The 47,859-nt window shown below is 66.4% G+C and carries 14 protein-coding genes; 3 read left to right on the forward strand and 11 right to left on the reverse strand.

Going from position 1 to position 47,859, the window contains the following annotated elements; translation table 11 throughout:
* Nucleotides 1-42: 42 nt before the first annotated feature.
* Entirely contained in the window at nt 43-1,485 is a 1,443-nt protein-coding gene (locus GEV05_14205) for an amidase (protein ID MPZ44524.1), read from the forward strand.
* 34 nt (nt 1,486-1,519) lie between these two features.
* On the opposite strand, the gene GEV05_14210 is transcribed toward GEV05_14205, so the two are convergent.
* From GEV05_14210 to GEV05_14260, 11 genes are all read right to left on the reverse strand, one after another.
* The gene (locus GEV05_14210; GenBank protein ID MPZ44525.1) at nt 1,520-2,479 is read right to left on the reverse strand and encodes a tripartite tricarboxylate transporter substrate binding protein; all 960 of its coding nucleotides are present in this window, start codon (nt 2,477-2,479) and stop codon (nt 1,520-1,522) included.
* Between the two features lie 166 nt (nt 2,480-2,645).
* Nucleotides 2,646-3,545, reverse strand: a complete 900-nt coding sequence (locus GEV05_14215; GenBank protein ID MPZ44526.1) for a hypothetical protein — start codon at nt 3,543-3,545, stop codon at nt 2,646-2,648.
* The gene (locus tag GEV05_14220) at nt 3,542-4,597 is read right to left on the reverse strand and encodes an MCE family protein (protein MPZ44527.1); all 1,056 of its coding nucleotides are present in this window, start codon (nt 4,595-4,597) and stop codon (nt 3,542-3,544) included. Before GEV05_14220 ends, GEV05_14215 begins: the two co-directional genes overlap by 4 nt.
* 80 nt (nt 4,598-4,677) lie before the next feature.
* Nucleotides 4,678-5,400: an organic solvent ABC transporter ATP-binding protein gene (locus GEV05_14225; GenBank protein ID MPZ44528.1), complete on the reverse strand. Its 723-nt coding sequence runs from the start codon at nt 5,398-5,400 to the stop codon at nt 4,678-4,680.
* A gap of 3 nt (nt 5,401-5,403) precedes the next feature.
* Nucleotides 5,404-6,237, reverse strand: coding sequence for a hypothetical protein (locus GEV05_14230; GenBank protein ID MPZ44529.1), 834 nt, complete (start codon nt 6,235-6,237; stop codon nt 5,404-5,406).
* Entirely contained in the window at nt 6,234-8,651 is a 2,418-nt protein-coding gene (locus GEV05_14235) for a GAF domain-containing protein (protein MPZ44530.1), read from the reverse strand. The genes GEV05_14230 and GEV05_14235 overlap by 4 nt, the downstream gene beginning before the upstream one ends.
* A 165-nt stretch (nt 8,652-8,816) precedes the next feature.
* Nucleotides 8,817-39,167, reverse strand: a complete 30,351-nt coding sequence (locus GEV05_14240; GenBank protein ID MPZ44531.1) for an LEPR-XLL domain-containing protein — start codon at nt 39,165-39,167, stop codon at nt 8,817-8,819.
* Nucleotides 39,168-39,641: 474 nt separating this feature from the next.
* Nucleotides 39,642-41,234: a peptide ABC transporter substrate-binding protein gene (locus GEV05_14245; GenBank protein MPZ44532.1), complete on the reverse strand. Its 1,593-nt coding sequence runs from the start codon at nt 41,232-41,234 to the stop codon at nt 39,642-39,644.
* A gap of 35 nt (nt 41,235-41,269) precedes the next feature.
* A complete protein-coding gene (locus tag GEV05_14250) occupies nt 41,270-42,481 on the reverse strand; it encodes an alpha/beta hydrolase (protein ID MPZ44533.1) in 1,212 nt (403 codons plus the stop codon).
* 26 nt (nt 42,482-42,507) lie between these two features.
* Nucleotides 42,508-43,995, reverse strand: coding sequence for an FAD-dependent oxidoreductase (locus GEV05_14255; GenBank protein ID MPZ44534.1), 1,488 nt, complete (start codon nt 43,993-43,995; stop codon nt 42,508-42,510).
* A gap of 72 nt (nt 43,996-44,067) precedes the next feature.
* Nucleotides 44,068-45,537, reverse strand: a complete 1,470-nt coding sequence (locus GEV05_14260) for an MmgE/PrpD family protein (GenBank protein ID MPZ44535.1) — start codon at nt 45,535-45,537, stop codon at nt 44,068-44,070.
* A 152-nt stretch (nt 45,538-45,689) separates the two neighbouring features.
* Between GEV05_14260 and GEV05_14265 the strand changes: the two genes are divergently transcribed.
* Both GEV05_14265 and GEV05_14270 read left to right on the forward strand, forming a co-directional pair.
* The gene (locus tag GEV05_14265; protein ID MPZ44536.1) at nt 45,690-46,721 is read left to right on the forward strand and encodes a tripartite tricarboxylate transporter substrate binding protein; all 1,032 of its coding nucleotides are present in this window, start codon (nt 45,690-45,692) and stop codon (nt 46,719-46,721) included.
* A gap of 59 nt (nt 46,722-46,780) precedes the next feature.
* The coding region (locus GEV05_14270; GenBank protein MPZ44537.1) for a peptide ABC transporter substrate-binding protein at nt 46,781-47,859 on the forward strand (1,079 nt) is incomplete at its 3' end.

Consider the following 47,859-nt stretch of genomic DNA (forward strand, 5'->3'; position numbering starts at 1 on the left):
GGCCTCGGGACCTGCCGATTGCGAAAGTGCGGAGAAGAACCGATGGCGGAGGAGCTGTTGCTGCTGGGCGCTTGCGAACAAGCGCGCCTCATCGAGAAACGCGCGATCTCGCCGGTCGAGCTGGTGCAGGCTGCGCTTGCGCGAATCGAGCGCTACGACGGGAAGCTGCGCGCCTACATTACGGTATGCACCGAGCAGGCGCTCGCGGACGCACGCGCGGCCGAGGCCGAGATCGCAGCCGGGTGCTATCGCGGCCCCCTGCACGGGCTGCCGTTCGGCGTGAAGGATCAGATCCACGCCGCCGGCGTGCGCACCACGCTCGGCTCGCGCGCGACCGGGTCCGGGCTGGAAGGCGAAGAGGCCTGCTGCATCGCGCGCCTCAAGCAAGCCGGCGCGATTCTGCTCGGCAAGGAAAACCTGCACGAGTTCGGCAAGGGCGGCACGCATGACTTCCCGTTCGGTCAGCCGCGCAATCCCTGGAATCCCGACTACAACCCGGCCGGATCGTCGAGCGGTTCCGGTATCGCGCCCGCCGCCGGCTTCAGCAGCTTCTCGCTCGGCGAAGACACCGGCGGCTCCGTGCGCAGCCCCGCGGCCGCGAATGGAATCGTCGGCCTGCGGCCGACCTTCGGGCGCGTGTCGCGCCATGGCGGCGTCATGTACGGCTGGACGGCTGACACCATCGGCCCGCTCGCGCGCCAGGTCGAGGACATCGCCCTGGTGCTCGGCGCGATCGCCGGCCGCGACCCGCGCGATCCCCTCACGTCGGACGAACCCGTGCCCGACTACCGCGCCGCGCTGTCGACAGATCTGAACGGGATGCGGCTCGGCGTCGTGCGCGAGATGGCCTTCCCGCCCGGCGTGCATCCGGACGTGCGCGCCGCGCTCGAGCAGGCGCTCGAGGTGTTGCGGCGGCTCGGCGCGCAGGTCGAGGAAGTCTCGTTGCCGCGCGCGAAATACTCGGTGCCGCTGCAGCTGCTCACCTCCGATGTGGACATCGCCGCGATGTTCGTGAAGAAGTGGCTGCGCCCGCACTGGGAAGCGCTCGATGTCGGGACCCGACAGCGGCTCGGTGCGGCGGCCTTGGTTCCGGCTGCAGTCTATGCCCGTGCCAACCGAGCGCGTGTGCTCGTGCGACGCGAAGTACTCACGGCCTGCGGCCGCTACGACGCCCTGCTCGCGGCAACCAGCCTCAACCCGCCCGGGCCCATCGATGCCGTGCGTGAAACGGTGACGAGCAAGGAGGACATGCAGCAGAAAGTGATCCTGCGGCGCATCGGCACCTACCCTTTCAGCATGGCCAATGTGCCCGCGCTCGCCGTTCCGATGGGTTTCAGCCGCAGCGGACTGCCGCTTTCGCTACAGATCGCGGCGAAGCCGTTCGCCGAAGCAACCGTGCTGCGCGTCGCCCACGCCTACGAGTGCGCGACCGAATGGCATACGCGCCACCCCGATCTGGAGAAGATGCTCGCGAACGCAGCGTAGCACGATGGCCCGTGCGTGCTCGCCTGCACGCACATCAGTTCGGCGTGATGTTCGCGGCCTTGACGACCTTGGCCCACTTGGCGATCTCGGACTTGACGTATGCATCGCTGGCTGCGAGGTCCTGAGCGACAGGCTCGAGCCCGAGCGACGCGAGCTTCTTTGTCACCTCGGGCGCGTGCAGGATCCTGGTCACGGCGGCGTTGAGCTTCTCGAGCACCGGGCGTGGCGTGGCCGAGGGCGCGAGCATCGCGTACCACACGTCCACCGCATAGCCCGGCACCCCGGCCTCCGCGATCGTCGGCAGGTCCGGTGCCGCGGCGGCGCGCTTGCTTCCGGCGGTCGCGAGCACCTTGAGCTTCCCCTGTTCCGCGTACGCGCGGGTGGAAATGAAGCTTCCAAACATGAGCGAGACGCGGCCCGCCATGACGTCGGTCATGCCGGCGCCGGTGCTCTTGTACGGAACATGCACGAGGTCGATACCGGCCAGCAGCTTCAGCAGCTCGGTTGCAAGGTGCGAAGGGCTGCCGACGCCCGTGGATGCGTAGTCGATCTTGCCGGGGTGCTTCTTCGCATATGCAATGAGCTCCTTCACCGATTTCATGGGCAGCGACGGATGCGCGACCAGCACGTTCGGCGAGTTCACCATGATGGTGACAGGCACGAGATCGCGCTCGGGGCTGTACGGCAGGTTCTTGTGCAGGCTCGGCAGCACCGAGTGGCCGATCGCCTGCGTGAGCAGCGTATGGCCGTCGGGTGCCGACTTCGCCACGATGTCGCCTGCGAGCGCGCCGCCGGCGCCGCCGCGGTTCTCCACCACACCGGGCTGGCCGAGCACCTCCTGCAGATTTTGTGCGACGATGCGCGACGTCGTATCGACGCCGCCGCCGGCTCCCGCGCCGACTACGATCCGGATGGGCTGGGTCGGGTAATTTTGCGCGTGCGCCGCAATGGGTAGTGCAGAGGCGAGTACGGCTGCGGGTAGCAGGTGTTTCATTGGCAGACTCCTACGAGAATCCGCCCCATTATCCCCCCGTCGGGACCCCAGAGCGGCTCAACGGAACAGTGCTTTGACAGTACCAGCTCGCAGGATCCTTCATCGGCGCCTGCAGTGGGAAGCTGCGGGCTACCCGACCGTGCCGGTTTGCCGCAGTTCGTAGCGCTCACTTCGGCCCTTGCAACGCGCCGAGCCTGGTCAGCAACGCGTCGGCTTCGAGAATCAGCGCAGCATCGCCCGTGCGCTCTCCGAGCACGCGCGCGTGCTCGAGCCACTCGCGCGCGTCCGGCTCTCCGCGCTGTGCTCCGCTGCGGCCGGCACGAAGCCAATAGCCGCCGGCCAGCTCCGCGTGACCTGCACGCTCGGCGACGGTGCCTGCGACGACCAGCACGCGGGCCATGCCGCGATAATCGCCGTCCTGGCTGCGCAACAGCGCCACTCGGTCGAGCCGGCGCAGCGCCTCGTCGGCTTCGCCCTCGATCGCGGCGAGCCGCCCGTCGAGCTCGAGCCGGTCGGCCTCCTCGCCGCGAGCCTCGCCGGCCGGCAACGCATCGCGATGCCGCCGCAGCGCCGAGGCGTCGCTGCGCTCTGCGGCCATCACGCCGGCGAGAAACTGCGTCTTGGCAGCCGTGGACGGCGACAGCGCGGGATCGCTCGAGAGCGGATCGAGCACGCGCTGCGCAGCGGCCGGATCGCCCGCCCGGTAGTGGATCGTCGCGCGTAGCAGCTGCAGCTCGGGATCGGGTCCGAGCTTGCGACGGATGCGCTCTGCTTCGGCCAGCGTCACCAGGTCGAGCGCCGACTGATAGCGGCCTACGTAGGTCTGCGCAAGGGCCAGGTTGAAGCGTGCATCGATGATCGGCTCCGGCCTGTCCTCGATCAACGCGTGGTCGAGCGTAGCCTCGTACAGCGTCGCGGCCTGCGCATAATGCCCGCGTGAGAAGGCCAGCTGCGCCGAGCGGTTGAGGAGCTCGCGCTCGGTCGGCGGCTTGGTCTCCTGCTTCGGCGTGCTGCCACAGCCGCTCAAGGCGAGGCCGAAGAGCAGAAGCAACGCGCGCCGCATCATGGGCGCACCTCGCGTGGCGGCAGCCTCGCCTCCACCGGCGGCGAATCGGCGCCGCCGCCTCCGAGCAGCCAGTGCCCGCGCAGCTGGCGCAGCAGCGCCTCCAGCTCGGCCAGGGTCTGCTGCGTCGTGCCGAGCAGCACCGGGACACTCGCGGTCGTGGTGCTCACGTCGCGCGTGATCTTCGGCAGTTGGGGCGAGGTCTTGCTCAGGTCGCCCATGATTTGCTCCAGCGAGACCAGTATCGCGTTGACCTGTTCGCCGACGTGCGGCAGGTCCTTGCTCTGCGCGTTGATCGCAGTCGACAACGAGGCGATCTGCGTGGCCGTGGTCTGCAGTTCGTCGAGAATCGGTCCCAGTGCCTGCATCGTGCTGTTCGCATTGCCGAGCAGCGCCTCGAGCTCGCGCGCCATGGCGTCGTTGGCGAGCACGCGACCCAACGATCCCTCGCCGCGCTCGATACGCGTGCTCAACGCACCGACGGCGTTCAGCGTGACCTGAAGATTGCCCTTGGGGTCGGCCAGACCCTCGGTGAGGTCGGCGAGTGCCGTGACGGCCCGCTCGGTCTGCGCAAGGATCGGCATCACGCGGCTGCGCAGGTCCTGCATGATCTCGCCTATGTTCTCGGTGGGTGCGCGGTCGGCTTCGACCGTCAGCACGGCGTAGTCCCAGTCCATCGGCTCCCCGTGGCCACGCGTGATCTCCACGTAGGACTCGCCGGCCACGCCGAAGGTCTTGCGGATGATCGCCGTGGAATCCCGCCGCACGAACGGGCTCATCGACGGATCGATCTGCGCCCGCGCGTGAATCTTCTCGTTCGGATCTATGACGATCCGGGTGACCCTCCCGGCCGGCGTGCCGAGGATCTCGATTTTCGCGCCCTGGCTCAGACCGAACAGTCCTTCGTCGGGCATCACCAGGCGCAGTGCCTTGCTTGGGTTCAGCCACTCCTGCACCGCCTTCGCCTGCAGCATGCCGAGGACGAACAAGCCCGCCGCGATCAACACGAACGCGCCCAGCAAGACGTAGCGATAACGTTCCCGTGAGGTTTCCATTTGGCGCTACCTTCCGCTTCCCGACGCACCCATCGAGCATGGCGCGCAAGCGTGCGATACGAACTGCCGGCAGGTATGCATCATCGACGGTTCAGCTTCAGATCGATCAAGTGCGCATCGACCAGCTCGCAATGGCGGTCGGCCGTCAGGCTGGCCTCCATGGCGTGCAACCCGTGCTCGGTGAACCAGATCACGGAGCCACCGCGCCTGCGCATCTGCTGGATCGCGTTCATCAGTGGCAGCAGCAAGTCGGAGTCCTCGAACGCCATCGGATGCTCCAGCACGAGCAGTGCGGGACGGCCGAGGAAGGCCCTGACGCAAGCCGCCCGCTCCAGATCGCCGGGCGCGCAGTCCGAGGGTAGAAGCAGCGGCAGACCGGGCAGCCCGAACTGCCGTGCCAGTACGCTGGCGCGGCTGCGCAGCGCATGCTCGGGCAGGATCGTGTGATGGCGTACCGGCAGCAGCAGATTGTCCATCACCGATCGGCCTTCCATCCAGTTGCCTCGACCCTGCACTCGGGCGATTGCGCGTCGCAGCTCGAATGCTTCGTGCCTGCTGAGCTCGTGCCAGGCGCGACCGAGGAAACGGACAATGCCGCTTCCGGCATCGGCCAGACCGAGCAGGACATCGGCGATGTCGCTGCTGCGCTCCTTGTGCCGCGAGTGGATCAGCTGCAGCTCGCCAGCGCACAGGACGAAGTCAAGCGCCAGCGCCGGAACGGCGCCACGGGCGCCGACCTGCATGCCGGATGCCGATAGCATCGGCGTGGCGGCAGCGGACGGGTCGATGGTCGCGGATTCCATAGGCTACAGCAGCGCCGTGATGAGGGCGCCGATCGCGATCGTGGCGATGAGCGAGGTAGCGAACGCCTTGGGCAGTGCGCGCCGGATACCCTGCGGGCCGTGCTCGATGCGGCTGCCGAACCAGATCGAAAGATATCCCACGACGTAGCCGGTCAGGAGCGGTTTGACGACCAGCAGCAGGTAGTCGCTCAGCGACATGATGCCGAGCACTGCGGCCGTGAATTCGCCGGGTGAGTTCGTCGTCAGCCCGGCAAGCGAAGCGGCCAGGTAGCCGGACCAGAGCGCCGTGTGCAGGAAGAACAGGGTCAGCAAGAAGGCAGCGGCGGCCACCGCGAAGGCGCGCGGAATCATGACGAGGTCGATCGGATCGACCCCCTGCGATGCCAGCGCACGCGCATGTCCCGAGCGGGTCATCTGCCCCACCTCCTCGACCAGGACCGAGCCGCTGCGGCCGATGATGATCAGCACCGTGCCGACCGGCGCGATCTGCCGGATCAGGGCCAGCACGATGAACTCGCCGATACGCTCGTCCTGGCCGGCGTAACGGAACCAGTAGACGATTTGAAAGACCAGTCCGATGCCCACCAGCAGCGCCACGATCATCACTACGGGGATCGCCCGAACACCCACCTGGTAGAGATAGAAGGCGAACTCCGCGCGCATCGTGCGTCGCCAGTTGCCAGGGATGAGCCCGCGCGCCAGCACACTCACGAACTCGCCGACGAAACGCAGCGCTTCGATCAGACGATCGCCGAAGCCCTGGACGAATCCGCGCCGCGTGCGGCCAGCCGAGGGCCCGCCGCGACGGCTCTCGGTCGCCGCGCCGTCCGCCGTCACAGCCGCCCTCCCAGCACGTAAGTCGAGAACTCGCCCAGCCCCTCGAGGTAGTGACGCCCGCGCATCTGGAAGACATAGCGGCTGCGCAGCACCTGATAAACCGATTCGGTCACCTGGATCGCGCCGGGAAAGCTGCTGTCGGCCATACTCATGGCGGTTCGGACGGCTTCGCCCCAGAACGCGAACGCGGGGTTTTCGCCCCCGACCAGGCTGCCAATCGCGGGGCCGACGTCGATGCCGATCCGGAACGCCAGCGCGTCGCGATGCCGAGCGAACAAGGTTTCACAGACCGCCTTGACCCGGATGGCAAACTCGGCGAGGCGCTGCAGCGCCTCGCCAGCATTTTCGTTCGGATCGACCGAAGCGATCACCTGGTCGCTGAAGAACTTGAGGTAGTCGACGCCTTCATCGCGAGCCGCCGCCTGCAACGCATCGAGCAACTGCGTCACCGTGCTCTCGGCACCGTCGTGCTCGGTCGGCTTGGCGAGCACGACCGGGTTGGTGAGCTGCAACGACAGCACCGCGAGTTGCTCGATCATCTCGGCGCCACGCACCCCATCGGTCCCCGGGGACAGCCTGGCGGCGAAGGCTGCCGCACGCCGTTCGCCGAGCGTGGTGTCGATGTCGAGGTCGCGGAAGGCCGCGCTGAGCTCCGGGCGCGGCCTCGCACGCGCGCCTGCAGCGACCGCTGCGCTCGAAGACGGCGCAGTCTCGGGTACCGTCGCTCCGGCACCCGCGGCTCCGACGGCGAGCAGATTGGCCAGCGCGCGGGCGAACGCTGCGGTGTGGGCCGGCCACTCGAAGCGCTCGCCCGTGTCTTCCAGCAGGACTGCGCCCTTCAGGCGCTCTGCCGCTTTCACCGGCACGGCAAGCAGCGCGCGGCAGCCGAGCGGCTGGAGATAGAGCCGACTGAGCGATGCCAGGCGCACGTCCGCGCCGGCATCGACCGCAGCGAGGAACGGCTCCGCCTCCAATGCTGCGAACAGCTCGGGATAGTCCTGCCGCGCGAGCCGGGTACCGTGCGTATGACCGCCGGTGTCGCGATCGTAACAATCGAGGCAGGTCAACCCGCCCGGTGCGGGCGCGAGATGCCAGATGCTGACCCGCCGGACTCGCGCCGCCTCACTGGCGGATTCGGTGAACGGTCGCAGCGCCAGCGAATCGCCCGGATCGAGCGAGACCGAACCGGCGGATGCCAACTGACCGAACGCCTTCGCCGTAGCCTCGAGCTCGGCCTTGCGCTCCAGCACACGCGTCGCCTCGCGATCGGTCCGCAGTCCCTGCCGGATCAGGAGCCACGCGAGCAGGCCGGCCAGCGCCATGGTCGAGAGGCCCATGACCAACATCTTGCGCACGTTGTCGGCGACGAAACCGACGAAATCGTCCTCCGGCACCACGAGCAGCACCGCCCAATCGCGCTTCAGCAGGCGATCGAGCGAAGACACCGAGCTGATGTAGCGCCGCCCGTTCAGCTCGAAGGCGCGCTGACCAACGCGCTCCACGCGGTAGTAGTCGTACGCCCGCTGGGCCACCGGATCGTCGAGATCCTCGACTCGGCTCAGGCGCAGCTTGCCGTTGCCCTCGTCGTGGATCAGCTCGGCGCGCGGATGGGCGATCAGGTGGCCCTGCGCGTCGACGATCATTGCCTGCCCGGAGCGTCCAATCGACAAGGACGCGAGAAAACGGCTGATGCTCGTCAGCATGACGTCGGCGCCGATTGCCGCGCGCAATGCGCCATCGGCGGCAAGCACCGGCACCGATACGGTGATCCCCGGGGCGCGAGCGGTGAAGAAGGGGTACACCTCGGTCCAGTGCAGCTGCCGCTCCCGCTCTGCGCCCTGGTACCACGGGCGCGTGCGCGGGTCGTATTGGTCCCAGGGCGCGTTTTCCCGCGAAATGACACGTCCGCGGTCATCGTGGCGGGTGTACGTGATCTCGAATCCGTCCGGAGCGCGCTCGGACCGGTGGATCCGCTTGATCTCCAGCACGTCCTGTCCGTCGCGCTGCTCGCGCCGCACCATCACGAATTCGCCGTCGCGGCTGCCGACGAACAGCGCCGTCAACTGAGGCGCTTGCGTGAGCATGCTGATGCCGAGCGCCTCGACCTTGGCGTCCGGAATAGCGGCGGCGAGCTCATCTTCGAGCAGGTCGCGCGACAGTCTGATGATTCCGTTAATCGGCCTTAAATAGGCCTCGACTTCGGTCTCGATACGCTCTCGCAGGTTGGCGATCACGCCTTCGGACAGCGCCAGCGCATCCGCACGCATCGCCCAGTAGTTGTGGATCGCGATGCCGATCAGCGCAGCCAGCATGATCGCGACCACGGCGAGCGGCAGCAGAATGCGCCGGCGGCGGTGCCGGGCCATCGCCCGCGCCTCGGCGAACCCCTCGTACTCGTATCCGGTTGTGGCCATCTGGTCCGCGGGAGTTGTTGGCAGGCGACACAAAAAGCCGCCGGCCTTTACGCGTGCATCGTACCCTCCTCCGGAAAGAAGCAGGCGGCCCGACGAAGCGCTTGCCCTCGGCGTTGATCATGACGGAGAGCGGATAGCTGTGGCAATAGGGATCGTGCGAACGCGTCACGTCGCCAAACTCGGCGGCGTGTACCTCCCAGGAGGTGGCACGACGGCCGCGGTTGCCAGCTCGATCCTCAGCTTGCTATTCGGATTGGCTTGGGCATCGCCACGGCCCAGGTTGCCGACAAAGTCACTTACCCAGGGAGCGCCGCCCGGAATCGAAGCTACCCGGGTGCTCGCGGCTCCCTGCCCCCCTGCAGTCCAGTCGATCGCAGCCGAGGACGCAGCCGTTAGGCCAGCTTCCCCTTCATGTGACAAGCGCGGGACGGCGAACAACTCGGGTGTGGACACGAGCGTGCGCAACGGCACCTGCGCCGAGACCTTGGCGCTGCGCGCCTTTCCGAGCACGCGCTCCGTGCTCGTATCATCTGCCGGCTGCCACGCGGGGTCGAGGGCGAATGGGCCGGCGTCGATGGTTCCCCGTTCGAGGTCGTGACCGAAGCCGAACGCGGAAGCCGCGTCCGTCGCCCGCAGTTTCGCCTGCGCGAAGTTATCGCCGACGGTCGGTCGCCCGGAGGTTTCGCGCGCCGCGTCCGACCCCATGACGGTCACCACAGGCAGCGGCGAAGGCAGCTCCGGCAGCTCGGGTACCGCCATGCGCACCACTCGGCGTTGGATCAGCCGCGCATCGATCGAGTCCAACCGGGCATTGCCGTTGACATCTCCCACGATCACGGGGTCGATCAGCGGATAGGCATCGAAACCGCTGTCGAGTCGCACCACCACGCGCTGGACGTTTCGAGCGTCGAGCGAGGAGTAGCTCGCCCGACCATCGGTGTCGCCCAAGTAGGCCACCAGGTGAAGCCCGTCGTCATCGACGCCATCCAGCGTCCCGCCGTTGAACTGCAAGCCCTGGATGTCGAGCAGGTGCGCAGCGCCATAGGTCGCACTGGCCGGCACGCTCGCTTGCACGTGGAGTACGGTTAACGGCGTATCCGGCAGGTCCGTCAGGCTCGTAAGCTCTATGTGGATCAAGCCCGAAGTGGCCTGGCTCATATCCGCGACGACAACGGCGCTGTCCAGTACCGCTGCGCCGTCCTTGGTGATGCCGTTCACGCCGAGCAGCGCCGGATCGAAACGCAGATCGAAGGACGCCGAGCCGATACCCGCTCCGCCGATAAGCTGGATCGGAATGCCGGCGGCGGAATGGGTTGCCGGCAGGTTGATCGTCTGGCCGGGGCCGCGCGCGAAGTCGGGCACACGCAGCACGCGGGTCGACGGCGCGACCGTGAACGAGGTGACGAAGTCGTCCCCCTGGATGCCGTTGCCATTCCCATCCAGCATCCAGCCGTCCTGGTCTTTCAGCCCGCCTTGGGCGCTGCGCAGCGTCACCGTATACGTGTCGGGCGCGAGCGCCCCGCCGGTTGGCACGAACGTCATCGAGCGTGCGTCGACACTCACCACGAGCGATCCTCTGACCGGTCCGGTCGTCGCTCCGCGCAAGATGACATCGGCCGCGCCGGTTCCTTCGGCGTCGGTCCCGAAAAGATTCAGGGCGGTCAGGTCCAGGGCGCGATTGAACCCGACGCGCAAACCGCTTGCGGCAGGCGTAATGTCAGTGACTTCGAGCGGCAGCTGGGTCGTCACGTCGACAAAGAACGCGTCGGGTTCGGATACTCCGTCGTCGTCGCTCACGGTCACCGTCACCTCGAAGCGGCCGGTTTGCGTATAGAGGTGTGTGAGATCGAAACTCCTCGCGGTCAGGTTCGGCAGCGTGAGCGGTGCGCTGCCGTCTCCGAAGTCGACCTGCGCCGCCCACGTATCCGTTCCCGGGTCCGCGAAGATCACCTGCCGAGATAGCGTGGCACCCGGGCGGAGCCCCACATCGGGACCCGCCCGCACGGTCGGTGCCACGTTCACGACCTCGGCGTCGAAGGTCTTCGTATCGCTCCCGCCGAAGCGGTCGGTGACGATCACCGTCACCGTATGCGACGCCGCATCCTGCGGGAAGACGTGCTGCAGCGTGAAGCTCTGGTCCTCGTTCAAAGTCAGCGGCAACACCGGGCCGGTGTCGTATCGCACCGTGCCGGTCCAGTCGTCTTCCTGTCCACTCGGATCACCGAAGTGCACCGTTCGCGCGAAAGGCACCCCTTCCTCGAAGCTGCCCAAGCCCTCCGGTGCGATCACCGGCGGGCGATTGGCGATTGCGACCGGACGCGTGTCGCTGACGATGCCGCCGTCATCGTCGCTCACCAGGGTCGTCACCGGGTAGGTGCCGGGCACGCCGTAGCGATGGCTCAGACTGAAAGTGCCGCCCGCGCCGAGGGTGGAGCTTTCGGCCGGCGTACCGTCGCCCCAGTCCACGCTCAGGCTGTGGGAGTCGAGCGTGCCGGCGTCGTCCACGTCGCCGATGAGCATGAGCACGTCGCCTTCGGTCGCCGCAGACGGCGACAGCGTCAGCACGGCAAGAGTCGGCGCCACGTTGCGCACCGCGACCGCGGCGGTTGACTCGGCCGAGTCGGCGCTGCCGTCGCTCACCTGAACCCGGATCGCGGTCCCCGAAGCAACATCGTCCTGGTACTTGTGTACGACTGCGAACTCGCGAGCGCCCACAGCCAGCGCCACCAACTGAGCCGTGCCGTCGCCCCAGTCGATCCGCACCGTATGCGTATCGAGGAGACCGGCATCGGTAAGGGTGCCGCCGAGCGTGAGACTGCCGTTCTCGGCGAGGGTCGTCGCGCTGCGCGTGAGACCGCTGAGCGCCGGTGCCACGTTCTGTACGCTCACTGCCAGGCTGCCGGCCCCGGCGTGGGTCCCTTCCTCGTCCACCACGTCGAGCGTGACCGTGCGCGCCGCAGCACCTTCCTGATAGGTGTGCGCGAGCGTGCCGCCTGCCACCGCCAGCGCGGCTGACGTCACGGTCTCGGCCAGCGTGCCGTCGCCCCAATGCACCTGGAATTGCGTCGCGGTGTCGGCGCCGGGCTCGGTGACGGCGTCGATCCGAAGCAGGTAAGGCGCACCTTCGGCTGCGCTCGCCGCCCCGGCGAGCGCTACGCTCGGCGGGACATCGGTCACGGTGATCACGGCAGTGTCGGTGACCGCCGCGCCGTCGTCATCGGTCACGGTCAGCGTCACCGTGTAGGTGCCCTGATCGGCCGGTGTAAAGGTGAAGGCCGGTGCGGTCGCCACCGGGACGACCTGTCCGTTGCTCGCCACGGCGCTCCATTCGTAGACAAGCGTATCGCCTGCGCCGGGATCGGCGGCCGCCGGGCCGAAGGCGACCGAGGCGCCTTCGGTCACCGTCCGGTCGGGACCGGCGTCGGCAGTGGGCGTCAGGTTGCCCACGCTGACCTGCAACGTATCGGTCGCGGTGTCACCGTCGTCGTCGGTGACACGGACAACCACGGCGAAGGCTCCGTTGTCGCGATACGTGTGAGAGAGATCGAGCCTCCGATCGATCAGTTCCGTGGCGGGGATCGACACGATCTCCGAGCCGTCTCCGTAGTCCACCGTCGCGGTCCACGTGTCTGCGCCCGGATCCGTGAAGGTGAGCGTGCGGGCGAGTGCTTCGCCCTCGTCGAGCGCGCCATCCGCGCCGGCGTCGAAGGTCGGCGCGACATTGCCGGCGAACACGAAGATCACGTCCTGATAGGTCTGCCCGGCATCGTCGAGATCCGTCGCGCTCAGCAGCACGCGGTAGGTCCCGTCGTCGATCGGCGTGAACGAAAAGGTCGCACCGCTGCCCTCGGCTGCAGTCGTGCCGCTCGGATCGCGAACCAGCCACGCGAGGTCGATGTTGCCACCATTGGCCGCATCCGGATCGGTCACGGCTGCCGTAAAGGCGATCGCCACTCCCTCGTTCGCGCGCCGGTCGGCGCCCGCGGCGACGACGCGGACATGGGCGAAGTCGACTTTCTCTGCCACGGGGTCGGACGCCGTGAACGACACCGACCGCGTTCCGACCCGCTCGCCGCTGGCGCCGACGGCAGTGGTGCCGGTGGTCGGTTGCCATCCGGCGGGCGGCTGCTCCACCACGCGCACCGGCGCGGGCGGCAGGCCGTTCAACGTTACCGTGAGATTGTCGATCGCCCAGGACTCGTTACCGATGGTTTCCAGTCCGCTCCCGTTCGCGAACCAGCGAATGGTCAACGTGCTCGCGCTGTGCGGGATCGCCTTGAATCGTGCCTCGGCGCTCATGTCGTAGGCCGCGTCGCCCACCGTGGCCACCTGCGCGAACCCTCGATCGACGAACCGTTCGCTTTCGGGCGTGAGATCGACACTCGCAACGGAAGGTCGATAGCCTTGCACGAACCCGGCCTGATTCACGTTTGTGAACGTCGCCGCAAATACGGATGCGCCATCCACGGTGACGTTGAAGAGATCCGGCTGCGGGCCGCTCCCGTCCCAGGTATCGATGATCGCGAGCAGGAAGCCGAGGTCGATGCTCGAATGCTCGGGCAGATCGGTCAGTGTCACCGTGGCGACCGCACTCGGCGCGCCGCCCTCGGCGATGCGCAGGAAGTTGCCGCTGAACGGCGCTTGTGTCGGACCGAGCCCCGTATAACCCTGAACCGGTTCGGTCGTGGTGACGCCGCTCAACTGCGCCGGAGCCTCGGTTTCGAAATCGGTCGAGAACACCAGCTGCGATCGCGGTACGAGCGGCAGATCGGTGAAAGCGTAGCGGCCGTTGAGGTCGCTGTAGGTGATCGCCTCGTCGGGATCCGGGGCGTCGTTGCCGTTCGCGTCGAGGAACAGCGCGGCATTTTCTATCGCGCCCTCGCCCGCGTCCTTCACGCCGTCCCGGTCCGCGTCCGCGAACGTGCTGCCATAGATCGCATGGACGTCCGCAGTGAAGTCGAATCGCACGTCATCGGTACGACCGGCGAAGGTGCGATCCGAGGTTCGCACGGCGATGGCCGCGGTTCCGGTCGTTCCCGGTGCGACGGTGAGGTGCAGGTTGTTGTCGCGAACGATGGGCGTGACGCCGGAGTTGTCGCTCGCCGCGGTCGTAACCAATACCGCGTCGTCGCCATCGGTGCCGAGGAGCGGATACACGCGGCCAGGAACGGCACTTTGGAATGTCGGACCGAGTACCGTGCCGATCAGTCCGTGTCCGGACTGATCCGGCGTGCTGAGGAAATCGATCTGATCGAGCTGCCAGTACATTGCGAGACCCGGCTCGGCCCCGGACAGGACGACCCGGCGGTCGGCCTGGATTTCCGCATCGGTGCGCGCGCTGTTCCACACCCGGAACTCGTCGATGCGGCCCTTGAAAAAGGCGCCGTTGCCGAGATGGGTGGCATCGGTCGGACCCAGCGCGTAGAACAGGGCGCCCGTGCCGCCCGCCTCCCACGGCGCCTGGCGATCACCGAAGACCGTCTCGAACGATTTCACGCCGTCGAGGAATCCATCCAGCGCGAGCGACGCGCGGTCGTAGCGCAGCACCGCGTGCTGCCACGTCCCGAATGCGGCCACGCCCAGGCTGACGGAAGGCAGGTTCCAGACGCGTGCCCGCACCTCGCCGGTTGCGAGGATCTCGATCTGGCTGTCGTGCCAGGAGGTATTGATGGCGGCTGTGCCGAGCTCGCTCACGATCACGCCGGGCGCGATCGCGTTGAACCACACTTCCAGCGTCACGGTTTCATCGGGGAAAGCGTTGCGTAGATTCGGCGAGATGACGAAGTCGTCGATACCGTCGAAGCGCAGCACCAGGCCGGTCGCGGGGCTTGCGCCGGCAAGCAGCGGCGCGGGGACGTCGCCGAGCGAGCCATGGTTCGCGTTCGCCGAGCGATCGAAGGCCACTTGGCCCCCCGCTTCCTCGAATCGCCAGTGGCCGGCCAGGCCCGCTTCCGTCCCCGATCGTTGCGTGAACAGGCCGGTCTCGATTTCGCCCTGCGTGCGCGCCACGTTCCAGACGGCAACTTCGTCGAGCGTTCCCTTGAACGCAGTGTAGGTCGAATCGATCTCCAGGGTGCGGCCGAGCTCGAGCGGCATCGCGGTGGAGACCGCATCGGTCGCGCGCACGGTCCCGGCGATCGACGCCACCCGCGTGCCGGCGGCATCGTGGACGAACAGCTGAAGCGATCCGCCATCGCGGTCGATGACGCCGGCAACGTGGTACCACTGTCCCGGCTGGATCACCCCGGCCGCGGTCTGGATGAACTCGTCGCCCGCCGTGTCGGCCGAGGTCAGCAGGACGAAGCCGCTGCGCTCGAGCCAGAGCGAGTAGGTCCGCGCGCCGAGCACGCCGCTCGATTTCTGCACGAGCGGCATCCACTGCGTGCCGGCTGGGAACGCGAGCGTGCCGTCGGCGGCGCGATCGGCCTGCATCCACAATTCCATCGTCATCGTGCGGCGGATATCCAGGCTCGCGCTGCCGGGAATCTCGACGAAGTCGTCGCTGCCGTCGAGCTGCAGCGCCCGCGACGGCCCGTCGCGCAGCGGCCCGATGCGCAGCGCGGGCGCGGCATCGGTATCGACCGTCAGTCCGGCGCCGAAGCGCTGCTGCAACGGTCCGAGATAGAGATCGTAGGCCCGGTTGTCCAGCGGATTGCCCGCCAGATCGAGAACGTTCAGTGCGGGCAGGATCGCTCGGTCCTGGCCAGTCGCGGCATCGACGGCGACGATCCGCACGGCGTCGGCTGCCACCGTGTCCACTCCCGCGGCCGTATCCGTGAGCCGCACGCGCAAGATCCCGCTGGCATTGTCGACGACACTCAGTAACTGCCACGAGACAGCGCCCAGTGCGCTTCCCGACGGCGCCAGCTTCTGATTGACGGGCACGGTCGTCTGCGGCGTGGCGGCGGCCCCGTCGAAGACCGAGTACTGCGCATCGCTCGCACGGCTCTCCGCTTCGGGCCAGGTCACCAGCACGGCATACGCGCCCGGGTCGAGGTCGCTGAACACCCATTCCGCCGCTTGCGGCTCCGGATTGATCGGGCCCGCGGTCCGGATGAACCGATAGTCTTGCTCGAAGGCACCGCTGACCGGGTCGATATTCGCTAGCCACCCGGAAGAAGCGGTGAACCCGGGATCGCTGTCATCGACGGTCTGCTGGCCCAGCAAGGGACCGATCTCGCCGATGCGGTTGCCGTCGAGGTAAAGCGAATCGAGCTGGTCGAGATCGACCAGAGCGTCGAGCCGATCGATTTGCTGGTCGGAGAGGCTGAGGAATTCGAGGCTTCCCAGGTTGGCGAGCGGACCGGCATCCATCACCCGCACGCCTTCATGAACGTGCACCTGCGCTGCTCCCGGTGCACCGACAACGACTGTTGCGCCGGGCAGCGCAACGGAAAAGCCGAAGCCACCACCCCTCGGAATCGGGCTGGGCTCGAGCGTGCGCACGAGGTGGCCGTCGGAGACGTCGAACAGATACGCGGTTCCGTCGTTGAAACCGAATAGCGGCGTGGACACATCGCCGACCAACGCGACATCGCCTCGGAGCGCGACCGACGCGCCAAAGCCCGCGAGCGCCGGATCGGGATCGAGGATCGTGCCGACCGGCAATCCGGTCGCGCTGTCGTACAGGTAGGCCGCCGCCGGATTGACACCGAGGATCACGGTTCCAGGCGCTCCGATCAGGACCCGCTGCCCTGATATTGCGACCGAGCGCGCAAAGTCGGCAAACCCCAGCGGCGCCGGATTGGGGATCGTCGCAAGCCGCGTTCCGCGCTCCAGGTCGTACAGATGCGCCTCGCCGGCGTTCACACTCGATACGAGAGCGCTCGGGGCTCCGACCACCAGCGTGTCCCCCTCGAGCGCGAGCGACGCACCGAAGCTTTCCGATCCGGTCGGCGTCGGATTCGGCAATCGCTCGATTGGACTGCCTGTGCTCGCCGCGAACACGAACGCGGCGCCCGTGTTGATCGCACCGGTATCGTCCCCCGGCGCGCCCACGACCACCGTGTTCAAGCGGAGTGCGACGGCCGAGCCGAAATTGTCCCCCGCAGCGAGCGACCCAGGTTTCGTCAGGGTGGCCAGGAGCGCGCCGCTCCTCAGATCGAACACGTAGGCCGCGCCGGCATCCTGGACGCCGCCCACGTCGTCGGCCGGTGCCCCGACCGCGAGCAGGTCGCCGTCCAAGGCGAGCGAGGAGCCGAAGCGGCTCCCGAGTTGCGGCTGCGGATGCGCGATCGTCCTCAGGAGACTTCCGTCGCGGGCCGCGAACACGTGAACCAGGCCGGCGTCATCGGCGCCGCTGTCCGCGAACGGGGACGATACGACCACATAGTCGGCGGACGCCGCGATGACCTGGCCGAACTGGCTCGAGGTGCCGGGTGTCGGATTGTCGAGGACGTACAGGCTGCCGTCGACTTGCGGCACGGTGATGCGAGGTTCGTTATCGAGACTCAGCGCCTTCAGCCCGGCCAGTTCTGCAAGCGGGCTCAAATCGGTCACCGGATTGAAATCGAAACTGAGATATTCCAGCCGCCTCGCTCCCACGGGGTTGCCGATCGCCTCGCCGACGGTGACGATGGCGGGCGCGAGCGGCGAGAGCTCGCTCACCCGGTTGCCGGCGAGCGCGAGCGAACGCAGGTTGGTGGCGAACTCGAGCCCGCGCAGGTCGGCGATCCCGAGCCCGGTCAGATCCAGATGCCGCAGCTCCGCCATCTGGCTCGCGCGGATCGGCTCCTGCACCAGCAGCGTGCCGTCGCCGGTCGTCGTGACCGGGATGCCAAGCGCCCGCGCCACCGCCACGTGCAGCGCGCGGTCGTGGAAGTAGGCATCGATGCTCGGATCGATCGGCGGCAGCTCACGCTGGCTGACCGTCGTTTCCTCACCGATGAAGGGATCGCGCCGGGATTCGCCCGGTTCGAGGGTCTCGCCGATCTCGGTGGCTTCGGCGACGAACAGGTCGACGCCGCGCTCTCCGAACAGGCGATCGAGATGCCGATTGCCGATGAGTATGTCGTCGCCATCCGAGCCACGGATCAGATCGCGGTCCGACGCCGGTTGCGAGAACCCGGGGATCGGCGGCGCGGCCTCGAGACTGAACGACAACGGCTCCGTCTGCTCGGCGGCGGCCGGGTTATACACCTTCAGATAGAAGGTCCCCGCCTCCGGCGTGCGCAAATCGATGATCGACTGGCCTTGCGCCAACCGAGCGCCGTGCGCGTCGTAGAGGTCGGCCACGACCCCGCTCGATTCACGCGTGACGACTTCGAGCCCGGTGCGATGCGCGAGATCGGTCGAAGAGAAAATGACGACCGGATTGCCCGGATTGGGGCTGTCGAGGCTGAGCCTGAGCGTCAACCGCGTCTTGCCGCCCGCCAGTGCGGCGCGCACCGCACTGGTGAGATCGACCTCGATCGGCTGTGTGCCGCTGACCGTCGAGAGATCGCGCGTGGCCACCGTGCCGGTGGCGGCGGTCGCATCCAGCGGCATGGGCGTCCCGTCGCCCTCGGCATCGAGCACCGCGACCTGCATGCTGCGGTTGATCAAACCCGCGTCCACGAGCCGCTTCGTGCCCGCCGCCGTTCCGTCCGTGAGCCACAGCCCCGACGCGCCTTGCGCATCGCTGGCCGTGAAGTACACGGTGCTGCCGACTGTGTGCAACTCGCCGACTCCACGCGGATCGGCGCTGACTTTCACCGTGCCCTGCACGGAACCGTCGCTCTTCCACAGCTCCGGTGCACGCGTGCCGGCATCCGCGGCGAAAAACAGCGAGTCCCCAACAAGGGTGAGCGCGGATGGCTCGGCGCTGACAGGCCCGGCCGCGATGTCGGTTAGCCGCTGCAACGTATTCGCCGCCACGTCGTAGTGCCAAAGCTCGACGCCGGTCGTCGGTTCGAACGCCGTGAAGTAGATCGAATCGCCGCTCGCCGTGAGCTGATCGAAGGTGCTCAACCCGGCGAACGAAGCGTTCACATCCGCCAGCCGGACCGTGCCGGCGCCGCTGCCATCGCTGCGCCACAACCCGGTGCCGCCCCCGTCGTCGGCCGTGAAGTACAGAACGCCGCCGATGTCGGTGAGGTTCGTGGGGTTGGAATCGGTACCGGCCGCGGTGTTGATGTTGCGCACCAGGGTCGTGCTCCCCGCCGTCCCGTCGCTGCGCCACAACTCGATGCCGTCGACGCCGTCGGTGGCGGTGAAGAACAGGGTGCCACCGATGGCGGTCAGGTTCGCGGGATTCGAACCGGCGCCGGGCGCGACGTTGAGATCGCTCACCAGCGTGGTACCCGCCGCCGTGCCGTCGCTGCGCCACAATTCGACGCCGCTGCTGCCGTCGGTGGCGGTGAAGTACAGGGTGCCGTCGACGTTGGTCAGATGGGCAGGATTCGCGCTCGCGGTGCCGCCGAAGAACAGGTTGATGTCCCGCACCAGGACCGCGCCGAGCGCGGGGTCGGGATCAATGCGCCACAACTCGACACCGTTCGCCGTAGTGTTGGCAGTGAAGTAGAGCACGCCATTGACGTTCACCAGATTCGCCGGATCGGACGAGTCCGCACCGGCGTTGATGTCTTTCACGAGAACCGTGCCGGCGGTTGTCCCGTCGCTCCTCCACAGCTCCGTGCCGGTCGGCAAAGACGAGCTGAAGTCGGTGGCGGTGAAGTACAGGGTGCCGTCGACGTCGATCAGGTTCTGCGGGTTGGCGCTCAGGCCGAGCAGATCGGGTCCCGCGAAGAAGAGGCCTGGGTTGATATCCCGGAGCATGCTGGTGCCGAGGACCGTGCCGTCGCTCTTCCAGAGCTCGCGGCCGCTGGCCGGATTCGATGCCGAGAAAAAGAGCATGTCATTCGCATCGGTAAGCAGCACCGGTGCGCCGGGGCCCTGCGTGGCGAAGGGCGACGGGTAATCCAGCGTCAGCAGCGCCCGCTCGATTGCGGTCGGATCGTTGCGCCGATCGAGATAGGGCGAGAGGTCAACCTCGAGGATGACCTGGTCGCCGGCTTCAGTGCCGATGGAAAGCGTGTTTCCGGGCTCGATCGGACTGTCGTCGGCCGATGGTGTCGGATCGAAACGCGCGTCGTTGCCGTGCAGCAGCGCCGTGCGCGCGGCCTCGAACCCCGGCGCGAGCACGATCTGACTGCCGGCCTGACCGTCGCCCAGCGTGGTGAAGCGGTACCAGCGATCCTGGCCGGGCAGCAGCACGAAATCCGGCTCGCCGTCGCCGTCGATGTCTACGTCCGGAACCTGACCGAAGATGTCGTTTCGTCCCAGGAACGCTCCTGATCCCGGAATCGGGAAGTTTTCCAGCGCAATGGCATTGGCCGCATCCTCGAGCACGCTCGGATCCGCCGGCCGCGCGCCGTACACCAGGTAGAGTTTGCCGGCAGCGGCTTGTCCGAACGGTGCTCCGATCAGCAGGTCGTCGATGCCGTCCCGGTCGACATCGAGTGACGTGCCCGCCACCAATGCGCCGAAGAAATCGAGATCCTGCTCGCCCGTGAGGGCAACGTCGGCATCGGCCAGGTTCAACGTCGCGCCGGTGCCGCCGAAGCGATCTCCGATGTCGCGAAACACGTGCACGACGCCGCGCCGCTGGATGTCGATGATGGTCGAGCCCGGCCCGATGCCGCCGCGCAACGACTCGCCGACGGCGAGATCGATCTGGCCGTCGCCGTCCCAGTCGCCGCTGGTCACGCTGAGGATGCCGTCCACCGAGACCGTGTCGCCGAAGTCGGCGGCCTGCTGGCGCTGGAATCGAACCGCGGCATCGTCGCCGCTCAGCGCTTGCGCGGCCCCGAGCGCGAACTGCGCCGATCCGCGGAAAAGGTAGAGCGTGGCCGAGCCTGCTGCATCGAGCTCCAGGGTGCGCCACAGCGCGATGTCGTCGTAGCCGTCGCGGTCCAGATCTCCGACCGCCGCGGTCTGCAGCCTGCCGGAGGCCACGCCGGACTCGGGCACGAAGAAGCTGCCGATGTCGAAGGACGCGTCTGCGGTGTCCAGGGTAAGTTCGGTCGGACCGGCGCCGGAACGCCGCCCCAGGAACAGGTATGCCGTCTGCGTCGCGGCCTCAACGGCATCCAGGAACAGCGCCTCGTCGAGCCCGTCGCCGTTCACGTCGCCCGGGACGAACGCATCGGCGGAAAGGCCCTCGCTGCCGGCACGGGCGATCGTCGCCACGTTTACGACATGCCCCTGCAACTCGGCGTCGATGACGAGGTCCTTGCCCGCGATCACATAGGCGCGATCGCTTGCGCGCACCAGGATGTCGGTCTTGTGATCGCCGTCCCAATCGAGCAGATGCGCGGAGATGATGACGTCCGTTATGTTCGGTTGATCGAAGACGATCGAGGTGGCGCCCGCCGTCAGCGTCGCCGGAAGGTCGGCGCTGCCGAACACCACCATCAGCCGATTCGACGCGGTGGCGCTGCGCAATACGAGGTCGTCGAAGCCGTCGCCGTCGAGGTCGCCGTGGCCGGTCGCCGGCGTTTCCAGGCTCGCTGCGTCGAACCTGATGTTGGCCCGGGTCGCGATGCCCTCCGAAGCGTCGAGATCGACCGGTCCCAGCAGGATGTAACTGGCCGAGAAGCCCGTGATGAGGAGATCCTCGAAACCGTCGCCGTTCAAATCACCGAGCGACCGGCTCTGGCCCAGCGCCTCGTTGCTGCGGCTGCCGGTCAGGGCAAACGCTGCCGCCACCGGAATCGGTGCTGGCGACTGTCGCGGCAAGGTCACGCCTTGTGGATCGGCAACGACAGGTTGCAGCGGCGTGGCCAGGGAAAAGACAAACAGTTCGCGCGTCACCCCAATCACATCCGGGGGCTGCGGAGTGGCCGGCAGCGGCGCACGCCCCAGGTAGGCATGCACCACGCCGCCCAGGCCGTCGGCCAGAGCGAAGTCGGTGTGCTGGTCGCCGTTGATATCGCCCATGCCGGCGAACTTGTACGAGCGGACGTTCTCGAAACGCCCGGCGTTGGCAAACAATCCGAAATCGGACACCGCCGGCTCCAGCACCAGATCGGGCGCCGACGGAGCGAACGCGTCGCGCGCGCCACCGTAGAAGACATGGCCAACGCCATGGCGGTCCTGGGATGCCTCGTCGAGCGTGGGATAGTTCGAAATCACGAACGCGCCCAGGTCGTCGAAGCCGTCGCCGTTGCTGTCGCCGAGCGAGAAGAGGCTGCCGGTATTCACTTTGACCGCCTGCCTCGGCGTCTGCGCGAGCAGGGAAGTGAGCGAGACCGGTTCGCTCGCCGCCGTCAATGGTGACCCACCGAACACGATGTAGGATGTGTCGGGTCCCGCTATGACGAGGTCATCGAGCTCAGGCTCGCCCGGATCGCGCTGCCCGTTGTCGTTGCTGTCGATGAAATCATTGTCCACGTTGCCAGCCGGCTTGAGCTGGAAGCCGCCGAAAGACAGCCCGTCTTCGGGAAGCAGCGTGACATCGGCGAACTGATCCGGGAAGCCGCCAACCCATGCCCCCTCGCCGCGCGCCGCGCCGTACATGAGGTAGATTCGTCCGGTCGACACTCCGGCATCTACGATGGCCGCATCGTCGATGCTGTCGCCGTTGATGTCGCCGATCCCGGTCTCGCTGGCGCCAAGGTTGAAGTCGCCCTGGAACACCACGTCGGCGGAACTCTCCTGGAGGAACGTTCGCACCAGAACGTCGTCCACATACCATCCTTCGAGCGCGTTGGACGCGGAGTCCCGAGTGTCGAACTCGAAGCGAATCTGGACTCGGCTGCCGGCAGGATTGGTGATGGGGTTCTGCACGAAGTTCTGCAAATCCACCGCCACGCGTTGCCAGCCTCCCGACGGATCGGGCAGCCCGCCGGCGCCCTGTGCCGCGTTGGAGACGAGCGGGATGAACGCGCCAAACGGTTCGCCCTCGAACGAGGCCGAGATCGAGACTTGGGCGTGATCGAAGTTTGGCGCCGTCCCCTCGGTCTGCAGGAAGGAGTTGAACGAAAGCTCGGCGCTCCGGACCGTCGTGAGGTCGATGATGGGCGTCGTGAACGACCCGGCCGTGTGGCCGACGTTGTAGTTCCCGCCGCCGGCGGACGCTTCACCCTGGCCGAAATAGAGGCTCGACGATGCCGAATGCCCGGGCTCCGTATCCCGGCCGCTCGACACGTGCCACAAGCCCGCCACCTGGGCGCTCCCGGGCGGCGGCGCGTTGTCGATGGTCACCCCGTCGAGCGAGGCCGCTCCGCCCGCATCGTTGAAGTCCGCCAGGAACAGGCTCTCTGGCGACCAGTCGTCCCGGCCGTAGAAGAGATACGCGCGGTTGAGCGGATCGCCTGCGGTCTTTCCGATCAGGAGATCGTCCTTGCCGTCGCCGTCTACGTCCCCGGCATTGTTGATCGAGAAAGTGCCCGTCATCGCGATGACGGCATCGGCATCACCCACCACGTCGAGCTCGCCGGCCCACGGACCGCTCTTGCCGAAGATCAGGTAGACCCCTTCTTCGTCGTAGCTTCCGCCCGCCGTGTCGGTGATGGCGATGGCAATGTCGTCGAGACCGTCGCCGTTGTAGTCGCCCGGGGCGGCGAAGAATGCCCGTCGGGAGCCGAAGACGCCGGGGTCCTGGGCAGCGGCGAGGACCTGCGCGGGGATCCGGAGCGTCGGTCCGTCGCTGTCCAATGTCGCGTCGCCCGGCGTCGTGCTGCCGAAGACCAGGCGGGCGACGGTGACCGGCACCGAGACGTTCTCGCGTACCGCTGCGATGAAGTCGTTGAAACCGTTGCCGTCGATGTCGCCGAGCGGAATGACCACGGGCTGGTCGGCGCCGCCGGCTGGTGTCACCGTGAACGTGTCGACCGCGGCCGGTACGTGGATCGACTGTCCCACCTGCGCCGTGAAGCTCAGCCGATAAGGCCCGGCCGGTTCGGGACGAGGCGTGGTTTGCTGATTGACGAACTGAGGATTCACAAGGTGCAGCAGGTAGAACTCCGGCACGCCCACGAAGCGTTCGGCCGGTGCGAAGGACTGCCCCGGACCGAACACAGCGGGAAAGAGGAACAGATGGCGTGCGGGATCGAAGCCCTCCAGCGGTTGACCGGCCTCGTTCAGAACCTGGATCATCTGCGGCGAGAGATAGGCTGCGTCCGCAGTATCGAAGGTGCGCAACGCATCCGGCGTCGGGATGACGTACCAGTCGCCCGTGTCGCCGTAGCTGAAATTGAGATTGCCCAGAACGGTATTCGCAGCAACGGGCCCGAGCGGCGCAGCGAAGGGCGCGGTATCGTTGCGGCCGAATGCGCCACCAACGCGGGTCGTGTATTCGAACGCGTCGGGCGGCAGGACGCTGAAATCGCCGGGCGCCGGCGACTGCCCGTCGCCCGCAAGCTGATCGTCGCCATCGCCGCCCGTGATCCGGTCGTTCCCTTCACCACCGAGAATGAAATCGAGGCCCGCACCGCCGTCGAGCGCGTCGTTGTAGGCGCCGCCGAAGAGGCGGTCGTTGCCTGTCCCGCCGCGGATGGTGAGCGTGGTGAGGGCCGCGTTGAGACCGCGCTGCTCCAGGTCGCCCGGCGCAATGCCCCACTCCGGATCCGTTCCGGGGAACCGGTATCCGGGATCGGCGCGAACCTCGTCGTCGCCGGCGCGCGTGTCGATCACCGTGCTTTCGATGTTGCGCGGCTGGTAATAGAGATAGCGCTGGGCGAAGCTGCCGTCGGGCTCACGCACGAATTCGCGGTTGGCGACATCCCACACCAGGCTCGTGAGCTCGTAGCGATGGATCTTGCTGTTGTAGCGGATGGCGACGTGGTCCGGAACTGCCTCGCCGAACCGGTCGAGCTCGCCGCCCAGGAACAGGACCTGATCCGCACCGTCGCCGCCCTCGAACCGGTCGCTGAGCGTCGGGATGAGCGTGCGCTGCGTCCCCTTGATGAAGGGCAGCCCGTCGGGAATCAACTGGAAGACGTCGTCGCCGCCTTCGCCGAACAGGATGTCGCTCGCCTGGCGGTCGAGCCCGCCCGAGAGCACGTCGTTGTCGGGCCCGCCGAAGATCCATTCCTCGCCCGAGCCCCCGGACAGCACGTCGTCACCGGCGCCGCCCAGGATCAGGTCCCGGCGCAAGATGCGCGTGGCACTGCTCAAGTCGATCGCGGTGCCCGGGCTGAGATCCAACACATCGCCGCGCCCGCGGCCGACGGACACGTGCAGGTCGTAGCGCCCGGCGATGGTCCCGGTAACCTTCAGGCGGTACTCGCCGGCGGTCAGCACGTAGTTGCCTGCCTCGATTGTCCCGAGCGCCAGCGCTCCATCGGCGCCCGCCGTCTGCACGACAGTGCCATCGGCCCGGAGAAGCTGGAACGTATAGGGGCCGCCTGAAACCGCTGCGAGCCGGATCGCATCCGCCGGGGTGCGCAGGTTGGCAATCGAGACATCCTCCTCCGGCAGCGAAAAAGTGAACCAGTCTGCGTCGGCGGCGGACTGCAGCCGCAGGCCGCTCACCTGCGAAATCCGTTGCATGGCCTCGAGCCGGAAGGCACTTTCGATCGTGTCGTTGCTCTCGGCTGCATCCGGTGTGGCTTCGAAGGCTAGCGCGATGTCGTAGACCGTCGGTGTGCGATCGGAGAACAGGTGCAGGCGGTACGCCGTGCCCGCCTGCAGTCCCAGCCCGCCCAGATCCACGTCGACGCGCCCGTTGCCGCTTCGAACCGGAAGCAAAACGTTGTCCGCCGTGTCGCGAAGCTCGACGCGCAGGCGGTCCTGCTCCGACAGGCTGCGCACGGCGAGCAAGTCGCCTGTGCCGGGAGTGAGCCCGAAGGTCACCAGGTACCAGTCCTCGTCCATGGGGCTATCCAGGGTGAGGCCCGTGAACGTCGTATCGCTGTCGAACTGTCCCAGATCGAACGCATCCGCCGGTTCGTCGTTGCGCGTGGATCCCTCGGTGGCATCGACCAGGATCGGCTGGCCCGAGCGGATCTCGACCCGGTCATCGCCCGGCCCGGCGTCGATCCAGACGCTCTTGACGACGGTCGGCCCCACGACCACCTGATCGTTGCCGTCGAGCGCGTCGACGATGATCGCGAGAAAATCGCTTTCGGCCGGCAGCAGCCGCTGCAGATCGCGCAGTGGCAGATGCTTGCGCGCCTCGGCGTCGAACACCAGGTCATCGGGCCGCCAGACGTAGGTTCCGTTCTCGTCCTGGGCCTGGAAGTCGAGCTGGACCTGGGCGTCGAACGTGGAGGCGTCGCCGTTGCGGGTGAGCCGGGTGATCAGGTGATGGTCGCCGAGCAGCCCCGGCTCGGTGACGAAGTCGACATGGATCTCGTCGCTGAGCTGGGTCGCGCCGTAATACCAGACCTTGTCGGTTTCCCTGGCATAGGCTTTCCAGTCGTCGTCCAGCCCCGTGAGGCCGCCGTCGAGGTTCTCGAACAGCGTGCCGTCCGCGCGGAACAGCTGGTCGTCGCCGTCATCGGCGCCGTTGCCATAGAGGAAGTCGAGACCTGTGCCGCCGTAGAGCTTATCCGCCCTGGGGCCGCCGAGCATGCGATTGAGGCCGCTGTCCTCGAGCGTGTAGGGCATGCTCGTGCCGTCCGGGTTCAAGACGCCGTTGTCCAGCACGCCGTCATCGTCGGCATCGCCGTCGCTGTCGTGAAAACCGCCGGCGCTGTCGACGAAGACGCCGAACTGCGTATCACCGGCCGGCAGCGGGTTCCTGGACCAGGCATGGAGCTCGTTGTGTCCCTGGCCGCCGAAGAGATCGTCGTGACCCTGGCCGCCGAACAGCAAATCGAGATCCGCTGCGTCGCCGATTCCGTCGTCGCCGGACAGCCGGTCGTCGCCGCCCAGCCCGAACAGGGTGTCGGTGCCTACCCCGCCGTCCATCCGGTCACGGCCGGCGCTGCCGCGCAGTGTGTCGTTGCCGGCCCCGCCCTCGAGCACCGTTACCCAGTCGTCGCTGCGCGCGATCAGATCGCGCAGGTCGAGCGCAGCCGCGCCCTCGGCAAACTCCACCACGTCGTTGCCGCCGAGCGAGGAAATGCTGAACTGCTCGACCAGCGGACGACCCTGCCCGTCGCGCCAGCTCGCCTGGATCAGACGGGTCGGCGCATCATCGGTGTAATCGACCTGCAGCAGCCCGGCCGGCGTCTGGCTCAGCCGGATGCTGTCGGCGAAGTTGGTGCCGGGGATCAGCAGGATGTCGGTGGCATTATCGTCGAGGGCATCGCCCGGCGCGCGGTTGCCGAAGTGACCGTCGAAGGTTTCGCCGCCGAGTACTGAGTAGCCCGCATCCACGTCGAGCAGCAGCACATCGATGCCGCCGCCACCGAAGAGCTGGTCGCTGCCGTCCTGTCCTTCGAGCCGGTCGGAGTCCGCCCCGCCCCAGACTTCATCGCCGCCGCCGCCGCCCAGGAGATCGTCCTCGCCGGTACCGCCGAAGAGCTGATCGGCGCCGCCCGTTGTCGCCGGCTGCGCATTGAGGGCGTAGGCCGGGCCGCTCAGGAACTCGCCGTGCAGGAAGTCCTTGCCGCCGTCGCCGAACAGGAAATCCGCCCGCAGGTTGCCGTAGACGAAGTCGCCGCCGCCGCCCCCGTGCAACTCATCGCCCACGCGCGCGACTTCGGTCGCGAGCAGGGCGGGATCGGCATTGATGGTGACCGCCGCGAACGCATGGAGGAAGTCGCTGCCTTCGCCGCCCCACAGCCGCTGCCCGGCCTGGATTCCGTCCTCCGCCCCGGCGTCGCCGAACAAATAATCGCGCCCGGCGTCGCCGTAGACCTGGTCGATGCCGCCGTCACCGCGCACCACGTCGTCATTGAGGCCGCCCCGCATCACGTCGTCGCCGCTGCCGCCGGACACCTGGTCCTGCGCCGCGCCGCCGTCGCCATAGTCGTTGCCCGCGCCGCCGTCGAGCCGATCGACATCGCCGCCGCCGAACAGGAAGTCGTCGCCGCTGCCGCCGGTGAGGAGATCCTCTCCGTCGCCGGTCTCGCCGGCGAGGGAAAGCCCCTGCAGCGCCTTGGGTGTGATGAGCGGCGGCAGGATCGTGCGTTGCACCGCGTCGGTGAGGAATTCCGGCGGCAGCTCGAACTTGTCCGCGGCCGTTTCGCCCGGCGCGAGCCGGAACTGCGCCCGCGCGATCAGCTCGGCGCCGCCCCACAGCACGTCGCTGCCGGCATCGCCCGACACCGCGTCATCGCCGCTTCCGCCCACGAGGACATCGTCATCGGCGCCGCCGAAGAGCGTGTCCACGCCGGTTTCGCCGAAAATGACGTCGTTGCCGGCATCGCCGTCGACGGAGTCGTCCCCGCTGCCGGCCATGATGGTGTCGGCGTCGCCGCCGCCGAGGATGCGGTCGTTGCCTTCGCCGCCGCTCAGGGTGTCGTCGCCGGCATCGCCCGAGATCCGGTCGTCGCCCGACTCCCCGTCGGCCACGTCGTGGCCGCCGCCGCCGGCGATCGTATCGCTCTCGGTCCCGCCCAGGATCGTGTCCGCATCGAGGCCACCGACGAGGATGTCGAACCCTGCGCCGCCGGCGAGGCGGTCGTCGCCGTCGTCGCCTTCGAGCCGATCGTCGCCGAGGTCACCCTCGAGCGTGTCGTCTTCGCTGCCGCCGAGCAGGATGTCGTCGCCCGCCGCGCCGAGCAGGACGTCGAGTCCGCTGCCGCCTTCCAGCCGGTCGCCCCCGTCCCCGCCTTCGAGCCGGTCGTCGCCCTCGCCGCCAAAAAGCTCGTCCGCTGCCCCTTGACCATAGAGCCGATCGTTGCCCAGGCCGCCGCGCAGGATGTCGGCGCCTTCGCCGGCCAGGGTCACCAGCGTGACGATTCCGTCGGCGTCGATCATGCCTTCGTCGCCCACGATGATGTCATGGCCCGCGCCGCCCTCCACGGTATCGGCGTCCGCGCCGCCCACGATCCGGTCGTCGCCGGTGCCGCCGTCCAGCGCGTCGAGCCCCGCTGCGCCGAAGATCGCATCGATACCGTCGCCGCCCTCGAGGCGATCGCGGCCGCGGCCGCCCTCCAGCCGGTCGTTGCCGCCCTCGCCGAGGAGCACGTCGTCGCTGTCGTCGGTCAGATCGTCGGTCAGCTCGATCGCGACGGAGCCGCCAATCAGGATGTCGTCATCATCACCGCCGGTAAGGACGTCGATCCCCAGGCCGCCGATCAGGATATCGCTGCCGGCATCGCCGGTCAGCTGATCGATTCCGAGACCGCCGTCGAGCCGATCGTCCCCCGCGCCTCCGGTCAGCTCGTCGTCGTCGTCGCCGCCGAGCAGCGTGTCGTTGCCGTCGCCGCCCCCGATCAGGTCGAGCCCGATGCTGCCGTCGAGCAAGTCGTTCCCGTCCCGTCCGTTCAGACGATCGTCGCCCTCGTCGCCGAAGAGTTGATCAGCACCTGTCCTGCCCTCGAGCTGGTCCGCCCCGCCGCCGCCGCGCAGAATGGCCGCGCCTTCGCCGCCGAACAGCGTGTCTTCGCCGAAGTCCGCTACCCGCGCCGGATCGCTGAAGTCGCCCCACAGCTCCGCCGTGGCGAGGACGCCTTCGTCGAGCGTGATGGTGTCGTTCCCCAGTCCGCCCTCGGCCACGATGTGGCGCACCCCGGTGAAGATCTGTTCCGCGCCGAAGGCCGAGACCGTGACGGTTTCGTTGCCCGCCTCGCCGTCGACATGGGTGATCTTGAAGTTCTCGTCTGCGTCCATGATGTTCACGGAGCGCCGGTCGTCGGCTCGCGGCCCCAGATTCAGGGTCAACAGGTCGCCGCTCTGGCTCGCCAGCACCGGCGGCTCCTGGGCGTCCGGGTCGCAGCCGTAGGTGAAATCGAGCAGCGTGACTTCAGCGATATTGAAGCGCTTCGTGAGCGAGAAGAAGCCGAACCCGATTTTGACGAACGCGCTGAGTCCCGCCGTGAGCTTGCCGTCGGCATTGAATACGCAGATCGGGTTCGCCGCGAGCATGTCGGCGAACTCGCTCGCGCGCATCTTGCCGTCGTCGTTCGGGTCACTGATGTCCAGCCCGATGATGGCACCGATGCCGCCGCCCACGCCGGCCGATGCGATGCCGACGTTCACGGCGCCGAAGGCCTCGATGGCCGCCCGCAGTATCACCTCGTCGACATCCGAGCCGGTCGCGTCGGCCTTGCCCGTGTCGCTGATGTAGAGCCCGTCGAGGATAAGACCGACCTCACCTGGATCGAAGCCGCTGTCGGCGAAACGGCGCGCGCCAAACGTGTCGAAGCCGAACGCGAGATCGAGATCCACGTTGATCGAGCCGGCCAGCGTGACCCCGAGCGGCCCCAGCAGAGGGAAGAACTGGCTGTACGGCATGCTGATGTTCACCGCCGGCATGTCGTAGCCGATCAGGGGCGCATCCTTGCCCATCAGCAGGCCGAAGAGCGACGTGGGGTTCTCGATGACCGGGAAAACGAAGCCGCCGCCGGGCGCTGCGGTGAGCTTCTCCGCCGCCTCGCGCTGCTCGGCAGTGCCGTTGTTCTTGAACTGATCGAGCGGGTCGGTGGCGCGGGTGACGTTGGGCGTTGCGGTGGTCAGATCCGGCAGGCCGCGCACGTCGATCGCGCCCAGATCGAAGCTGCCGAAGTCGAGCAGGACCGCATCTCCGGCAGTGGAGAGACCATCGAGGATGTCCGCCAGGTCGAGGACGTTGCCCAGCGCGGCGAGGAACGTGGCGGCCGAGTCGGCGCCGTTGCCGAGCAGGGCCGCCATTTCGAGCAGGGTGACCGCGCCGTCGTCGTTGCGGTCGAGCAGCGAGCGCGTCGGCCCCAGATCGGACAGCACCGGCAGCCGCGTGTTGAGGACGCCGAGCACCGGGCGGATCGGTCCCAGCACCGAGTCGACGGTGTCCACCATCGGCCCGACGACATTGGCGAGGAAGGTCCCGAGGTCGAGCCGGACATTCTCGAAGGCGATCTGCGGACGGTTGCCGAAGGGATCGGATTCGCCGGGGTCTGCGCCGGCGAACGACCAGTCGAGGCCGAAGTCGGCGAGCAGACGGGGAAAGGCCGCCCCGTCGCCCAGACTGAGGTCGAGATCGAGGTTCACGTCGGCGTCGGCGGTGAAGGCCGCATCGATCATTGCGTCGAGGTCCGGCCCGCCGGCCAGTTCCGCGAACGTGAGGCGGTCGTCGTCGTCCCCGGGGTCGCGTAGGTCGATCGTGAACTGTCCGGCGAGGCGCGACGGCGCAGTCTCGTCGTCTTTCGCCTGCAGACGCAGGAAGCCGAGCGAGCCGACGGCGCTAAGCGAGGGCGCGGTGACTTCGAGATCCACCGCCAGCTCGGGGATGGAGTTGCCGGCGGCGTCCCTCGCGTCGGTGTCGAAATAGACGCCGTCGGAGCGGCTCACGCCGAAGCCCATCTGAAAGCCCCAACCGAGCCGCACGTCGACGTCGCCGTCGACTTCGAGGCCGAGCGCAGGCAGTCCGATGTCGAAGTCGATCGGCACACTCAGGAGCGATAGATCCTGGCCGAGGTGCATGGCGAACGACACGTCCTCGGGGCTGGAAGCGAGCTGGATGTCGTCGAGGTTCACATCGACGCCGGTATCGGCGCCGTCCCGCAGCAGGCCGAGCCCCGCCGGACCGAACACCTCGAACAGGGCTTGGCGCACGGCATCGTCCGAGTGATTCGCGAGCGCCCGCAGCCGCGCGAGCACGTCGTCGCGGAAGTCCTCGATGAACCGGGCGCCATCCTCGAGGCTATCGCCCACCAGTGGCAACGCCACGCCGAACACCTCGCCGCTCAACGCCTGCTGCAGGCCTTGCAGCATCAGGTCGAGCCCGTCGAGGAGCGAGCTCAGGTCGTCGGGGATGCCGATGTCCGCGATGCACTGGGCGAGATCGGGCGCCGAGGCGAATACCACCGCCTCCTGCCCCGGGACGGCGCTGGACGGGTCGATCAGAATCCCGATCAGATAACCGAGGTCCGGGATCTCGATCCGCAGGGGGTCGAGCGCGTCGGCCGGCGTCGGACAGAACACCGGCAGGTCGACCGAGATCGCGCCCTGCACATCGACATCTACCAGGCTCGTCGACAGCTCGCTCAGCCGGTAGCGATGATCGGACGGGTCGTCCGTGATACCGACAGAAAACGCAGCACGGTCGGTGGTTGCCGGATCCCCGTCGCGGTCGAGCCGCGCCGTGCCCGGCTGGGTGGCGCTGCCGATGAAGACACCGACGGGACCCACGGCCGCTTCAAACCGGATGTCCGATCCCAGGATTGCGGCGTCGAGCGTAAGTCCCGTGCTGTCGTAGAGGAACGGGACAGGGTCGACGCCGTCGGACAGGTCGATGCCGAAGTCGAGGTCGAAGCGCGCGCCGGCCTCGATCTGCATCACCGCTTCGCCGCCGACGTCGATGAGATTGGTGACCCCGGCCAGCGCGGCGGCCGCATCGCCGCTCACGAGCCCGACCAGCTGCGCCAGGTCGAGGTTCATCTCGCGCGGACCGCTGTCGTAGTCGTGCGCGAACTGCAGCGCGACCTTCAGTGCCGGATTCTCCGCGATGCTCCGGTCGAGCGTCAGCTCGACCTCGGCACTGTCGAAATCGGGTGTGCCGGGCGGATCGGCAAGGCCGACCGCATCCTCGAGCAGCTCCTCGATCGCCTGCAGCGACTGGGCAGGATTGCGCTTGAATTCCTCGATTCGAGCCGACAACTCGCCGGTTGCCTGCAGCAGATCGCCGACGCTCAGGTCGAGGAGCGGCAGCTTCTGGTCGAGGAAGCCAAAGCTTTCGAGGGTGGCCAGGTAGTCCACCACGCCCTGCACCGCCGCCAGTACGTCGTCGAACCCGAGGTGCTCGAAGTCGAAGAGCTGTTCGAGACCTGTCTGCTGCACGAGCAGCGTGCCCGGGTCGGTGATATCGCTCCAGGTCACGGTCAGCTTCGCCTCGGGCGGCAGCGTGAGGCCGGGCAACGCCGGTCGCATCGAAACCGGCAGAATCAGGTTGGCGAAGCCGTCAAAATCGGCTTCGGCAAGCGTCGTCGGATCGGTCAGCGCGCCGTACAACTCCGGCAGCGTGATGCGACCTGAGGTACCCGCCTGAGTGTTCGGGTCCTTGAGCGAGAGCGCTAGCGAAGCCGCGAGCGTGCCCACGCCGTTGGCGACGCCGATCTCGACGAAGTCGAACAACCTGGCGATCGCGTCGATGTCGGCGGCGCTTGCCTGCGCCAAAGCGGTCAGCGATGCGTCCTGGACGAAGAAATGGCTGGTGAGCGAATCGTCGTCGAGCGGGTCCTCGGGCGTGGTATCGGGACGCAGCGGGGACAGGTCGATGCCGAACGTCACGTCCAGCGTGACGCCGCCATCCACGCTCACTTCGCTCGCGCTGCTGATCGCACCCAGCGGCTCCAGCCCGACGTCGAAGCCGATCGCTACCGGTTGCGGCGCGAACACCTGCGCCAGCGTAACGTCGAACGTGAGCAGGTTGGTAGCCGCATCGTAGCGCACACGCGTCGGGTCGCCGCCCAGGCGCGCCACGATCCGCTCGGTCAGCTCCTGCAGCGTCGAGTAATTCGGCGTGCCGTCCGGCGCCGTGACGAGCGCCACCATCTGATCGGTGAAGGCGCGGCCGAGGTCCACGACGTCGCCCAGCGTCGTATCGGACGTGAACGGAATGCGCGTGCCGAACACACCCGAGTCGCCGAAGCCGTCGAGCCAGCCGCCCAGTTGCTGCAGGAGAGCGAGGACCGATTCCGGAGTGACGTTCGAGAAGTTGAGCAGGTCTTCGAAGTTGCGCGCCTCGAACGTGGGCGCGGCGCCCCCGAAGAGATCGTCGTCGGTGACGAGGATTATCGGCTGGTCGGTTCCCGTCTCCAGCGGCCGCCCCCCGATCGTCGCCTGTACCGGCAGTGTCGCCGTCACGGTCCCGGTCGACGTCAGGTTCGAGAAAGCGTCGGCGCCTGCACCGATCAGCTCGCCGATCGTGAGACGCCCGTCGTCGTTGGGGTCGGTGAACGTCCCTGTCACGCGGCCGTCGAGGGCCACGTTCCCGCCCACGATCCGGGCCCCCAGGAAGCCGGCCGTGATGCCGGCGTCGAGGTTGGTCGCCGACACCGAGCCGGTCGCCACGAACTTCTCCGCCCGCACGAAGAACGCTTCGCCGAGGTCGATGCCGGGCGTGAAGTTCACCCCGAAAGCGAACTTCGGCGTGTTCTCGTCGGCCGCGCTGACGAACTGCAGACCCGCGTCGAGCGCAAGCTGGGCCGAGGCGTCCACCGACAGTCCGAGGCCGGAGGCTTCGGACCCGAGAGCGATCGGAATCTCGCTACTGCCGCCCAGCGCCAGGTCGAGATCGAACACCAGCTCGGTCTGGCTTGCGTCCGCGACGAGGTCCGCGAACTCGCGGCGAAGGGCGGCGACCAGCCCGCTCAGCGTCGGTGTGGTGTCGTCGGTGAAATAGGCGGCGACCGGCTCGTAGAGCCGGCTGCGCACTCGCGTCGCCAGGTCGAGCGCGTCGCCGAGCGAGCTGTCGGCGAGCGGCAACTGCTGTGTGAAGGGTGCAGAGTCGTCGAGCCGGTCGGCCCAATCCACGACCGTGAGGAGCCCCTGCAACATCGCATCGCGCACGAAAGCAGGAATCGGGAGGTCCTCGGGCAGGCCGAGGTCGCCTTCGACGTCGATGCGCGAAAGCACCGCGATCAGGTCGTCGAGGCTGTCGATGTGACCATCCGTCGCGCCGTCGATCGAGATCTTCAAGGAACCCAGGCTCACGCCACTCGCATCGGCGGCGAGCGTGAGGCCGTCGATGTCGAGCGCGCCCTCGATGTTCGCAACGAACATGTCGGTCAGCTCGGCAGGGCTGAACTCGTCCAGCGTGATCCGCTCGTCGGCCCCGGCTCCGCTCGTGGGATCGACCAGATTGACGCTGACCATGCCGGCGAGGCTGATGCCCTGGTTCGGGGTGACCGTCGTGTCTTCCTCGAGCCGCACCTGGAAGACGTCGGCGATCTTCCCGGTGATGCTGGGATCGTCGATCAGGGCCGAAAGGCCCAGCGTGATCTCGGGCGCCTCGTCCTCGGCGAGGAAGAAGCGCTCTCCGATGGGCACGTCCGGGTGGAGCCGAATGCCGATGGGAAGGCGGAACTGCGGATCCACGGTGAACTTGACGTCGCCCGTACCGTCGAACGCCAGCCCGGCGACACTCGTCCCGAGGTCGAGGTGCTCGGTGAACTGGATCGGGTCGGGGTTGAACGGGATGGTGAACTGCAGTGCGCGCTCGTTTCCGCTGCCGGTCACTGCGACACCAAGCGCCTCCAGGTCGACGCCCAGGAATTCGGCGAGCTCGGTGATCAGATTCTGCAGCGTGGGGATCTCGGCCGTAAGCGTCAGGCGCTGTTTCAAGCCGGTTATGAAGTCGTCGAACTGCTGCGCGAGCGTCCCGAACCCGACCACGCGGAACACTGCCTCATCGGAGGCTTGATCTCCCGGACTCGACCCCGTCGGTCGCGGCGCCACGAAGTCCGGATCCTGGTTCAGATCCTTGCCGAACTCGACGACGAAATCCGTTTGCTCGACCTGCGCGATAGTGCCTTGGACCTCTATCCCGCCGCTTTTGTAGAAGACGGCATCGCCGACGTCTATGCCCTTCGACGCGATGTTGGTGTCCTGCAGCAGAATGACAAACTGCTTCTTGTCTCCGACCTCGAACGTGCCCGAGACGCTCGCCACCTGGCTTGGCCCGATGTCGACGCTGGCGACATCTCCCAGGACATCTCCCATGGTCTTGTTGACGATCGGCAGCTTCGTTCCCAGCACATCGGTCCCGGCGTATTGTTGAACCAGGCTGGACAGGGTCGAGAGCCCGGCGAGCACTTCGTCGGCAGCGCTCTCGATCGTGTTCAGGAGCTCTTCCGCCGCCTGGGTGGTGGCCGCCACGGAAAAGCTCTCGGGGGTCGCGATGTCCGACCACGTGAAGGTGACTTCGGCATTCCCCAACTCAAATAGCGGGACGCCATCCGTCTCCAGCGCAGAAATGGTGAACGTCGCGGCGAGGACGACGTCATCCGCGGACGGGTTACCGATCAGGCTCACCTCGCCCAGTTGCGTGACCGGCACTTCGAATTCCGGTGCGCGCACCACGCCGTCGAGTGCATCCGTGCCCGGATCGTCGAGCTTCAGCTGAAGTCGCACGCCGGGATCGACCGTGAGAGCGGCGTCCATCAGGTCGACACCCAGGAATCCGAAGCGTCCGGCCGCCTCGACCGGCCCGCTGATCCTGATGTTCCTCAAGGTCAGTTCCGGATCATCCGCGGTGTTCGGCCGAATATAGAATCCGCGGCCATCCACTCCGGCCACGAGGTGCAACGCGACGTCCGCGGCGATCTCTGCCGAACCTTGCACATCGATGGTTCCGAGCGGACCCTCGCGGCCGAGACCCAGATCGGCGTTCCACTTCAGCGTCTTCTCGATGCGGATGTCGAATTCGGTTCGATCATCGTCGGGTGATGGTGTGTCTTGGCCCACGTCGATCAGCCTGACGTTGTCCTCGGAATCGAGCCCGTCGAGTCGGTGCCGCAATTCTTCGTTCGTGGTGATCGTCTCGCCGATATCACGCAGACTGAAGGCGCCGAGCCCGTCTTCGATGAGCCGACCCAGGATTTGCGGCTGCGTCAGCGCCGGGTTCGGCAGCGCGTTGCCTCCCGCTCCTGTGGGCGCAAGTCCGAAAGACTCACCGACCACCGCGATGTCACGCGCCAGCAGCCTTTCGTAGCGCCCGAAGGCGCTGTCGGCGAACGCCAATCCTTGGCGCATGAAGGCGAGCACCGTTTCTGCGGGCGGATCCGGAGGTCCCACGATCTGGGACACGGAACCGAACTCGACGGTCTGGTAGTCCAGCCCAACCTTCAGGACGGTGGCGCCGTCGACACCCGAGCTCGTGGTGCCGATGACGAAGGTGTCGCGCTCCCCCAGCTTGTTCGCTTTCACGAACAACCTGTTTGTGCCGGAGCCGCCGTCGTAGTTGATCGAAAACACATTGATCACGCCGTTCTTGGCGTTATCGAGGATCAGGTCGTCATTACCGTCCAACCCCTTGACGATGATCGACACCAGCGTCGAACGGGTTGCGGTATACGTCGGAACGACAAGAACCGGATCGAAGTCCGCTGGGGAAGCGGTCCGGCCCGGCAACTGGTAGAACTGCACGAACCTTCCGCTCGCGTCCAGCCGGACGTAGAAAGTGTCATCCCCAGGAGTCCCCGCCATGGTGACGGTGAGACCGCCCTCGGAGTTGAGCACCACCTTGTCGACGTAGACTTCGAAAGGTCTGCCATCCGCCGGGCCGACGCCGGAGTCGAAGGGCGCAAGATCCTTGGTGCTGTTGGAGTTGTCGGGCCATGCGGCGTAAGCGGTTCCGCCAAAGGCAGCAATCCCGGCGTAATCGCCGAAATCGAACGGGTCGATGTCGTTTGGCTTGGCACGCTTGAAGTCCGCCCCGTCCTCGTCGGAAGTACCATCGCTGACCTTTACATTTCGAAGCCATTTGACGCCACCATCGAGACTCGCCGAGGCGAAGTACTGAACCTCCTGGCCATCCGTGGTGTTCTCGACAGGGGGAGGCGTTCTGATCTTGTCCTTGGGGTCTACCTTCTTGCTGTTGCGCGTGTCGAACCAGGAGCCGAAGACGGCACCAGTGACTTGGTCCACGCTGATGGCCGGGAAGAACTGGTCGTTCTTCCCTCGTTTGTCGTCGTTGACTCGAACGCGGTCGCTCCAATGTTCGCCATCGTCGTCCGAGTGCTTGACGAAGATGTCCATACCGCCATCGACTGTCCGGTCGGCATACATCAAATACAGCCGACCATTGTGCGAATAGGGGCCGCCGTTGCTGCGGTCGTAGGCCACGTAAGGACTGGCACCCGTTCCCCTGGCGGGTGTCGCGTCGATACCGCTGCGGACAGCGGCAGTCTTGGGGGCCGTCAGTGGTTCGATGTCCCTCTTGAAGTCCAGCCCGTCCTTGAGCCCGTCCATATCCCGAGCCATCTGTATGTCGGTGGGTATGGATCGATTGCCGTCTTTGAAGTCCATCCACGCGACGACAACCTGACCCTTCGGACCTACGGTCGGGACAGCCATGTTGCCCGGGCCGTTCGAAACGATGTCGAAGCGAGCGAACGGCCCAACGCTCGCCGGGCCGCTGACCGAAGCACCCTGGATCGAAATGCTCTCGGCACCGTCCTGATACGTAATGAACACTGCCTCGTTTCCCGGTGTTTCGGCATCCGGCCCCGTGGCGATCCATGGCTTGTCGAACCCCGACACCGCAGGAGCATTCAGCTTCCTGATATCGAGATAGGAAAGCCCGCCGTTGCCGCTCATGGCGTACATGATGGTGTTGAAGTCCTTGCCCGCATCGCTGCCCGTACCCCGCACCTGGGTCAGGTAGGCGACATGGACATTGCCGAATCGATCGAACGCGACCGACCCATCGATGGCGACCGCACCATCGACAGGAGCGTCCGCCCCAACCTTCACGACATCCCAGCGCGTTCCCGCGCTCAGGCTTCTCATCGTGAACTCCAAGCCTTTCCCGAGAACGTCGTTGGCCGTGGCTACGATATGACTGGGCAGCAACGGATCCACTGCAATGTGGGTTTCGATCTGACTGTTGTTCGCGCCACTCGCGTTCGAATCCTTGTCTGCCCGCAACAATTCAGCGCCATGAAAGGTGCCTGTGACAGCGGCCGCCGCCTGCAACCCCTGCGTAGATCCCTCCACGTGCGCGTACCCGAGCAGGTGCCGGGCCTCGTGGTCGAGCAACGTGGTGAGTGCGAACGCGTAGTCATCAACCGTCATGCCGTCCGCGAAAATGTTTTCGCTGAAGACGAATGCCACGTCGCGTCGGTCCTCGTTTCCGACGTCCACTTTCTCGGCCAGACCGAGGAAAGATCCGTAGTCCGAAAAGATCGAGTCGTTGCCGCCGACGTAGATCGTCGAATACTCGATTCCCAGGTCCGGCTTGTTGGTCATGACGATCAGTCCGAGGTCAGCGAAAACCTCGTCAAGGCGATCGAGCGCCAACTCGATGATCGCGTTCTCCTGTCCGGCAAGATCGCCCGGTGCCTCGAACGCAGGGACTCCTAGATCCTGGATACGGACAGCCCCGTCGTAGACCACACCCGACTCGCCATCCAGATCGAGGTAGAGCACCTGTCCGGCGAAGTCCGCCGCATCGCCGCTCGTCAGCTGCAGCTCGGGCAGATCGAGTTGCGGCTCCGCCGCGAGGATCGACGCCTCGAATGCAAGCGGACTCATATCGACCGGTGCGTACGCGCCCGTTTCTGCGCCTGGCGCGAGCGCAGCAAGCACGGAAGATCCCATCTGGGGGGCCAGCTCGATCGCGGGCTGGTTCTCCACTTGGTGGAGATACAGAGCAGCGGCCGTCTGATCTCGCGGTGAAGTGCCAGGAGCTGCGGCCGCGAGCAAATCGGCGGAAAGCAGCAGGCGCTGTTCGAGTGGCTCGAACAGCAATGTGCGTCGACTTGGTGGCCCGCTTGCTGTTGTGCGTACAGCCCTATGGTACGCCTGGCCCTGAGATGCCCTACGTCTGCGTCCGAACATTGTCTTCTCCTCGCGAGAAGATCAATGCACCGGCGGCGATGCCGGTGCGCCGTAGAAGAGCTTGCCCATCCAGCCCGAGTGCAACAGGTCAGGGGGCGAGGCCCGCACACACCCGCAACCAACAGAGCTACTTACTTAATCACTCTACTCCTCAACACTGTCATTCGCAAAGCAACATGCATACGTATCAGCGCCTCTGCGGCAGGCTCTTGAACGCCTCCCCCAGTGCGGCGTCGACCTTCTGCCAGTTGTCTTCCGAGTATCCCGCCGACAGCGCCTCAGAAACGCGCGATTCAACTGGCCCACCAACGCCGCGCTCGAGCTGCTCGATGCGGGCCATTCAAGATTTCTGATCGCGCCCGCCCGCGTTTACGCGTGCACCGTACCTTCCTCCGGAAAGTAGCAGGCGGCCCGATGGCCGAGCTGCGCACCTTCGACCAGCGGCGGCGGCGTGGCGATGCGCGCCACGTTCTGCTACTTCTTGAACGTCACGTCTTCGATGTGGATCTCGCTGTTGGTCGAGATGCTGGGCTTGAAATTGATCCTGTTGCCGACCCTCGAATAGCCGACCATGTGGTACATCCAGACATCGGACACGATGTCCTGCTGGATCATCCGGAAGACTTCCTGCCAGGTCTTGCGCCGTTCGTCGCCCGACAGGGAGGAAGCCTTCGCGATCAGCGCGTCGAGCTTGGGATCGCACACCACCGACTGCGCCCCTTTGCAGGCGAACTTGTTGAACACCGAGAAGACGGCGTCGCCATTGTTGTTGTCGTGCTGCTCTTGCAGCAGTACCGGACCGCGATCTTCGGCATAAGGCTTGGTGAGGATGTCGATCCATTCCGCCACCTCGAGCATGCGCATCTTCACCTTGAAGCCGGCGGCCTGCAGCATGGCCATCGTCGCCTCCATGTGCTCCGTACCGTTCGGGTAGAGATTGGTCCGGCCGACTATCTCGAGCTCCTTGTCGACCGGCACGCCGGCGGCCTTGGCCTCGGCCAGGAGTTTCTTGGCCTTCGCCAGGTCATACGGATACGGCTTGAGCGTCGGATTGTGTCCGTTGATGCCCGACACGACGATCTGGGTCGCCGGGATGACGTCCTTGGAGAGCACGCTCTTCAATGCCGCGCGGTCGATGGCATAGTTGAGCGCGAGCCGCACCCGCTTGTCGTTGAGCGGCGGGCGCGTCATGTCGATGCGCAGCCGCGATGTCTCGGAGTTCGGATAGCTGAAATCCATACTCGGGTCGTTGGCGTCCTGCACCGCGATGTCGGGAGCGATATCCGCCTCACCCACCTTTACCATGGCCGCGCGCACGGCCGATTCCTTGCGCCAGAGGTAGCGCACGCCAGTGGCTTGCGGCTTCTTGCCCCAGTAGCCGTCGAAGCGCGTGAGCGTGATCTCCTGGCCCGGGACCCACTTGTCGAACTTGTAGGGCCCCGTGCCGATCGGATTCAGCACGAGCTTGTCCGTCGGCGTGTTGGGCGAAGAAAGCGACACGACCCCCATGCGCGTCGGCAGGATCGGCACTGCCTTGCTGGCGGAAATCTCCAGCGTGGACGGGTCGATCGCCTTGGCGACGATCTTGAGATCGCCGAAGGACTTCGTGCGCGTCTCGCAGTCCAGCCCGCCGGTGCCTCGCGCTCCGGTCTTGAGGCCGGTGTCCATGGTGCGATGGATGGCTCTCACCGCGGTTTCCGCGTTGAACGGCGCGCCGTCGTGGAACTTGACACCTTCGCGCAGCTTGAAGCGCCAGGTCTTGTCATCGACCTTGGTCCACGAGAGGGCGAGCCGCGGCGTAATGCTGCCGTCCTTGGGATCGATTTCCGTCAGCGTCTCGACGATGTTCTGCTTCACCACGCGTCCGACGGACGAACGGTTCGCATTGCAGCCGTCGAGACCCTCCGGCTCTTCCGACAAGACCACGGTGACGATCCGGTTCGGTGCCGAGGCGGCCTGAAGCGCCCCGCTGATACCGAGGGCAAGCGCCAGCGCGGCCGCACGGACCGGCCACTGCGACAGGCTGAGCGGTTTGCGCGCACTTTCGTGCAAGTCGATGCGATTCATGCTGTTCTCCTCCGGGCCTGGCATTGTGGTTGATACTACTTGACCCACCAATGCATGGAGTCCTGGCTCTCGCCCTGCGTGCCATGCGGGCCGCCACCGCCGGTTCGCAGATACATCTTGCGCGCATAGCCGGGCTTGAACTTGCCCGCGAGGGCGTCGACGAGCCAGTCCATGCCCATCGAATGACAATCCATGCGCTGGCCCTGCGCCGGAAATAGGGTCGTCTGGTGGTAGGTGTCTTCGTAAACCCAGAGCTCCTTCGGCGCCGTGATCCGGTCGTAGAAGCGGTAGACGAGCTCGACCGGGCTGCGCGCATCGTACTCGCCGGTGGTGAGCAGCGTCGGCGCGGTGATACCGGCTTCCTTCCCTTCGACGCTCATTTGACTCACGATGCGATCGAGCTCTTCCTCGCTCTTGGCGCCGGTGAGATAGCCGAAGAGCTGCTTGTAGCGCGGCGAGAAGGTATCGAGGATGTAGTACTTGTCGAGGTAGGAGGCCCAGGCGCCGACGGTCGCCTTGATGACCGGATCGCCCATTGCCGCCGCGGCCATACCCCAATGCGACCCCATCGATTGCGCCAGGACGGCGATGCGATCGGGGTCGACTTCCTTGCGTCCTTGCAGCCATTTCGCGATGGCGATGACCGCGCGCTCGTAGTTGTCCGCGGTGAGCTTGATGCCGCGAAGATTGCTCATGCCCTGGCCCGGCCCGTCCATCGACAGCAGATGCATGCCGCGATCCAGAGCGTGGTTGATCTGCGGGTCCGGATAGATCTCCTTGGTCATGTCGCAGCCGGGAATGAAGATCACGGTCGGCGCTTTCGGGCGGCCCTTCAGCATGTGGAAATTGCACTGCAGCTCGACGCCCTCGAATGGAATCTCGACGCGCTCGATCGGGTAGGGCGCGAGCTCGATCACCTTCTCGTAATTGGCGATGCAGCGCCCGTGCAGATAGCGCTTCTCGTCATTGGTCTCGAGCACCGGGTGCTGAGCAGCGGCGAACTGGGCGGAGGCGCGGTAGTAGAGCTCGAAGGCCGTCATTTTGTGGCCGGCGACTTCCTCCTCCGCCGCCACGCGCTCCATGCGCTGGGCGATGCGACCGACATGCTTCGAGATCTGCGCATGGCTCTTGACGCTCGCCGGGAATACCCGTCCATCGGCATCCCAGTGAAAGACGCGGCCGGTCTCCTTGACCAGGTAGTCGAAAATCCATTGCTGCCGATCACGGTCCAGACGGGGTTCACGCATCGCTGCAATCCCTCCATGTGAGAAGTCTATCGCTGCGCACCGATCGCATCGGCTGCGCCGCTGCCCGCGATCTTGCCGAATACACACCCTGATACGAGACCCGTTCCGGCCGGATAGTTGAAGTAAAAGATGCCCCCGACCATCTCGCCAGCGGCGAACAGGCCCGGGATCGGATTGAAGGTCAAGTCGACCACCTGGCCGGTTTCGGATTCGATGCGCAATCCGCCAAAGGTAAAGGTGATGCCGCAGGTGACGCCGAACGCTTCGTACGGTGGCGTGTCGAGCGGATTGGCCCAGTTCGATTTCGGCGGCTCGACTCCGATCGTGCGCCGGCCGTCCTTCGCTCCCTGATTGAACGGGATGTGCGTTTGCACCGCTGCGTTGTACGTGCGCACGGTGTCGAGGAACGTCGCTGCATCCACGCCTTCGAGCTTTTGCGCGAGCTCTTCGAGTGTGTTCGCGACCGCGCGCGTAACGTTGCGGCCGTCGTACTCCGGCCGCAACAGCTTGCGGACCTTGGCATCGAAAACCTGCCAGGCGAACTGGCCGCTCTGACGCAGCACTTCAGCGCCGTACTTGGCGTAAGTGTAGTTGTAGAAGTCCGCCCCCTCGTCGACGAAGCGCTTGCCCTCGGCGTTGATCATGATGGAGAGCGGATAGCTGTGGCGATAGGGATCGTGCGAGCGTGTCACGTCGCCGAACTCGGCGGCGTGCATCTCCCAGGAGGTGGCGTGCCGTCCCGACCAATTGCCATAAGGCGCCGCCCCGATGTCCAGTGCCATGCGCAAGCCGTCGCCGACATTGAAGCGGGAGCCGCGCACCTTCGCCAGCTCCCAGCCGGGGCCCAGGTAGCGCGTACGCCACTCCGGGTTGGCCTCGAAGCCGCCGCAGGCGAGAATCACGGCCTGGGCGCCGTAGTCGGTCACTTTGCCATGGAGCTTGGCTTTCACGCCCAGCACCCGTTCGCCGTCGTAGATGAGCGAAACCGCACGCGTCTCGTAAAAGATGTCGATTCCCTTGCGCGCGGCGGTCTGCGTCAGCGTATGCACCAGTCCATCACCACCGCCGGTCAGGTGCAGGGGAAAACGTCCGAAGAATTTGCGCCGGCCGTCGACGATTGCGGATTGATGGCGATAGTTCGGCTCGAACCGGCCGCCCTGGCTGCGCAGCCATACCATCGTCTCGAAGCTCTTGGTGATCAACGCCTCGCTAAGCGCGGGATCGGTGCGATAGCTGGTGACACGGTAAAGGTCGTCGTAGAACTGCTCCGTGGTGTTGCTCTCCCAATCGGCCGCGGCAGCTTCCTCATCCGTGAGCTCGGTAAGCTGACGCAGCTCGTCGACGTTGTTGTAGACAAAGCGCATGACGCCGCCGGCAAACCGGCTGTTGCCGCCCGACTCGTCGATATTGGCAGCTTCCAGCAGGCACACGCTCACGCCCTTATCCCGCGCCGCCAGAGCCGCGCACAGCGCCGCGTTGCCTTTACCGACCACCACGACATCGTACTGTTGCATGAGATCCTTCCTCGCTTGGATCAATAGCGCTGCCGGTGAATTCGGATGGCGCCCCTCTCACCCGCACGTGCACTACGTGAGGCGTTCCAGTGACCGCGCAGGCGCGGCCAACGACGCTACCGGCTGCAGCAACGCGGTCAGCTCGCGCAGCGAGTCGAGCGTCTCCAGCGCTTCGATGCGGCGAGCGGCCGATGCGGCGGCTTCCTTGCCGACGACCTGGGCCGCGCAATCCTCGAACTTGGCTCGGAGCAGTGCGTAAGGAATGGGTTCGGCGGCCGTGCGACCCAGCGGGCGATCGACCTTCACGGCAACCGAGCGCCCGTCGGTCAGCGTGACTTTCACGCTGGCATCGAACGGATCGTCCGGCGCGAACAGCGCGCCCGTGTACGGCGCCGCGTGCACGCGCGGCAGGACGCTACGAACACGCCCATCGCGATGAGCTTCGTCATCGAAGTGCTGCAGCAGCACCTTACCGTCGAGCAGCGCTCGCGCGACGCAATACTGCACGCTGAATTTGGCTTCCAGCGCGCTGCGCGGATCGGGCCGATCCGTGTGCAGCAGCCGCGACTCGTGCGTTGCTACATCGACCCGCGCGATTGCGTCCGGCGCAAGCACACCGTGGCGGCGCACGAGCTCCAGCGCGCCTTGCACGGCAGCATGCGTGCTGTAGCAGCAGGGATAGAGCTTATAGCTTGCGCCCGGCTCGACGATATCGTACGGCGCCAGCCAAGCGGCCAGTACCCGCTCGGCATCATAATCGCCTTCGCCCGCGAAGAGCTTGAAGAAGCCCTGCTTGTGCTCGAAGGCGTCGGGGTTGGCGGTGAAGCCCTTGCGCGCGAGCAGCGCCGCGAGCAGCCCGCCGCGCGCGCATTGGCCGGCGTGCAGCGACTTGGCCATGGTGCCGAAGTTGGCCTTGGTGCCGGCGGCGAGCGAGGTGCTCAATGCCAGCGCCGTTTCCGTCTCGGCCACCGAGAGACCCAGCATGCGGGCACGTGCCGCGGCCACTGCAAACACACCGAGGGTCGAGGTTGGATGCCAGCCCTTGTCGCTGTGCAACGGGTTGACCGCGAGACCGATACACCCGGTCTCGAAACCCACCGTATGTCCGAGCAGCAGATCGCGGCCGCTCGCACCGAATGCTTCCGCCGCCGCGATCAACGCCGGCACCATCACCGCCGATACGTGCCCACCCAGGTTGGAAGCGGTATTGTCGAAATCGAGAACGTGCGCCGCGGTAGCGTTTACCAAGGCCGCATCCAGACAACCGACGCGGCGCGCGCTGCCGAACACCAGGGATGATCCGCTTGCGTTGTCGAGCTCGAGCACCTCGTCGACGATCCGCGGGGCGGATTCGCGACTTCCCACCAGCGCCACGCCGATCGTATCGAGAACCGCTACCCGGCTGCCGTAAACGGCCGCCGCAGGCAAATCGTCATAGCGCAGCGCACAGATGCGCTCTGCAAGCTCGCGCGCCAGTCTCATGCACCAGCCCTCCCCCTTTACGTGGGGTTCGATCGAAATCGCTTTGGGTTCGACCAGCATAGCAGAATACCCAGGCCTTACGACGCATCAAGGCCGTCGGCAGCGCGCACCCCGAGCAACTGGTCTGCGAGCGAACCCTGTAGTAAAAAGACATCTAGCCAGCGCTTGGCTCCCTTTGCACGGACGACTTCCGAAAAGCGAGGAGGCAGCACATGATCGCAAGCAATGCAGTCGGGGAAACGCGCGCAACTTTGCTTGCCAGTGGCAAGCTCGAGTTTCGCACCCGGGTTGGTCTGGCGGCAGCCGCGCTGGCGCTCTCGCTGCCCGCAGCAGGCGCGCAGGTCCAGGACAAATGGCCGAGCCGGCCGATCCGTTTGATGACACCATTCGCGCCGGGGGGAGGCTCGGACATCATGGCGCGAGCGCTTTCGCCGCTCGTGTCCGAATCGATCGGGCAGACGATCGTGGTGGACAACCGACCCGGTGGCGGCGGCACCCTCGGCGCTTCCCTCGCGGTCAACGCCGCTCCCGATGGCTATACGTTCATACTCGTTTCCGGCAGCTACGGCGCCAACGCCGCGCTGCACGACCTGCCGTACGACTCCGTCACCGGCATCACGCCGATCATCCTGATCGGAGAAACGGGACTCATCGTGACGATGAACCCGAAAAGCCCCGTCAAAAGCATCAAGGACCTGATCGCGTATGCCAAGGCCAACCCGGGCAACCTACACTTCGGTTCCGCTGGAGTGGGTGGACTTGGGCACCTGTCGCAGGAGCTGTTCCAGCTGATGACGAAGGTAAAGCTGACCCACGTGCCCTACAAGGGCAGCGGTCCCGTCATGAATGCGCTGCTGAGCGGAGAAGTGCAGTCGAGCTTCAGCAGCCTGGTGCCCAGCATCCCCCATATCAAGGCGGGCAGGCTGTATCCCATAGGCATCACCACGCCCAAGCGCAATCCTGCTGTGCCCGATGTGCCGTCAATCAGTGAAACGGTACCCGGTTACGCCGTGACTCATTGGTATGGAATCTGGGGCCCGAAGGGCATCCCCAAGAACATCGTCACGCGGATGAACCAGGAATTCGGCAAGGTCATACGCTCCGATGCGATCAGCAAGTGGCTCGCCAACGAAGGCATGATAGCGGCCGGTGGCCCGCCCGAGCAGTTCTTCAACCGGATCAAGAGCGACGTGGCGCAATGGAAAAGAGTGGTCAAGGAGGCCGGAATCTCCGTGAACAAATGACGGACGACTTGGGCGCCCAAGTCTAACCGCGCTCCAACAATGCGAGGAGGAGTATCGCCATGTTTCGAATCAGCTTGCGCCAACTTGGCACTACTGCGGTGTCGGTAGTCGCGCTCATGGCCATTGCGCTGATCGCGCCCGGGGCAGCGTTTGCGCAGAAGACCATCACCATCGTCATCCCCGAGGAACCGGATAGCCTGGACAACTGCAACAGCCCGCGATCGGCCGTGGGTCGGGTCATTCGCCAGAACGTCAACGAGACGTTGATCGAGCTCGACCCCAATGACAGCTCGCTCAAGCCGCGGCTGGCAACGTCGTGGAAGCAGGTAGACGCCACCACCTGGCGCTTCAATCTGCGCAAGGGCATCAAGTACAGCGACGGCACGCCGCTGACGCCCGAAGCCATCGCCAGTTCCATCGACAAGGCGCTGAGCCCGAAACTCGACTGCAACGCCCGCACCAAGATGTTCTCAGGCTTCACGATCAAGGTCGTGAAGGTCGACGATGCGACGATCGATATCGTCACCCCGCGTCCCGATCCCATTCTGCCGGTGCGCATGACGACGATGACCATCGGTGCTCCAAACGAGCCCATCAGAATCATGAATAACACCGTTGGCACCGGCCCCTACATGATCGACCGCTACACGGCCAATAGCGAGGTCGTGTTGAAGCGCAACCCGCATTACTGGGGCAAGAAGCCGCAACTCGACGGCGCCCGCTACGTGTGGCGCAAGGAATCCGCGGTGGCCGCCGCGATGGTGAAGGTCGGTGAAGCCCATGTGGCAACCAACATCTCACACCAGGACGCCACCGACCCGAAGACGGACTTCGCCTATCCCAACTCGGAGACCAACTACCTTCGCATCGAATCCCTGGTTCCGCCATTCACCGACAAGCGGGTGCGCCAGGCGCTCAACTACGCGGTCGACCGTGAGGGCTTGCATGGGGCGATCATCCCCAAGCAAGCCATGATCGCCACACAGATGGTGATTCCGCGCATCGCCGGACACAATCACGCACTCGACAAGCAGCGCTTCGAATACAGCCCGGAAAGAGCCAAGAAGCTGCTGGCCGAAGCCAAGGCGGCCGGTGTGAAGGTCGACACGCCAATTGATCTCCTGTGTCGAATCAACCA

Source organism: Betaproteobacteria bacterium (assembly GCA_009377585.1).
GTDB lineage: Bacteria > Pseudomonadota > Gammaproteobacteria > Burkholderiales > WYBJ01 > WYBJ01.

Bases quoted from the DNA above. Each gene is read 5' to 3' on its own strand.
- GEV05_14210 (MPZ44525.1), bottom strand. From the start codon at position 2,479: ATGAAACACCTGCTACCCGCAGCCGTACTCGCCTCTGCACTACCCATT.
- GEV05_14250 (MPZ44533.1), bottom strand. From the start codon at position 42,481: ATGCGTGAACCCCGTCTGGACCGTGATCGGCAGCAATGGATTTTCGAC.
- GEV05_14255 (MPZ44534.1), bottom strand. From the start codon at position 43,995: ATGCAACAGTACGATGTCGTGGTGGTCGGTAAAGGCAACGCGGCGCTG.
- GEV05_14205 (MPZ44524.1), top strand. From the start codon at position 43: ATGGCGGAGGAGCTGTTGCTGCTGGGCGCTTGCGAACAAGCGCGCCTC.
- GEV05_14240 (MPZ44531.1), bottom strand. From the start codon at position 39,167: ATGTTCGGACGCAGACGTAGGGCATCTCAGGGCCAGGCGTACCATAGG.
- GEV05_14245 (MPZ44532.1), bottom strand. From the start codon at position 41,234: ATGAATCGCATCGACTTGCACGAAAGTGCGCGCAAACCGCTCAGCCTG.
- GEV05_14225 (MPZ44528.1), bottom strand. From the start codon at position 5,400: ATGGAATCCGCGACCATCGACCCGTCCGCTGCCGCCACGCCGATGCTA.
- GEV05_14265 (MPZ44536.1), top strand. From the start codon at position 45,690: ATGATCGCAAGCAATGCAGTCGGGGAAACGCGCGCAACTTTGCTTGCC.
- GEV05_14260 (MPZ44535.1), bottom strand. From the start codon at position 45,537: ATGCTGGTCGAACCCAAAGCGATTTCGATCGAACCCCACGTAAAGGGG.
- GEV05_14215 (MPZ44526.1), bottom strand. From the start codon at position 3,545: ATGATGCGGCGCGCGTTGCTTCTGCTCTTCGGCCTCGCCTTGAGCGGC.
- GEV05_14220 (MPZ44527.1), bottom strand. From the start codon at position 4,597: ATGGAAACCTCACGGGAACGTTATCGCTACGTCTTGCTGGGCGCGTTC.
- GEV05_14235 (MPZ44530.1), bottom strand. From the start codon at position 8,651: ATGGCCACAACCGGATACGAGTACGAGGGGTTCGCCGAGGCGCGGGCG.